Genomic DNA, 53507 nt, shown 5'->3' with positions numbered 1-53507 from the left:
GTCCTGGGCCTGGTGTTCCTCGGTCCTGGGCCTGGTGTTCCTCGGTCCTGGGCCTGGTGTTCCTCGGTCCTGGGCCTGGTGTTCCTCGGTCCTGGGCCTGGTGTTCCTCGGTCCTGGTGGGCACTGCCCAGGTCGCGGACCGCGCGCCTCGCCCGCGCGCCGCCTCTTGCTCCCACTGGTTCAGCCCCTCGAGCCTCAGGCGTCCCGGGCACCGTTTGTCGGGATCAGCCGATCTTCGCACCCATCGGCGCTGCGCACACCGGTTCGCGGCGGGGCGACCGGGCCCGGGCGTAACCGAACCGGGGGAGCAGCCCCGACCTCTGCTCCGCCGGCCCCTCGCACGCTCTACCTCGTCGGCGGAGCAGGACTGGTCGGCGAAGTCGTCTTCGCCGGGGCCGAGGACGTCGGCTTCGCGGGCGTGCTGGAAGGAGCACTCGACGAAGTCGCCGGCTTCGGGATCGCCGCGGCGAACGGCACGCCGGTCTCCTCGTGGCAATACCCGAGGTAACCGTTGTAGCCGTCGCGGTTGCCGTTGGCGTCCTGGACGCCCTGCACGAGCTGCGGGCGGGGGAAGCTGTTGTCCTCGCCGACCTTCGATCGGGTGCCGGTGTCCTGCTCGCAGCCGTAGCGGGTGACGGTCAGCGGCCGGCCCTGGTCGTCGTAGAGGTAGACGTTCGTGAGCGGCTTGCCGGAGGCGTCGAAGGCGTAGACGTTGTCGACGTCCTCGTTGCCGTATCGCAGCTGCTGGTTGCCGTAGGTGTCTGTGGACGGCGACGAGTACGACGTCGTGTCCGGGTAGTACGTGCGGTGCGTGATCAGATCGATCGCCGCACCGAAACCACCGAACGCGCCGCCGATCACGAACGCCGACACCGGCACCGCGATCCACAGCAGCCGCCGGTCGCCGCCGGCCTTCGGGCCGGCCCAGACCACGGCCGCGGCGGCCGCGATGAGGAACGGCAGCAGCAGCACCGCGTACGAGTGCCGCACCATGAGTAGCAGGCCGAACCCGATCAGCGCCACCGCGCACACGACCCACCACGCCGGCTTCAGCGAACGCAGGTACGCCACCGCCTTGTCGCCCTCACGGTTCGAGCGCCACGACCGCACCGACTCCCGCGCCCGCACGACCTCGGGCAGCTCCAGCACAGCCGAAACCCCGCGGTTGAACAGGAAAATCAGGCTCAGCGCGAACACCGGCGCCAGCAGCAGCAGGCCCAGCAACCTGTCCGGGTCGAGGCTCACCGCCGCCGCGAAGGCGAACAACGCGAGCCCGGCGGCACAGAACACCAAGCCCCACAAGGCAAAGCGCGCCGCGAACAAGCTCGGGGCCTTCGCCGGAGCCAGCACGGCCGTGGCCCCTTCGGCGCCCGCGGGCGGCGGCGGATAACCCCCGGACGCACGCAGCTCGGCCGCGTAGCTCTCCGGCGAGCCGAGCCGTTCGATGAGCTGCTCGACGCGCGCGTCGGCCCCCAGCTCGGTTTCCATCTCGGCCAGGTGCGGCCGGACGTCCTCCAGGATTTCCTCGATCTCCCCCGCGGGCAGATCGGCGAGCGCGGTGCGGACCCGCGCCAGGTACACGCGCACCGCGGTGGGCTTCTCCGTACTCATGCTGCCACTCCCAGTAAACCGTTCATCGTCGACGCGAAACTCGCCCACGTCTTCCCCGACTCCTGCAGCCGCGCTCTCCCCGGCTCGTTCAGGCTGTAGTACTTGCGGTGCGGGCCTTCTTCGCTCGGCACGACGTACGACGTCAGCAACCCGGCTTTGTACAGCCGGCGCAACGTGCCGTAGACGGAAGCGTCCCCCACTTCCTCCAGGCCGGCCACGCGAAGTCTTCGAAGCACGTCGTAGCCGTACCCGTCGTCTTCGCGAAGTACGGCCAGCACCGCCAGGTCCAGCACTCCCTTGAGCAGCTGACTGATCGCCACGACACCCTCCAGTCTTACGCTTGGAACAGTACCACGCATTGCGCAGTAGTGTGCACGGCGGACGGCCATTCGGCGCAAACCATCCGTGCGCAAAGGTGAAGATCAGGCCGAAACGCCCAGCTCACGCCGGGTTTCGCGCCGTACGTCGGCGACCAGAGCCGAGCGTCGCCACGCGCGTGTCACCTCGCCGAGCCACGCAACCTCGGCACTCACGTCGGCGGCCATCGCCCGGCTCACGGGGGCGTCGGCGTCGTCGGACTGGAACCGGTGGTCGGCTTCGCGCGCGACGAGGGCCGCGGCGAGCGTGGCAGCGTCGACGGTCGCGGCAACCCGGCGCGTTGGTACACCGGCGCGGCGGGCGCGGTCCACTACGCGCGCGGGCAGGCCCGGGTCGAAGTACGGCCGCAGCGTGAGGTGCCCGTCGCGGATCTCGATCACGCGCCGGTACAGCGCGAATTCTGCACCACGCCCCAGGCCACGAGCCGGATCCAGGGCGATGCCGGGCACTGCGTCGCACAGCACCGTCCACAGTGGCTCGATCCGGCGGTAGCCGCGATAGGCGCGCACCCAGCGGAACGGTGTCGCGAGCGACGGCCCCCACACCGACAACGTCGACCCCGCCACCGCGAGCACCACACACGCAGCCCCCAGCACCGTGGCCGGCAGATCCTCCGTGGCCGCCACTCGGCCAGCCGAGATGAGGGCGGCCACGTCGTCGAGATCCCACAACGTCCACGCCACCGCGGCCACCACACCCGCGAAGATCAGCCACAGCCCCATGCGCAACCAACCCGCGCGGGCGCGCGTGGCGAAGCGCGCGAAGAACACCGCGACGAGCGTCAGGCTCAGCACTCCGTACACGATGAACACGAGCTCGTACGCGATCAGGAATGGTCGCCGCTGGATGGCGACGACCGTGTCGTCGCCCGAGCGGTCCGGGCCGGCGAGGCTGAACAGCACGATCTCTACGGCGCTCACGAACCACGACAGCACCGCGTGCCGGCCCAGACGCGCGTCGGCTCCGAAGCGCATCGAGCGGGTGAACGCGACCGTGAACCCGATCGCACCGAACTTCGCGAGGTCGCCGGCGAGCGGCGCATATTGGGCGTACCAGCGTTGGTGGCCGGCCAGCGCGTCCATCGCCGGCATCCCGTCGGTGATGCCGAGCGCGATGCAGATGCCGAAGCCGGCGAGGAACCACAGCGTGCGCGCCGGCTGGTCGCGCCCGGCCTCGACCAGCTTCACGCCGAAGCCGGCGAACCCGAGCACACAGGCGAGGTACGCCAGCGTCTCGGTCACGGGTTGCGGCGGCGCGGGCGGCCGCCGAACATGTCGTCCATGCGGGCCATGCCGCTGTCGGGATCCGGCCGCGGCGCCGGCGCCTTCGCCACACGCTGGGCGAGCAATGACGCGACGAGCTCGGCTTCCTGCTCCTCCACCGCGGAGTACGTGGTCCGCCCCAGCACGCGGCGGACCAGCTCCGGCGAAAGGTTCGGCATCAACGCGCGGCTCACTGCGGTGTCGATCGCCGCGCCTTCAGCGCCCGCGTCGGACCCGACGTGCCCGCACAGCAGGTGCCCCACCTCGTGCAGCAGGATGTGGCGCCGGTGCAGGGCCGTCGTGTTGGTGGGATAGAGGATGTAGTCGGCGCGCGCGGTGCTCATCAGCAGACCGCACGGCCCGCCGGACGGCGCGTTCACCGGCATCAGCTCGATGGGCCGGCCGCGGCCGGCGGCGATGCAGGCCACGAACTCGGCGGCGTCGAAGGGCTCGGGCAGCGCCGGCGCCTCGGCCAGGCGACGGCACCGTCGCCAGAGCCCGCGCTGGGAGTCCGCCACCGCTCAGTCCCCCTTCTTCACGCCGCTTCGCGCGGCCTCCCTCCGGGCGATGGCGTCGATCATGTCGCTGATCGTGTCGAGCCCATCCGGCGAGAGCGTGATGGCCCGCAGCGCCACGTCGCGGACACCGGCGTCGCGCAGGGCGCCGAGCAACGCCAGCTCTTCCGCGATCTTCACGCTCTGCCCGTCGTCGAAGAAGTATGCCGGAGGAACGCCGAAAAACTGCGCGAGCGCCTCGAGATGCCGCTTCGTGGGATTGTCGCGACGCCCGGTGCGCAGCTGCCAGAGGTAGGTGGTGGAGAAACTCTCCCCCGTCGCCTCACGGCACGCGCGGGCGACTTCCTCGTGGCTGTACTGCTCGCGGTCGGGCCGTCGCACGACGTGGAACAGCTGGTCGATCTTGTCGGCCAGCGACGATCTGTCCGGCTCCGTCATGCTGCTCCTCTTCCGCCGCGTTCATCCTAGTTGATCGCCTCGACAGAAGCATCAACGCGAGCTGCGCGGCCGCGGCTGGCACTTCGGGCAGGAGTAGGACGATCGGTTCATGAACGGTTCCCGCCGGATCGCCGTTCCGCACCGGCGGCACGGTAGCCCTTCTTGGCCGTACGCGTCGAGAGACCGCGAAAAGTACCCGGATTGCCCGTTTACGTTGACGTACAAAGCATCGAAGGACGTGCCGCCGACGGCCAGCGCGGCGTTCATCACCTCGCCGGCGGCGGCCAGTAACGCGCTCCCCTGGGCGTTGGTGAGCTTGTCCGTGGGCCGGGTGCCATGCAGCTTGGTGCGCCACAAGGCTTCGTCGGCGTAGATATTGCCGACCCCGGAGACGAGGGTCTGGTCCAGCAGCGCGCGCTTGACCTCGGTGCGCCGCGAGCGCAACGCCTTCACGGCGGCGGCCGGGTCGAACCGCGCGTCCATCGGGTCGCGTGCGATGTGGGCGATGGTGGCGGGCAGCAGGTCACCCTCGACGTCGGCGAGATCGTCGAGTGCCAGGCCGCCGAACGTGCGCTGGTCCACGAACCGCAGCTCCGGACCGTCGTCGTCGAAGCGGACGCGGACGCGGAGGTGCTTCTCGTCGGGTGTGCCCTCGGACTGCACCAGCATCTGGCCGCTCATGCCGAGGTGCGCGAGCACGGCCTCACCGTGCGACAACTCGAGCCACAGGTACTTGCCCCGCCGGCGTACGGCTTCGATCACGACTCCGGCCAGTCGGCCGGTGAAGTCTTCGGCACCGAGGGCGTGCCTGCGGATCGCGCGCGGGTGCAGGACCTCGACCTTGCTGACGGTGCGACCGGCCACGTGGGCCTCGAGACCGGCGCGCACGACCTCGACCTCGGGAAGTTCGGGCATAGCGTCCATTCTGCCCGTCCGGTACGACAGTTCCGGACCGGCGGGGCGTCAGCCTTCGGACTTGGCCGAACCGTCGGAGCCGTCGCCCAGCTCTGCGGAGAGAGCGCGCCACGCCGTTTCGGCGGCCTTCTGCTCGGCTTCCTTCTTCGTGGTACCGGCGCCGGTGCCCAGGGCACGGCCCGCGACGAGCACCGTGGCGGTGAACTCCTTGCGGTGGTCCGGACCGGTGTCCTCCACGCGGTACTCGGGCACGCCGAGGCCGGAGGAAGCCGTGAGTTCCTGCAGGCTGGTCTTCCAGTCGAGACCGGCCCCGCGCAGGGGCGCCTCGGCCAGCAGGCCGTCGAAGAGGTGGTGCACGAGCTTGCGCGCGACCTCGATGCCGTGGGCCAGGTACGTGGCACCGATCACGGCTTCGAGACCGTCGGCGAGGATGCTCGCTTTGTCCCGGCCGCCGGTGAGCTCTTCGCCCTTGCCCAGCAACAGGTGCGCCCCGAGCCCGCCTTCGCCCAGCCCGCGGGCGACGCCCGCCAGCGCGTGCATGTTGACGACACTGGCGCGCAGCTTCGCGAGCTGGCCTTCCGGCAGGTCCGGGTGCGTGGTGTACAGGTGGTCGGTGACGACCAGACCGAGCACCGCGTCGCCGAGGAACTCCAGCCTCTCGTTGGGCGGGAGCCCACCGTTCTCGTACGCATACGAGCGGTGGGTCAGCGAAAGCCGAAGGAGCTCGGGGTCGAATTCGACCCCGAGCGCCTCGAGCAGTGTCGTGGGATCGGCCGCGGGTCCCCCGGCGGACTTACCCCCCATGGTCGGCTGCCCGATCAGGCGGGCTCGACGACCTGGCGGCCGTTGTGCTGGCCGCACGTCGGGCACGCGATGTGCTGCAGCTTCGGCTGGCGGCAGGCGCGGTTGGAGCAGGGCACCAGCTGAACCGGAGCCGCCTTCCACTGGCTGCGGCGCGCGCGCGTGTTGGATCGCGACATCTTCCGCTTCGGGACGGCCACGAGTAGATCTCCTTCAGACTGTCTGCCCGCGTTCACGAGCCGAACTGACTTCTCCCGGATCGAGCTGGACGCTCGTCAGGCTTGCTCTCCGGAGCCGTGCGCAGGCTTTTCGCCCGCGTTCTCGTCGAATCGCTCGACCAGCGCGGCCCACCGAGGGTCTATCTTCTCATGCCCGTGTCCGGGCTCGAGATCGGCCCACTTGACGCCGCATTCGGTGCACAGTCCGGCGCAGTCCTCCTCGCACAGCGGCACGAGGGGAAGGGCCAGGACCACGGCGTCGCGGACGATCGGTTCGAGGTCGATCCGATCGTCGACCAGGCGCGGGATCTCGTCCTCGTCGGTGGTCTCCTCCGTCGCCGAACCGGGGTAGGCGAACAGCTCGGTGAGGTCGACCTCGATCTCCTCGGTGAGGGGGTCGAGGCAGCGCGAGCACGTGCCGGTGGCGGTGGCGCGCGCCGTGCCGCTGACCAGCACACCCTCGACCACGGATTCGAGGAGCAGGTCGAGCTCGAGGACGGAGCCGGCCTCGAGCGAGATGACGTCGGGCACACCGAGGGCGGCCTCGAGCGGCACGCTCCGGTGCACCTCGCGGCTCAGACCGGCGTGGCGGCCGAGCTCACGGGTGTCGACCACCCACGGGCTCTTGTCGTCGAGCTGTGCGGGGCGGGTGTTCTGGGCAGGGTTCTCTGACATCGCATACCAGGGTACGCAGGGTGCGCCAGTGGTTTCACGCTGGTGCCGAGCGTCACTCCGGCGGAGGATCAGACCTGGTAGTCGTACAGCGTCGGGCGGCCGCCGTTGCCGCCCAGGTTCACCGGCGAACGCAGGTGGTTGCGGCCCGAGTCGACGGTGCGCAGCGTGGTCGCGAGCAGCTCCGAGAACTCGGCGAGCTTGCCGTCCACGTACGCGTCGCAGTCGGCGCGTTGGCGGTCGGCCTCTGCGTGGGCCTCGTCGACGATGCGGGCCGACTCGGCGTGGGCGGCCTGGACCACCTCGGTCTGCGAGACGAGCCGCGTCTGCTCGGCGCGGGCGTCCTCGATGGCGCGCTCGTAGGCGTCGCGGCCCGCCTGGATCATGCGCTCGGACTCGGCGCGGGAACGGTCGGTGAGGTTCTGATACTCGGCCTGCCCGGCGGCGACCATGCGCTCGGCCTCGTTGTGGGCGTCGCCCATCATCTGCTCGGCACGGGCGCGCGCGTCGGCGAGGATCCGCTCGGCCTCCGACGCGGCGTCGGACACCGTGCGCTCGGCCTCCTCGTTGGCGCCGGCCACCGTCTCGCCGGCTTCCTTGCGGGCGGCGTGCAGCAGGTCGTCGCGCTTGTCGAGCACGTCCTGGGCGTCGTCGACCTCGCCGGGCAGCGCGTCGCGGACGTCGTCGAGCAGCTCGAGGACGTCACCGCGCGGCACGACGCAGCTGGACGTCATGGGCACCCCGCGGGCCTCCTCGACGATCGTGACGAGCTCGTCGAGTGCCTCGAAAACCCGGTACACGGCCACTCCCTCAAGCAGTAATCCCCGTTCGCTACCGATCAGTCTGCCCGCTCGCCGGCCTGAACCGGTGAACGCGCGCCGGACTGGGCGTGTCCTGTTGCGAACGATTCATGACGCAGCGTGCCGCCCCACCCGGCGCGGGCGGGGCGGCACGGGGCGCGTCAGGGAGTTCAGGAGTTGAGGTCGATGCGCTTGAAGGTGGAGTAGCGGTCCGTCGTGTAGGCCAGCTCGCCGCCCTTGCCCTTGATCACGCGGTCGTTCGTGCCCACCGGGAACAGCTGGTAGTAGCCCGCGGCGCAGGCCGGCAGCACGCCCTCACGGTTCTCGTAGGTCTGGCCGGTCGCGCCGCTGCGCACCTGGTTCACGACCGACTTCGCGGCCGAGGACAGGGTGGAGTAGCCGATGTTCGCCAGCCCCGAGAGGTCGCCGCAGGAGCCGGTGTCGCCGCCGCCACCGCCGTTGACGTCGATGACCTTGAAGGTCTCGTAGTGGTCTCCGGTGTAGAAGTACTCGCCGCCCTGGCCGGTGATGATCCGGCGCGTGCCGCGGTTGCTCGCGCCGGGCGTGGGCACGGTGTACTCGTGGTAGTAGCCGGACGAGCAGGACGGCAGGATGCCCTCACGGTTGTCGAAGACGACGCCGTCGTTCTTCGGATACGGGAAGGGCCCGCCCTTCTGGATCAGGTTGTAGGTCGTCGTCGCCTCCGCGGGGAGCGAGGACAGCGACGTGTGCGAGAAGCCCGACAGGTTGCCGCAGGAGTTCTGCAGCACGGACGCCGGCGCCGCGGGGGCAGCGGGCGCCGCGACCGCGGCGGTGCCCAGCCCGAGGAACCCGACCAGCAGCGCGAACAGGACGGTCGCTAAGCGCGAACGGTGGTTGGCCATTTTCGGACCGTAACCCGATCGGGTGGTCGCGAGGCTGCCGTCAAGTGAACAGCTTCGCGCGTCCCCGGAAGTCCCGACGATGGTCGCAACCCGTTCGGGCGAATGCGCTGGGTGAACGTGCGAACAACTCGGTCCTTGTTCGTCGGCGGACCGGAAACGGGCCGGGCTCGACGTACCTCATTCGGGCACGCGCAGCCGTTGTTCGAGGACAAGCCGGCGCCTGGCCGCGAGCGTCTCGGACCTTGATCAAGTCCGAACATCCGGTGCTCGGGAACGCCCTCAGCTCTGGTGCGGGTACACCTTGCGGAGCCGTTCGAACACCACGGGCGGCACGAGCCGCTCGACGTCGCCACCCAGCGCCGCGACCTCCTTCACCAGCGAGCTGGAGACGAAGCCGTAGGCCGGGTTGTTGGCCATCAGCAGCGTCTCGAGGCCGGTGAGCTCGCGGTTCATCTGGGCCATCTGCAGCTCGTAGTCGAAGTCGCTCACCGAGCGCAGGCCTTTGGCGACGGCCGCGATGTCGTTCTCGCGGCAGTAGTCCACGAGCAGGCCCTGCCACGAGTCCACGCGCACGTTGGGGAGGTTCGCGGTGATCTCGCGCAGCATCTCCAGCCGTTCCTCGACGCCGAAGAGACCCTTCTTGCTCTTGTTCACCCCCACCGCGACCACTACCTCGTCGAAGAGGAGCGAGGCTCGCTCGATGATGTCGAGGTGTCCGTTGGTGGCCGGATCATAGGAACCGGGACAGACCGCACGCCGCATGCGCGGACGCTACCAAGCCGCGACGCTGCGCGCGCACTTCGTGACTGCTGCGTCACACCTGCGGTCGACGCGTGTACTCGGCCCAGTGCAGGGCGGTGTCGCCGTACTTCTTGTCGCGCGTGGGCGTGTAGGCGCCGGGCCAGTCGGGCGCGCCGTCGCGAGCCGCACGTTCGATCACAACCAGGGCGCCGTCGGCGAGCCAGCCGCCCTCGTCGAGCGCGGCCAGCACGGAGCCGAGCGCGGCGGCGTCGACGGCGTAGGGCGGATCAGCCAGCACCACGTCGAACTGGGCCGGCGCGGGCGCGGCGACCACGGCTTCCACGGGGGCGGCGCGGACCGTGCCGCCCAGGCCCAGCGCGCCGACGTTGCCGCGGAGCACCTCGGCCGCGCGGCGGTCGGCCTCCACGAACCACGCGTCGGCGGCGCCGCGGGAGAGGGCTTCGAGGCCGAGGGCGCCGGAGCCGGCGTAGAGGTCGAGCACGCGGGTACCGTCGAGCTCACCGGCCACTTCCAGCGCGTTGAACAGGGCTTCGCGCACGCGTTCGGACGTCGGGCGGGTCCCCTTGGGTGGCACCTTGAGCCGCCGGCCGCCCGCCTTTCCCGCCACGATCCTCGTCACCCCGCCATCTTCGCCGAACGTCGCGGTGTGGCGTTGGGCAGGACTTGCTGAACCTCGCGCGCGCGGGCGCGTACAGTCGTTCTTCGCCCTCGTGAGGCATCGAGTCGTTTAGGAGCATTGCGTGTCGGAACCCCGGGTGAGACGGGCGGAGATCGCCGTCGAGCAGGCCCACGTGGATCGGGTCTACACCCGGCTCGCCGAGCTGCGGGTACAGGCCGAGGCGATGCGCACGAAGGGCTACGAGCTGGGGCAAGGCGCCCAGCGCGAGGCGATTTTCGAACAGGCCTCGATGCTTTTCGAGCGCGACATGATGGTCTTCCACGCCAACCAGACCCTCCAGACGCTCGACGCCGAGTACGAGGGCCTCGTGTTCGGCCGCCTCGACCACCTCGACCGCGACCACATCTACGTCGGTCGCCTCGGCATCCGCGACAACGAGTTCGACAACCTCGTCACCGACTGGCGCGCACCCGCCGCCGCGGCGTTCTACCAGGCCACGGCCGAGGAGCCGATGGACGTGGTGCGCCGCCGCGTCATCCGCTGTTCCGGCCAGCACGTGCTCGACGTCGACGACGACGTGCTCATCCCCGACGCCGTCCCCGAGGACATGCAGGTGGTCGGCGAGGGCGCGCTGATGGCCGCGCTCGGCCGTTCCCGCGGCGAGAAGATGCGCGACATCGTCGCCACGATCCAGAAGGAACAGGACGAGGTGATCCGCGCGCCGTGGCGCGGGGTCACCGAGATCACGGGCGGTCCGGGCACGGGCAAGACAGCCGTCGCCCTGCACCGCGCCGCATATCTGCTCTATCGCCACCGCCGCCAGCTCGGGGGCGCCGGCGTGCTCGTGATCGGGCCGTCCGGGGTGTTCACCACGTACATCTCGCGGGTGTTGCCGTCGATGGGCGAGACGAACGTGGAGCTGCGCGCCCTCGGCGAGGTGCTCGACGGCCTCGCCGCCACGCGCCAGGACACCTCCGAGCTCGCCGCGATCAAGGGCTCGCTGCGCATGCGGAAGGTGCTGTTGCGCGCGCTGCGCGACACACCGCCGGAATCGCCGCAGGAGATGCGCATCGTCTACCGCGGCGAGGTGCTCAAGCTCTCGGCACGCGAGCTGGAGAAGGTGCGCCGCAAGGCCCACACCCAGGGCGCCCCGCCCAACCGCGCGCGCGTGCGCACGGCCGAGCTGCTGCTGGGCGCGCTCGCCGACAAGGCCGAGGAGTACGCGAAGGCCGACGGCAAGCAGCTCGACCGCGCGGAGCTGATCAACGACCTCGGCGAGCGCATCGAGTTCCACCGCTTCCTCGTCGTCTGGTGGCCGGTCCTGTACCCCGCGCAGATCCTCAAGTGGCTCGGCGACGAGAAGCGTCTCGCCGCGGCCGCGAAGGGCGTGCTCAACCGCCACGAGATCTCCCTCCTCGCCGCCGACTTCGCCGACCGTTCGCGCGGCTGGTCCGTCGCCGACGTCGCCCTGCTCGACGAGCTGCGCGTCCTCGTCGGCCCCGAGCCCAAGCGGCGCCGGCGCCAGACCGTCCTCGAGGCCGAGCCCGAGCGCGGCACGACCGGCGGCGGCACCCACCGGCCCGAGCACTACGACGAGTACTCCCACGTCGTCGTCGACGAGTCCCAGGACCTGTCCCCCATGCAGTGGCGCATGGTCGGCCGCCGCGGCAAGTACGCCAGCTGGACCGTCGTCGGCGACCCCGTCCAGAGCTCCTGGCCCGACCCCGACGAGGCCGCGGCCGCCCGCGACCAGGCCTTCGGTGTGAAGACCACCCGCCGCCGTTTCACGCTGCGCACCAACTACCGCAACTCCGCGGAGATCTTCGACCTCGCCGCGAAGGTCGTCACCGGCCACGCCCGGGCCGACGAGCTCCCCCGCGCCGTCCGCACCACCGGCGTCGAACCCGAGGTCCGCCCCGTCGAGACCGGTGCCCTGGAAGGCGCGACGCAGGCCGCGGTGAAGGAACTCCTCGGCTCCGTCGAAGGCACCGTGGGCGTCATCACGGCCATGGACCGCGTCCCCGAGGTCACCGCCTGGTTCACCGACGAGCCCGACGAACGCCTCAAGGTCGTCGGCAGCCTCGACTCCAAGGGCCTCGAATACGACGCCGTCGTCCTCGTCGAGCCCATGGACCTCGTCACCGAGTCCTCCACCGGCCGCCGGGTCCTCTACGTCGCCCTCACCCGGGCGACCCAGCACCTCATCGTCCTGGCCTCCAACCCGGACTGGCTGCCCACCACCTGACCCTCCGCCGGTCGCCGCTCAGCGGCGACACCCCGACTGGCTCGACATCTCCCGCCTTAGCCACCTGACCCGGCCCGTCGCTCTCAACAGCGACGCACCATCTGGCTCGACATCTCCGGCCTTGGCCATGTGACCGAGTCGACCGCACTCCCGGGGCCCCGCCCGCTCGCGCTCCCAGGCCCCGCGAGCACTGGCCGGGCCACGCCTGGGCCTCGGCCGGGGCGAGCCGGCGCCGGTTCGCCGCTGATCGGCGACACCCGCGCGGCCCGGACGCCGAATGGCCTCGCGCCCGCCCAAGGCTCGCACCCCATGGCCCGACCGTGAGGCTGGCCACAAGCAGGCCACGTCCCACGTGCCCCGAATCGTCCGCGCCCGCACCGTGTCTCCGGGGTCGCATACCCCGGCGGCTTGCGCGGCTCGGATTCGCCACTGATCGGCTATAGCCTCGCTTGCCGCGGCAACCAAGACATGCACCACCGAACCCGGCACTCCGACCGAGGCCACGCAGCCGAGTTGACCGCGGCCGCAAGCCCGGCCCGACCCGACCGCGGATTCGCCGCCGAGTGGCGAAACCGTGGCCACCCGGCAGCCGACCGTCGATGTGTCCGATCTCGACCGAACGCCGACCACCCGAGCTTGACTCGCCGGGAAGGGAACAGCCGTCCTGTGCGTTACCGCTCAACGTGAGCTCTCTGCCTGACGTCCCGCTGTCCGTGCTCGACCTCTCCCCCGTCTCGGACGGGCACGGGGTCGGCGAAGCACTGCGCAACACCATCGATCTCGCCCGTCACGCCGAGCGGCTGGGGTACCGCCGCTACTGGCTCGCCGAGCACCACAACATGCCGGGCATCGCCAGCTCGGCGACGGCGGTGCTGATCGGGACCGTCGCCGACGCCACGGAGTCGATCCGCGTAGGGTCCGGCGGCATCATGCTGCCCAACCACGCGCCGCTCGTGGTGGCCGAGCAGTTCGGCACGCTGGAGGCGCTGCACCCGAACCGCATCGACCTCGGCATCGGGCGCGCGCCCGGCACCGACCAGCGCACGGCGCTCGCGCTGCGCGGCCCCGGCGGGCTGTCCGCCGAGAACTTCCCCGAGCAGCTGATGGAGCTGCTCGAATACTTCGAGCACGACCCGGCACGCGGCGTCAACGCCGTGACCGCCGAGGGCAACAAGCCGCCGTTGTGGCTGTTGGGCTCGTCCGGCTTCAGCGCGCAGCTGGCCGGCCGCCTCGGTGTGCCCTTCTCCTTCGCGCACCACTTCGCGGCCGAGAACACGCTGCCGGCCGTGCAGCTCTACCGGGAGAACTTCCGCCCGTCCGAGACGCTGGCCGAGCCGTACGTGATGCTCGGCGTGTCCGTGGTCGCCGCGGAGACCGACGAGCGCGCGCAGTTCCTGGCCGGCCCCAGCGGGCTGACGTTCCTCAGCCTGCGCCGCGGCCGCCCCATCGCGTTGCCGACGCCCGAGGAAGCCGCCGAGTACCCGTACACGGAGATGGACCGCGCGTTCCTCGCCGACCGGTTCGGCTCGAGCATCATCGGCTCGCCCGAGACCGTCCGAAAGGGACTCGACCAGCTCCTCGCCGACACAGGCGCCGACGAGCTCATGGTCACCACCATGGTCCACGGGCACGAAGACCGCGTGCGCTCCTACGAGATCGTGGCGGACCTCAAGAACTGACGGCACACAGAAGAGAGATCCCGGCCCGGATGGCCGGGATTTTTCTTTTCCGTTCCCCTGAACGAGTTCCGCGTCGCCACCCAGTGGCAACGGGGACCGGCGTTGTGCACGGCATTCTTGCATCTTGTACCATGAACTTAATACAAGGCAGGGAGACCACGCCATGCACCTCGACTCCGCGGTCGGCGTCGCGATCGTTTGCGGCCCGCTCGGCCTGGCCATCCTGTTCGTGCTCTGGCCGGGCCAACGCCAGGGCGCACCACTGCTCGCCAAATGGGATTTACCCGACGCGACACCGGACCAGGTTTCCGTGGCCGTGCTCCACCTGCGGCGGCGCAGATTCTGGTATCTGTGGCTTTTCGTGGGCCTCCCGTTCATCCCTGGCGCGGCCGATTTCGCGAACGCCATGACCGTGCTCCTCCTCGGAGGGTTGGTCGCCGAAGTGCTCGCGCAACGCCCATCACCGAGCGCGCGGCGTGAAGCCGTGCTGGCGCCGCGCGGAATCTTCGACTTCGCGCCGCTGTGGGCGATCATCGTCACTGCGCTGGCCGCGCTCGCCGCCGCGATCCACCTCGCCGTGATCGGCGAATGGACGTTGTTCGGCATCACCGTCGCGGCCACCGCCGTCGCGTGGGGCGTGGTTCTCCTCGCCGTCCGGCGGCCGGCCGCGGGGGATCCCGACGTCGACCTCGCGCTGCGTTGCCGCAGCGCACGCGTAGCGCTCGGTCTCGCCACCGGCATGTGCGCCACGACCGCCTGGCCCGGCGGCAACCTCCCGTCGTTCCTGGCGTTCGTCGTTACGCTCGCCGCGTTCATCGCGATCGCCACGCCGCCGCGGAAACTGCCCGCGACCGCGGCGGCGAAGTAGATGCCGTTGCGAGTGACCGTCGACGCCGACACCGGCGTCGCGCCCTGGCGTCAGGTCCACGACCAGATCGTCCGCGCGATCGGCACCGGCGCACTGCCGGCCCACGCCCGGCTACCGCCGATCCGTCAGCTCGCCCGAGACCTCGGGCTCGCCTCCGGCACGATCGCCCGCGTCTACCGCGAACTCGAGGCCGCCGGCTGGGTGACCACGGCTCGGGCAAGGGGAACAGTCGTCACCCGCTCGGCCAAGCGGCCGGACCGCTCGTCACTGCTCCGCGACTCTGCAACCGAGTACGCCCAGCGCGTCCGGGAGCTGGGTGTCGATCCGAAGGAAGCCATCGACGCCGTGCGTGCAGCCCTCAGCGACACTTCGCGGGACCAGCAGTGATCCCCGATCCCCGGCCGGCGAACAGTTCGCCATTTCGCAGACCAGCTCCGGTACGGCTCGGGCACACCTCCTTCTGGCCGTACACACTCGTGGTCGCGCACCGAGGCGAATACCACCGCGGAAGCGGAGTTCGCCTAGGCAAACGGGTTCAGTCCTGCAGCAGCACCCTCCCCACCGCGGCGATCACGGGCTCGAGAACCTCGAGCTCCGTGCCCACGCACTCCGTGATCCCCGCGCCGATGACGTCCATTTCGGACAGTGCATCGATCGCTCGGACAAGCTCACTGACCGTCAGCCCACCGGGCTCCGGGTAGTTGACGCCGCCGAACGACGCCGGGTCCAGCACGTCGAGGTCTAGGTGCAAGTACACCTGCTCGGCGCCGGACTCGCGCAGCGTCGCGACGGCATTGTCGGTGCGCACAGCCAAACCCCGGCCGATGGCCTCTTCCTCCGGGGCGTCGAAAGCCCGCGTTCCGAACAAGGCCACCCGGCCGGCTTCGACAGCCGGGCTCGCCGCGAACTGCTCGTCGCCTTCACCGAGCAGCGACCGCAGCACCATGCCGTGGAACGCGCCCGAAGGTGACGACGACGCCGTGTTCAGGTCCGGATGCGCGTCGAACCAGGCGACGCCAAGCGCAGGACCGTAGCGATACCGCGCGACGCCGATCGGCACGAGCTCGACTCCGCAGTCGCCGCCGATCGTCAGGACCGGGCCGCCGGGTGCTTCGAGCGCGGCGAGTTGCGCCCCTCGGTTGGTGCCGGTGAGCACGGCCCGGTTGGCGACACCCGACACCGCGTCGGAGGTTTCGGGGTCCTGGTGGATGTGGTGCACCGGCAGGCCGAGGACGTGCCCGGCCAGTTCCGAAAGCGCGAGGCAGCCCTCGACCAGTCCCCGTGCCCGGGGGCCGATTGCGCCCTGCCACTGCGGCACCGCGTTGATCAGCATGCGCCCGACGTTAGCGCGGCGACGCCGGTCGAGACGAGCCCGAAACGGCGCGAACGGTCCATTCGCGCCTTGATGGCATGAATGGACCGTTCGCGACGGTCGAAACTGGCGCCGCGGCGCGCTATTCGAGCACGATGAGGAGGTCCCCGCCCTCGACCTGCTGAACGGAGGTGATCGCCAACCGACCGACCTTGCCCGCCGCCGACGCGGTGATCGAAGCTTCCATCTTCATGGCCTCGATCGTCGCCACGGTCGCGCCGGCCGCGACCTGATCGCCTTCCGCCACCTGCAGCGTCACCACACCCGCGAACGGAGCCGCGATCTGCTTCGGGTTGCCCTTCTCGGCCTTTTCGGTCGCCGGGATGTCCGAGGCGATGGAGCGGTCGCGGATCTGGATCGGCCGCAGCTGGCCGTTGAGCGTCGACATCACGGTGCGCACACCGCGCTCGTCGGCCTCACCGATGGCTTCCAGTTCGATGAGCAGCCGGACGCCGGGCTCGAGGTCGACCGAGTACTCCTCACCCGGGCGCAGACCGTAGAAGAAGTCCTTGCTGGACAGCACACTCGTGTCGCCGTAGGCCTCGCGGTGCGCTTCGAACTCCTTCGTCGGGCCGGGGAAGAGCAGCCGGTTCAGGGCGCGTCGCCGGTTGTCGGTGAGGTCCTTGCGGTCCTCTTCGGACAGTTCCGCCACGGGCTTGGCCGCCGAACGGCCCTCCAGAGCCTTGGTGCGGAACGGCTCCGGCCAGCCGCCCGGCGGGTCACCGAGCTCGCCGCGCAGGAAGCCGATCACGGAGTCCGGGATGTCGAACTTGTTGGGCTCGGCCTCGAAGTCTGCGGGTGAGACGCCGGCGCCCACCAGGTGCAGTGCCAGGTCGCCGACCACCTTGGACGAAGGCGTGACCTTCACGAGGTGGCCGAGGATCTTGTCGGCCGCGGCGTACATGGCCTCGATGTCCTCGAAGCGGTCGCCAAGGCCCAGCGCGATGGCCTGCGTGCGCAGGTTGGAGAGCTGGCCGCCCGGGATTTCGTGGTGGTACACGCGCCCGGTGGGCGACGCGAGGCCGGCCTCGAACGGCGCGTAGATCTTGCGCACGCTCTCCCAGTAGGGCTCGAGGTCGCCGATCGCCTGCAGGTCGAGGCCCGTGGTGCGGTCGGAGTGGTCGGTCGCCGCGACGATCGAGCCGAGCGACGGCTGCGAGGTGGTGCCGGCCATGGACGACACGGCGCCGTCGACCGCGTCCGCGCCCGCCTGGATGGCGGCGAGGTAGGTGGCCAGCTGGCCGCCCGCGGTGTCGTGCGTGTGGATGTGCACGGGGAGGTCGAACTCCCTGCGCAGCGCCGTCACGAGCTTCGCGGCGGCCGGCGCGCGGAGCAGGCCCGCCATGTCCTTGATGGCCAGGATGTGCGCCCCGGCGCCCACGATCTGCTCGGCCAGCTTGAGGTAATAGTCGAGCGTGTAGAGATTTTCGTTCGGATCGGACAGATCGGAGGTGTAGCAGAGCGCCACTTCGGCGACTGCGGTGCCGGTTTCGCGCACGGCTTCAATGGCCGGCCGCATCTGCTCGACGTCGTTGAGGGCGTCGAAAATGCGGAAGATGTCGATGCCCGTAGCGGTCGCCTCTTGGATGAACGCGTGCGTCACCTCGGTGGGATACGGCGTGTAGCCCACGGTGTTGCGGCCGCGCAGCAACATCTGCAGGCAGATGTTGGGCACGGCCTCGCGCAGCTGCTCAAGGCGCTCCCACGGGTCCTCGGCCAGGAAGCGCAGGGCGACGTCGTAGGTGGCGCCGCCCCAGCACTCGAGGGACAGCAGCTGTGGCACAGTCGCGGCGACGACCGGGGCCACGGCCAGCAGGTCCTTCGTGCGCACGCGCGTGGCGAGCAAGGACTGGTGGGCGTCGCGGAAGGTCGTGTCGGTGACGCCGAGCATCGGCGACTGTCGCAGCCAGCGGGCGAAGCCGGCCGGGCCGAGCTCGGTGAGCTTCTGCTTCGAGCCGTCCGGCGGGGTCACGTCGGCGGGCAGCTTCGGCAGCTTCGCCGTCGCGTCGAGGGTGCGCGGGCGCTCGCCGTGGGGGCGGTTCACCGTCTGGTCGGCCAGGTAGGTGAGCAGGCGCGTGCCGCGGTCCGCCGAGTGGCGGGCGGTGAGCAAATGCGGGCGTTCCTCGATGAACGACGTGGTGACGCGGCCTTCGCGGAAGTCCGGGTCGTCGAGCACCGCCTGGAGGAACGGGATGTTCGTGGAGACACCGCGGATGCGGAACTCCGCGACGGCGCGGCGGGCGCGGCCCACTGCGGTCTTGAAGTCGCGGCCGCGACAGGTGAGCTTCACGAGCAGCGAGTCGAAGTGGGCGCTGATTTCCGTGCCGGAGAACGCGGTGCCGCCGTCGAGCCGGATGCCGGAACCGCCCGGCGAGCGGTAGGCGCTGATCATGCCGGTGTCGGGGCGGAAGCCGTTGGCCGGGTCTTCCGTGGTGATGCGGCACTGCAGCGCGGCGCCGCGCAGGTAGATCTTGTCCTGCGAGAGGCCGAGATCGGCCAGCGTCTCGCCGGAGGCGATGCGCAGCTGGGACTGCACGAGGTCGACATCGGTGACCTCCTCGGTCACCGTGTGCTCCACCTGGATCCGCGGGTTCATCTCGATGAACACGTGGTTGCCCTCGCGGTCGAGCAGGAACTCGACGGTGCCGGCGTTGTGGTAGCCGATCTGGCGCGCGAAGCGCACGGCGTCGGCGCAGATGCGGTCGCGCAGCTCGGGGTCGAGGTTCGGCGCGGGCGCGAGCTCGATCACCTTCTGGTGGCGGCGCTGCACGGAGCAGTCGCGCTCGTAGAGGTGGATGACGTTGCCCTCGCCGTCGGCGAGGATCTGCACCTCGATGTGCCGCGGCTCGACCACGGCCTTCTCGAGGAACACCGTCGGGTCGCCGAACGCCGATTCCGCCTCGCGGGCCGCGGCTTCGATCGACTCGCGCAGCATCGCCGGGTCCTCGACGCGCCGCATGCCGCGGCCGCCACCGCCGGCGACGGCCTTGACGAACACCGGGAAACCGAGGTCTTCGGCCGCGGCCACCAGGACGTCGACGTCGCTGGAGGGCTCGGACGAACCCAGCACCGGCACACCGGCCTCGCGCGCGGCCTTCACGGCGCGTGCCTTGTTGCCCGTGAGCTCGAGGATTTCGGCACTCGGGCCGACAAAAGTGATTCCCGCCTGCTCACAGGCGAGCGCCAGGTCCGGATTTTCCGACAGGAAGCCATAACCCGGGTAGACCGCGTCGGCACCCGCCTTCTTGGCGGCCTTGACGATCTCCTCGACGGAGAGATAGGCGCGCACCGGGTGACCGGGCTCCCCGATCTCGTAGGCCTCGTCGGCCTTCAGCCGATGGAGCGAGTTGCGGTCTTCGTGCGGGAACACGGCAACCGTGCCCGCCCCCAGTTCGTAGCCTGCGCGGAACGCTCGGATCGCGATCTCACCGCGGTTGGCCACCAGCACCTTGCGGAACATGCCCGGTCCTTCCCGTTTCGGATCGGTAGTGAAGGCACGTTACCCGGTTCTTCTCGCCCTCCGGGAGCTGAAGTCCAAGTGATGGACATCATGCGCGCCGACCTGCGTGCATGATGCGGGGATCTCAGGCTCGCCGCAACAGTCAGGACGTCGGCGGGGCCAAGGTGCAAAGGAGTCGGTTGGCTGTGCCGGACGGCACGTTTTTCAGCACGTCCGGGGTCGCTGCCTGCACCAACGCCCTGGTGACGTCGGCCGGCGGGGCATCCGGGTGCAGGGATCGGTACACGGCGGCGGCGCCCGCGACGATGGCCGCGGCCATCGACGTGCCCGATAACGTGCCGACGTTCGACGAACCCGCGATCGGCGCCGGAATGTCGACGCCCGGCGCGTAGAGGTCGACGGGCGTCCCAAAATCCGAGAAAGTCGCCACCTGGTCCTGCACATCACTCGCCGCGACGGTGAGCGCGGCCGGGACCCTCGCCGGCGAAACCTCGCTGTCGTCTTCGCCACCTTCGCCCGCTGGAACGACGGTGGGCATCACCGCGGCGAGGCCGGCGACCGCGTTGTCGAGCTGCTCGTTGGCCACGCCACCGATGCCGAGCACGGCGACGGCTGGCTGGTGGGCGTTCTGAGCGACCCAGTTGATGCCCGCGATGATGTTGTCGGTGGACCCGCCGCCGGCCTTGTCGAGTACACGGACCGGGAAGATCTGCGCGGCCTTGGCGACGCCGTAGCTGCGGCCGGCGACGATGCCGGCGACGCGGGTGCCGTGGCCGTTGGTGTCGGAGGTGTCGGTGCCGGTCGTCAGGAAGTCCTTGCCCGGCTGGACGCGGCCCTGGAAGTCGGGATGCTTGGCGTCGACACCGCTGTCGATGACGTAGACCGTGACGTCGGCGGCGTCGGATTCGTAGCGGTACTTCTGGTCGAGGCCCGTCCGTTGATCGATCCGGTCGAGCGCCCAGCTCGGGGGGTTGGCCTGCGTGCCGCCGGCCGCGAATGCGACCGAGTTCCCGGCCGCCACCAGCAGGAACGCCATTGTCGCCGAAAAAAGACCACGAGCCGTCCGGTTCCACATTCGTGCGTCGTATCCCGGGCGCGCGCCGACGGCAACTCGACGTCACACGATGGGCTGGTCCGTGTTTGGGTGTGAAAAACCGGTTGCCCGTTCGCCGGTGCCCGGCCAAAGTGATCATGAGACCAGCCCGGGGGAACGATGAGCGACAACGCGTATGTGGCCGTTGTCCTCTACGAGGCAAAGAGCGATTCGCCCACTTACGAACCGCTGTACCGCGAAGACTTCGTGCTCGTGTACGCCGAGAGCGAAGAAGCCGCCCGCGAAGCCGTGGCCCGGCGCGGCGAAGGCGAGACGGGCAGCCACCGCAATGAGCAAGGCGAGCTGATCACGTTGCGCTGCAAGCAGGTGGTCGGCGTCGCGCGCGCCCTCGAGGACGACCTCACGCGCGACGCCGACCTGTACGCCCGGCACTTCGGCGATTTCGCCGCCTATCGGCGATTCGAACCGCTGATGGCGAACTAGACCTTGTTCACGTGGTCACTGACCGACATCGTCGGCAGGTAGACCAGGGCGTCGAAGGCCTGGACGACGTCGACCTGGGTGAACATGTGGGCGTGGCGCATGCTCGTCGGGCCCGCCACGCCCTTCGCGCGGTTGGCACGCAGGTCGACGAGGCAGGCGTCGGAGCCGGCGAAGGTGGCTTCGACGCTGTTGTCGGCCGGCGGCGGTAGCTCTTCGGCGTGGACGCGGAAACCGAGGCGTTCGCCCTCGTCCGGGGTGAGGCCGCTGGTGGTCCCGGTGCCGGCAGTGACGCCGAGGGCGAAGTAGTCGTCGCCGAACTCGGCGGCCAGGTGCGTGCCGGCCGACGGGAAGATCATGCCTGGCGCCGCGGCGAAGGGGACGCGCTGGAGGTGTCCGTTGTGGACCATCACGACGATCTTCGCGCCTTCGCCGTGTAGCCGGCGAAGCAGCTTCACGGTCGACGCCATGTAGGCGTCGCGGGAAGAACTCTGCATCGGCGGCGCGACGCCCGCCATCATCGCCGCCAGTTCGCGCAGGTACATGTCGATGCGCAGGGCGCCGAGGGCGTGGTGCTCGGCGATGGCGTGAGTGTCCCGGTCGCGCCGCTGCGAGTAAACGGGTGCCAGCGATTTGAGGTGGGACAGCAGGGCAGTGAAGGCCGCCGTTGCGGCGTCGCGCGCGGGGGCGGCCATCGCCGCGTAGCGGCCAGGGGCGACGGCGCTGCTGACGGACGCGTAGGGCTCCGAAGCGGTGAGGCCGGCCTCGACCAGCGAGACGACGTCGGGGGCGACGTCCTCGAGGTAGCGCTGCACGGCCTTCAGCGCGGGCACGGGTGAGCCGCCGGAGCTCGGGACGTCGAGACCTGCGTAGCGGACGCCGCCGTGGCCGCGGAGCCAGGTGAGCATGTCGTGCGCCTCGGGTGAGTCGCCGAGGGAGAAGGTGAAGCCGTCTCGCCCGATTTCGGCGACGTCACCGGGAGCCCCGCGCAGCCAACCGTCGACAAGCTCGCCCTCGGCGAACCCCGACTCGAACCCGAGCACGGTGAAGCCGCGTTCCTCGACGAGGTGGCGCAGCAGCCGGTTGCGGAGCTCGCCGAACTCGCGGATGTGGTGGTTGTTCTCCCCGATCGCGACGATGCGCGCGTCTCCGACCAGGTCGGCGATCAGCGAGACGTCTTCGGGCGAGAAGGACGTGCGGAAGTCGAGATCTGGCATACTGGGCACACTAACGCAACTGGAGTCGCACTTGGCAAGCGAATTGGCCGGAACCCGCCGACCGGGTGGTCGCACCGAGCGCACGCGCCTCGCCGTGCTGCAGGCGACGCTCGACCTGCTCGCGGAACGGGGCTTCACGAACCTGACGGTGGATGCGGTCGCGGACCGCTCGGGCGTGCACAAGACCACGATCTACCGCCGCTGGGAGTCGACGGACGGGCTCGTGGCCGCCGCGCTGCGCATGGGCACCGAACAGCCGTGGACGGCGCCCGACACCGGCTCGCTGGCGGGCGACCTGGCGGAGACGCTGCTGGAACTCGTGCAGTACTTCACCGAGCCCGGCCTGCGCGAGCTGCCGACGGCGTCGGTGCTGGCGGCCTTCCACTCCCCGCGGGCGGCGGAGGCGCTGCACGGGTTCTACGAGGACCGGCACGGGCGCTCGGCCGTGATGGTCACGCGGGCGATCGCCCGGGGCGAGGTGCCGGCCGGGACAGATGCGGCGGAGGTGGTGAGAATGGCGAGCGGGCCGATCTTCTACCGGCTGTTCATCTCGCGGGAGCCGGTGACAGCGGCCGACGCGCGGGTGGCGGCGGAGGCTGCGGCGGCGGCGGCGCGGGCTGGGGTGTTTGTGCGGGATCCGACGGGCGAACGCGCAGCGCTGGAGTCTTGACCTCTCGCGGCGGAGGCCGGCGCGGCGGCGCAGGCCGGATCTCGCGCGGGAAACGGCGGGTGGGGCGCACGGAATAGGAGCTTGGCCTCTGGCCGCAAAGACTGCTGCTTCGGAGGCGCGGCTGAGGCGTTGGTGCGCGAATCGGCGAGCGAAGGCGCGGGAACAAGGGCGTGGCTACTGGCGGCGCAGGCCGCGGCGGAGGCACAGGCTGGGGATTTTGGCGCGCGACTCGGCGGGCGGGCGCGCGCCGCGCGGGGCTGAGGCGCTCGGGCCGGAATCGACAGCCGGAAACACACCGCACGGAGCAGAGACCCTCGGGCCGGAATCGACAGCCGGAAACACACCGCACGGAGCAGAGGCGCTCGGGCCGGAATCGACAGCCGGAAACACGCCGCACGGAGCAGAGACCCTCGGGCCGGAATCGACAGCCGGAAGCAAGGAATTAGGGGCTTGACCTCTGTACGCGGAGGCCGCGGCGGACGAGGCACCGGCTGGGTTTCGTGAGGGAGTCGGCGGGGCGCGAAAGTACGGCTCGACCTCGGTGTCGCCGGTGAGTGGCGACGAGTTGTGGGCCGACCAGAACCCGCGCCGGACGTGGACCCCGAGCTGGTCGAGGTGGTGAGGCCGGTGTGGCTGTTCGTGCGGGCGTTGAAGGCCTGGCCAGGGTGAAGGTGATCGCCGTCGAGAGGCGAAGGGGTCAGCCGCGGGGAGAGGTGCGGTAGCGGACTTCCTCGATGGTGACCGTGCCGTTCGCGAGGGATTCGACCTTGGTGCGGCCGTCGATGGTCCAGCCAGTGCGTTCGTAGAAGGCGCGGGCGCGGGTGTTGCGAGCGAGGACCCAGAGGGTGGCGGTGGAGAAGTCAGTCGCCAGGGCGGTGAGGGCCTCGGCGTGGAGGGCGCGGCCGTAGCCCTGGCTCCAGAACTCGGGCAGCAGGTAGATCGCAGCGAGTTCGCCGGTGCCGGGGGTGGCATCGTCGTCGTCGCTGGGGCTGGAGGCGGCGAAGCCCGCGATGGTGCCGTCGGGGGTTTCGGCGACGAGCACGGTGTGGCGGGGCGCCGAGGCGGCCAGGCGTTCCGCCCAGACGGGTTCGCGGCGGGACGCCGAGAGGCCGGCAAGGAAGTCGGCAGGGAGAAGGCCGGCGTAGGCGGCCTGCCAGGAGCCGACGTGGACGCGGGCGATGCCGGGAGCGTCCCCGACGACGGCCAGGCGGACGGTGGCAGCCGAGCCAGCAGTGGTCGCCAGGCGTGAAGCAGCCGCAGCAACAGAGCCCGAAGCAGGCACAGAGCCGGCGTCAGCCGAACGGCCCGAAGCAGGCACAGCGTTGGAGGCGGAATCAGCCGAACGGCCTGAAGGCTCCGAAGCAGGCACTAAGCCAGCGCCCGAACGTGAACGTGAGCCAGAACCACCGGCAGCGGTACGACCCGACGGTTCCGAAGCAGTCAACTCTTCTCCAAGTACTCCGCGCGTTCCATGTCCACCACATCGGACACCATCTGGGCGAGACCAGGGTACGAAGAGAGCGTCGGGTCGCGCACCACGATTTCCTGGGCCTGGGCGCGCGCCTCGGTGATCACGTCTTCGTCGCGCAGAAGCGAAAGCAGCTTCAAGCCCGAGCGTTTCCCGGACTGGGCGGCGCCGAGGATGTCACCCTCGCGGCGGAGTTCGAGGTCCAGGCGGGAGAGTTCGAAGCCGTCGGTGGTGGACTCGACGGCGGCGAGACGTTCGCGAGTCGACGTGCCGTCCAACGTCTCCGTCACCAGCAGGCACAGGCCCGGCACGCTGCCCCGGCCGACGCGGCCGCGCAGCTGGTGCAGCTGGCTCACGCCGAAGCGGTCGGCGTCGAGGATGACCATCGCGGTGGCGTTGGGGACGTTCACGCCGACCTCGACGACGGTGGTCGCCACGAGGACGTCGATCTGGCCGGCGCCGAAGGCCTGCATCACGGCGTCCTTCTCGTCCGCGGGCATGCGGCCGTGCAATGCCGCGACGCGAAGGCCCTTCAACGGCCCGCCCGCCAGCTCCGGCGCCACGTCCAGTACGGCGAGCGGCGGGCGCTTGTCGCTCTTGTCCGACGGGGGCTCGTCGCCGATGCGCGGGCACACGACGTACGCCTGGTGGCCCTTCGAGACCTCCTCGCGCACGCGCTCCCACGCCCGGTCGAGCCACGCGGGTTTCTCGGCCACCGGCACCACGGTCGTCTTGATCGGCGAGCGCCCGACGGGCATCTCGCGCAGCGCGGACGTCTCCAGGTCGCCGTAGACAGTCATCGCGACCGTGCGTGGAATGGGCGTCGCGGTCATCACCAGCACGTGCGGCGACGTGGAGTCCGAACCGCGCGAACGCAGGGCGTCGCGCTGCTCCACGCCGAACCGGTGCTGCTCGTCGACCACCACGAATCCGAGGTCGGCGAACTGCACCGTGTCCTGGATCAGCGCGTGCGTGCCGACGACGATCCCCGCCTCGCCGCTCACGGTCTCCAGCAGCGACTTCTTGCGTTCCTTCGCGCCCATCGAGCCGGTGATCAACGTGACGCGCGTGGCCTTCTCCGCGGCCCCCAGCTCCCCCGCCATGCCGAGCTCGCCGAGCATCTCCCGCAGCGAACGCGCGTGCTGTGCCGCCAGGACCTCCGTGGGCGCGAGCATCGCCGACTGTCGCCCCGAATCGACGATCTGCAGCATCGCCCGCAGCGCGACCACGGTCTTGCCCGAACCCACTTCGCCCTGCAGCAGGCGGTTCATCGGGTGCTCGGTCGCCAGGTCCGCCGCGATCTCGTCGCCGATCGCGCGCTGGCCGGCGGTGAGGTCGAACGGCAGGCGCTTGTCGAACGCGTCGAGCAGCCCGCCGTCGGTGTGCGGGCTGGCCTTCGCCGGGCGCGACACCGCGGAATGGCGCCGCTGGGCGAAAATCAGCTGCACCGCCAGCGCCTCGTCCCACTTGAGGCGGTGGCGCGAGGTCTCCAGATGCGCCCAGTCCTCGGGCCGGTGGATGCCGCGCAACGCCCGTTCGAGACCGGGCAGACCGTGCTGCTTCAGCACGTCGGCCGGCATCGGGTCGGCGTCGACCTCCAGCACGTCGAGGACTTGCCGCACGCACTTCGCGATCGACCACGTCGGCATGCCCTGCGCCGCCGGGTAGACGGGGATGATCTCGGCCAGGAAGTTGTCGACGGCCTCGGCTTCGCGTTCGGCGTCGAGCAGCTCGTACTCCGGGTTGGCCAGCTGCAGGGTGTCACGGAACGCTGTGACCTTGCCCGCGAACAGGCCGGTCTTGCCCGGCGCCAGTTCCTTCTCGCGCCACGCCTGGTTGAAGAACGCGCAGGCCAGCCGGCGTTTCCCGTCGGTGATGACCATGTCGAGGATCGTGCCGCTGCGCGACTTCATGCGGCGCTTGCTGATCTTCTCGATCCGCGCCAGCACGGTCGCGTGTTCGCCCAGCTCCAGGCCGGCGATGTCGGTGAGCTCGCCGCGCTCGGCGTAGCGGCGCGGGTAGTGGCGCAGCAGGTCGGAGACGGTCTCGATGTCGAGCGCACCCGACAGCGCTTTCGCCGTCTTCGCGCCCAGCAGCAGCGGCAGCTTTTCGCGCAGCCCGGCCATTTCTATTCGACCCCCATCAGCAGCACGGCTCCGGCCTGGCCACTGGCATAACTCGTCAACTCCACTTCGGGGTGCTCCAGCCGCAGCTGCTCGGCGAGCTCCGCGGTCACGCCCGGCGGGGCGACAGCCCCGCTCAGCACGGTGACCAGCTCGCCGCCGAGCGTCAGCATCCGGTTGAGCACGCTCATCGCGGCCGCGACGAGGTTCGTCTCCGAGGCCGGCGCCGGTTCGATCAGCACCACCTCGTCGTCGACCAGGCCGATCACGTCGCCGGACTGGGCCCGGCCCACCCAGGTTAGCGACTCCTCGCCCGCGATCCGCACCTCGCCACGCCTGGTCGCCGCGGCGGCCTCGGCCATGGCGACGACGTCGTCGTTCACGCGCCGGCTCTCGTCGTGCACGGCGAGCGCGGCCAGCACCTGCACCGGCGACGTGCAGGGGATCACCACGATGTCGCGGTCGCCCACCATCGCGTGGCCCGCCGCCGCGTCGGCCGCGGCCGTGAGATCGAGGCCGCCCGGCAGCACTGTCACGTGCCGGCCCGCGGCCTCATTGAACAGCCCGATCATGTCCTCGACGCCGGGTTTCGCGCCGTCCGGCACGGCCAGCACGGCCACGCCCTCGGCCCGCAGCAGCTCGGCCAGCCCCCCGCCGTGGACCACGGCCACCACCGACCGGTCCTGCCCGCCGCCCGGCTCGATCGGCGTCGGTGTGAGCAGCGGTTCGACGCGGATGCGGCGCGGGCGGCCCAGCTGCAGCCCCGCCTCGATGGCCGCGCCGATGTCGGCGCAGTGGACGTGCACGGCGTGGCTGCCCGCACCGTCGCCGGCCACCGTCACGCTGTCGCCGAAGCCGCTCAGCTCCTTGCGCAACGCCGGCAGCCGCGCCTCCTCGACGCCGTCCAGCAGGTACATGACCTCCCACGCGTACGGCGCGGACTCGGCAACCGCAGGCGCCTCGACGGGGGCCGCGAGCTCATGCTCGGGGTCGGTGGCGGTGCCGCTGATCACGCCGGCCAGCGCGTCGAGCACGGCGACGAGCCCGCGCCCTCCAGCGTCGACGACCCCCGCTTTCGCGAGGGCCGGCAGCTGCTTGGGCGTCTCCTCCAACGCGGCCGCGGCGGCCGCGGCGACGGTGGCTGCGACGTCGGCCAGCGGACGTGTGTCCCCGTGCACAGCCGCAGCCGCGGAGTGCAGGACGGTCAGCATCGTCCCGGCGACGGGCCGGCTCACCGCGCCCGTCGCGATCCGGTCGGCGTGCGCCAGCGCGGCCGCGAGACCGGCGCCGTCGAGGTCGCCGCCGTCGGCCGCCCAGTCGGCGATACCCCGCACGACCTGGGAGATGATCACGCCGGAGTTGCCGCGCGCGGCGGCCACGGCGCCCTTCGCCAGCACGGTCAGCGCCTCGGCCACGTCGGACGGCTCCAGCGCGCCCAACGCGTCGCGCGCGCCCGTCATGGTGTGCAGCAGGTTCGAACCAGTGTCGGAGTCCGCGACGGGGTACACGTTGATGCCGTTGATCGCCGGGCGCAGCACCGCCAGGCTGCGCACGCACGCCGCCGACCAGGCCGACACCGCCACCACGTCCAGCACCCGCACCCCGTAACCTCCTCGCTGGTTCCCGCGAGCGTATCGACCCCGCGGCGACCCGCCCGAGACGAGTAGTTACTATGGACGAGTTGCCCAGCTGGTCTGGGCGCCATTCTTTGTCCCATATCCAGAGGAGTTCGACGTGGCTGCCGTGTGCGACGTCTGTGGCAAGGGACCCGGCTTCGGCAAGTCGGTCTCGCACTCCCACCGGCGTACCAACCGCCGGTGGAACCCGAACATCCAGACGGTGCACGCCAAGATCGGCGTGTCCCAGCGCAAGCGCCTCAACGTGTGCACCTCGTGCATCAAGGCCGGCAAGGTCGTCCGAGGTTGAGGTTGCCGGTGCTCGTGTAGAGCGCCTGGCACGACGAAATGGAGAGTGCTCGATGAGCACTCTCCATTTTTGTCACCTCAAGAAGTCGGTCAGCACCGCGCGCAGCGATTCGGGCGCGTTGAGCACGCCGTGGTCCTGCCCGGGGATCGACTCGTAACGCGCGTGCGGCACGGTCTCGGCGACGGCCCGAGCCGCTTCTCCCATCCACACTTCGCCGGCGCCGCCCGACATCACGAGCACGGGGACGGCGACGGCCGCCAGGCGGTCCACGGGCAACTGCGCGCCGGGACCGGTCACGGTGATGTCGTACGGCAGCGTGTGCGCGTAGCCGACGAACCAGTCCCACACGGGCTGGCCCTTCATCGCGGCCACGCCCTCGGCCGGCACCGCGACACCTTCGGTCAGGAAGAGCTCCACAGCGCCGTCGCGGTCGTCGGCGGCGATCAACGCGCTGAGCCGGTCCGCGAGGTCCTCACCAGGTCGTGGCCGCCGACCGTCCACGATGAACGGCGGCTCGTACACGGCCAGCTTCGTGATCGGCAGCCCCCGCGCCGCCGCTTCGAGGGCGAGGATCGCGCCCGAAGAGTGGCCGAACGCGGCCGCCGCGCCCCCGACCGCGTCGATCACAGCCGACAGGTCGTCGAGCTCGCGTTCCACCGAGTACACGTGCGCGTCCCCGCTCTGACCACGGCCTCGCCGATCAACGGCGACGCCCTGGAACCCGGCCTCGGCCAGCACGGCGGCGAGCGCGGCCACGGTCGTCCGGTCGTTCACGGCGCCACCGACGAGCAGCACCGGCGACCCCGTGCCGTAGGTGTCGAACGCGATCGGCGTGCCGTCGGCGGAAGTGACGGTGGTGGTCATGGCTGTCCTCCTGGGTGTCGTTCTCACCTTGGAGGTCGGAGCCGCCGGCCGCGACCGGACGGGCTCAGGGAAGTTTCCACTCCACCGGCGCCGCGCCCTGATCGGCCAGCACCTGGTTCGCGCGGCTGAACGGTCGTGAGCCGAAGAAGCCGTTGTGCGCCGAAAGCGGGCTCGGGTGCGCCGACTCGATGCACGGGATGTCACCCAGCATCGGCCGCAGGTTGCGGGCGTTGCGGCCCCAGAGGATCGCCACCATCGGCTCGTCGCGGCCCGCGAGCGCCTTGATCGCCTGCTCGGTCACCTGCTCCCAGCCCTTGCCCTGGTGGGAGTTCGGTTTGCCGGGCTGCACCGTGAGCGCGCGGTTGAGCAGCAGGATGCCCTGGTCCGCCCACGGGGTCAGGTCGCCGTTGGTCGGCAACGGGTACCCGAGGTCCTCGGCGTACTCCTTGTAGATGTTGACGAGACTCTTCGGCAGCGGCCGCACTTCGGGCGCCACCGAGAAGCTCAGACCGACCGCGTGGCCCGGCGTCGGGTACGGGTCCTGGCCGACGATCAGCACCCGCACGTCGTGGAACGGCTGCTTGAACGCCCGCAGCACGTGCTCACCCGCCGGCAGATACGTGCGACCCGCCGCGATCTCCGCGCGGAGGAACTCCCCCATCGCGCTGACCTGCGGGGCCACGGGCTCGAGGGCCTGCGCCCAGCCGGCTTCGACGATCTCGTGCAGCGGTCGTGCGGTCACGGCCCGCGAGCCTAGCGCGGTGCGAGCGGCGTCACCGTGGCGGGTCGAGCCGCCGCAGCTCTTCGCGGAACCGCGCCCCGCGGCGCACGTACGAATCGACCACCGTGGCGATCTGCTCGGCGGAGAACGACTTGTTCGGCCGCACCTTCGCCGGCACGCCGAGCGCGATCTCGCCCGGGCCCACGAGCGAGTTGTACGACAGCACCGCGCCCGCGCCGACCATCCCGCCGTCCTCGATCACGGTTCCGTTCAGCACCACCGAACCCGACGCGATGAGGCAGCCGGTGCCGATCAGCGCGCCCTCGACGTGCACGGCGTGGCCGATGGCCGACGACGGCCCGAGGATCGTCGGGTGCCGCTTGGTGCAGTGCAAGACGCAGCCGTCCTGGACGTTGGACCGTTCGCCGATCTCGATGTAGCCGTGGTCGCCGCGCAGCACCGTCTGCGGCCACACGGAAGCTCGCGGGCCGATGCGCACGTCGCCGATCACGGTGGCGTCGGGGTGGACGTAGGCGTCCGGGTGGATCGAAGGTTCGAGGTCGCCGAGCGCGTAGATCGCCAAAGCCGTCTCCCGTTGGTCACACGAGGTTCTTGCCGAAACACCGGTTGTCGGCCTCGTCCTTGTACATGCCGAAACCCGGGATCTCCCAGTAGCCCGACGAACGGTAGAGGGCGATCGCCTCCGGCTGTCCGGTGCCCGTCTCCAGCACGGCCCGCAGCCGCCCCGCGGCGACCGCCGTCCGCTCCAGCTCCGCCAGCATCGCGCGCGCGAAACCCTTGCCCCGCGCGGATTCCACGACGTACATCCGCTTCAGCTCCATGTCGCCAGGGCCGAACGCGGGCGCCGGCCCGTCGTGCGCGCGCCACGCGCCGGAGGCCACGGGCACGCCGTCGAGGTAGCCGACGAGGAACAGTCCGCGCGGGGGCGCGAACTGCGAAGGGTCCATCGGCGTCGAGTCTTCGCTGCCGTAGCGGCGCACGTACTCGAGCTGCACTTCCGCCATCAGCTTGGTCGCGTCGGGGTGGTCGTAGGCGACCGCTTGGATCTCCACGGGCGACAGCCTAGTGCTGCTGCCAGTGCTCCCAGCCGCCTTCGTGGCCGTACTCCTTGCCGTCCACGGTCACGCCGGACCCCGGCATGGTCACGGCGCCGATCTTGCGCCAGCCCGCGGGCAGCTCGCCGAACGGAGGGAACGTGGCCGCGAGCGCGTGGTCCTCGCCGCCGGTGAGCACCCAGCGCAGCGGATCGGCGCCGAGCGCGGAGCCGACTTCCTGCAGCCGCGTGGAGATCTCGAGGTCCGCGGTGTGCACGTCGAGCCCGACGTCCGACGCCGTGGCGACGTGCCCGAGGTCGGCGAGCAGCCCGTCGGAGATGTCGATCATCGACGTCGCGCCGGCCAGTGCGGCCTGTGGCCCGGCCGGATACGGCGGTTCCGGGCAGCGCTGGGCGTTCACGACCCCGACCGGCGAACGGAACCCTCGCCGCAGCACGGCCAATCCCGCCGCCGCCCAGCCGAGCCGCCCGCAGACGGCGAGGACGTCGCCGGGCCGCGCACCGGAGCGCGTCACGGGTTCGCGGTCTTCGAGGTCGCCCAGTGCGGTGACACTGATCACGATCTGGTCGGCGCTCACCATGTCGCCGCCGGACACCCCGACGCCGCCGCGGGTCGCCTCGGCCCACATGCCGTTCATGATCTCCGTCACGACCCGGGCAGGAGTGTCCGGTGGACACGCGAAGCCCACGAGCACCGTGGTCGGTTTCGCGCCCATGGCCGCGACGTCCGACAGGTTCACCGCCACGGCCTTGCGCCCCACATGCTCGGGGCTCGACCAGTCGAGGCGGAAGTGCACGCCTTGGACCAGCACGTCCGTGGTCGCCACCACGCGGCCGTCGGGTGCGGCCACCACGGCCGCGTCGTCGCCGGGGCCGAGCAACGTGGTCGCCGGCTGGCGACGCCCGTTGGTGACCGCCTGGATCAGCGCGAACTCGCCCGTCCCGGCCACCGAGCCATCGTCCGGTGACACCGGTCACCTCCTGTTTCTCTCCGTATGCGAAGCCTCGAACACCGACAGTCGGATCCCCTAGGTTTTTCCCGGGGCTGGCGATACCTTGCCTACACCGTTCCTACCTCGACTCGATCGCTACCGACGAAAGGGCACGCCGTGGTCCACGCATACATCCTCATCCAGACTGAGGTCGGCAAGGCGGCCGCGGTGGCGGCGGAGATCTCCGGGGTGCCCGGCGTCACCAGCTCGGAGGATGTCACCGGTCCCTACGACGTCATCGTGCGCGCGACCGCGGACACCGTGGACCAGCTGGGCCAGCTCGTGGTCGCGAAGGTGCAGAACGTGGAAGGCATCACGCGGACCCTGACCTGCCCGGTGGTCCACCTCTGAGACGTGGTGCACTTCGGGGGTGGCAGATTCCGACACCGGCGCACCCCCGCGGATGGTTCTCGTGGTCGCGGCCGTGCTCGTGGTCGCGCTGGCCGTAGTGGTCGCCGTCTTCGCGGTGACGAAGAAAACGGCGCTCAGCGGCGAGGACGCGGCGAACGGACCGCTCCCCCTCGTCGCCGTTCCCGCCCCTCAGGCGACCACGCAGGCGTGCACGACGATCGTCGACGCGCTGCCCGCGACCTTGAAGTCCAACGGCCAGGACCTCGCTCGGCGCACACTCGCCCAGCCCGCGCCGAAGGCCACCGTCGCCTGGGGTGACGGGGACGCGATCGTGCTGCGGTGCGGGCTCGACCGGCCGCCGGAGCTCACCCCCACCGCGCAGCTGCGCGTGGTGAACGGCGTGCAGTGGCTGCAGGTCACCGAAGACGCCGCGGCCACCTGGTACGTGGTGGACCGCGCCGTCTACGTCGCCTTGACCGTCCCCGACTCGGCCGGCACCGGTCCGCTGCAGACGGTGTCGGACACCGTCAACGCGAAGCTGCCGGTCAAACCTCTGACGTTCTGACCGTCCGGGCGGCGATCTCCTCCAGCGAGTCGCCCGTGGTGCGGGGCCCCAGAACGGCGACGTCGACGATCAGCACCACCATCGCGACCGCCACCACGGTGAACATCCTGGTGGCACCCTGCGCCTGCAGGATCGGCAGCAGGATGAACGGCATCGCGGCGGTGGCCAGGCGGGAGAGCGCGTAGGCCGAACCGGCGGCCGTGCCGCGCAGCGACGTCGGGAACAGCTCGCCCTGGTAGGTGTGGAACGCGTTGGAGAACACGTTGCTGGCGGCGGTGTAGCAGAAGCCGAACACCGCGATCGACACGCCGGCCGTCGAGTAGCCGAACCCGAGCCCGAACACGGCCATCGCCGCCGCGCTCACGACGATCAGCCACTTGCGCTCGATCTGTTCGATGACGGGGATCGACAGCGCGGAGCCGATCGGGTAGCCGAGGAACGTGAGCGCGCTGAACGTCAGCGAGTTCACGAGGCCGAACCCCTTGGCGGCCAGCACGATCGGCACGAGCGAGCCGAAGCCGTAGTAGCCGAACGCTTGCAGCAGCTGGAAGATGTAGAGCATCGAGGTGCGCCGCGCCCACGGCTTGCGCAGGAGAGCGGAGAACCGCACGGGTTCCGGTGCGGGCGGTTCGAGCGCGGGTTCCGGGAGCGGGTGCGGCGCCGAGGCTTCGAGCTTGCGCACGATCTCGTCGGCTTCAGCTTCTCGCCCGCGAGCGGCGAGCCAGCGGGGCGACTCCGGCAACGTGAACCGCAGGCCCCACACGACGGCCGCGCCGAGCGCGCCGATCACGAACAGCCAGCGCCAGCCATCGACGCCGAGCGGCGAATGGCCGGCCAGCGCCCGCGCGAGGAACCCGGCGGCGGGCACGCCGCAGAAGCCGAGCGTGTACGCCCACGCGGTGGCGCGGCCGCGGGCGCGCGCGGGCAGCAGGTCGGCGAGGTAGGCGTCCGCGACGGGGAGTTCCGCGCCGATGCCGATGCCGGCGATGAAGCGGCAGACCACGAGCATCCAGACGTCGGTGCTGAACGCGCCGAGCAGCGTGAAAACCGAGTACAGGCCGAGCGTCAGCAGGAAGGCGCGGCGCCGGCCGAGCTGATCGGCGAGCTTGCCGAGGCAGACGGCACCCACGAAGGCCCCGACGAACGCCGACGCGAACTCGGCGGTTGTGGTGCGGTCCTTTTCTGCGGCCGTTCACGTTTTCGAAACAATGGAAACACCAAGTTGTTCCGAGCGACATCATCGGGAAATGACGCGCCGGTGAAATTCTTCGTGATATCCGGCCGGGAATGTAAGGAGGTTTATTTTCTTCTCGTTGTACCCCTCGGTCTTTCGACCCGCGGTGCGCCGAGTGGACCTGTCGCGCACCGAATTCCGCCTCGGAAAGAAATCACCGGTGCCGCCGATAACCGTGATTTTCGTCGTCTCGGGACTCGCCGTTTGGTTGAACGGCTTGGCATTTCTCGGGATCGGCGCCAAACCCATCGAGGACGGTCCGCATCCACTGACCACGGTCGGCTGGGTGACGCTGCTCGCCGGCATCGTGGACCTCCTGCAAGCCGCCGTGATCATCGCGACGGCGCCGCCCGCGACGGGCGTCCCGTTGGCCGGAATCGTCACGTTCTACGGCACGTTCTTCACCACGCTGGGGGTGACTCTCGTGCGGGGCCTGGACCTCCGGCCGGTCGGCAACCTGGCCGTGGCGGTGGCCGTGGTGCCGCTGTTGTGGTGGAAGTTCTTCGACGGCAGCTGGATGCTGCACTCGATCCTCGTGGTGTGGCTGGTCGCGTTCCTCGCGGTGGCGGCCACGGCCTACAGCAAACTGCCCGGCAAAGTGCTCGGCGGAATCCTGACCATCACGTCGCTCTACACGTTCCTGACGTCGGCTGCGTTGCTCGCACTGGGTAAATCGATCCCCTGATCACGCGAACGCACAGGGTCACCCAGGTGGGTGACCCTGTGCCGCGTCAGCGAAGGCCGGTGCCGCGGGCGATGGCGGTGTCGATGAGAGTCGACAGGAGTGTGCGGTAGTCGACGCCCGTGACCTCCCACATCTTCGGGTAGGCGGACTTAGTGGTGAAACCGGGCATGGTGTTGACCTCGTTGATCACGAGGTCACCGGCGTCGGTGACGAAGAAGTCGACGCGGGCCAAGCCCTGGCAGTCGAGCGCGCGGAACGCCTCGACGGCCATGGTGCGAAGGCGGTCGGTGAGAGCGTCGTCGAGCTTGGCCGGGATGTCCAGCTCGGCGTCTTCACCCAGGTACTTGGTCTCGAAGTCGTACCAGGCGTCCTCGCCTTCGGCGAGCACGCGGATCTCCGCCGGCAACGAGGCTTCCACGCGGCCGTCGGGGAACTCCAGCACGCCGCACTCGACCTCGCGCCCGGCCACGGCGGCCTCCACGAGCACCTTCGGGTCGGTGCGGCGGGCCAGCTCGATGGCGGCGTCCACATCGGACCAGTCGGTGACGCGCGATATGCCCACGGACGAGCCCGCACGCGAGGGCTTCACGAAAACGGGCAGCCCCAACCGTTCCCGGTCACCCTGGGCCAAAGTGGACTGTCCACGGCGGAGCGCCGCGTACGTGCCCACCGGCAGTCCCTCCGCGGCGAGGAGCTTCTTCGCGTACTCCTTGTCCATGGCGGCGGCGCTGGCCAGCACGCCCGGGCCCACGTACGGGATGTCGGCCATTTCGAGCAGGCCCTGGATGGTGCCGTCCTCGCCGAACGCGCCGTGCAGCACGGGGAAGACCACGTCGACGGTGCCGAGCACCTCGGTCGCCTGCCCGGGATCGACCGTGCGCAACTCGCGGCTGGTCGGGTCGCCCGCCAGCACGAGCGCGCGGCCGGACTCCACGGTCGGCAGCTCGCGGCCCTGGATGCTCAGTTCCTTCGGGTCGCCGGTGCCGAGCACCCAGCCACCCTGCGGGGTGATGCCCACGGGGAGCACCTCGTAGCGCTCCGGATCCAGGTTCGCGATCACGCTGCCCGCCGACAGGCACGAGATGGTGTGCTCGCTGCTGCGCCCGCCGAACACGACCGCCACGCGGATCTTCTCAGCACTCATGGTCGCTCACCGTACCGGGTGACCACGGCGAACGGCGCGCACCCGGCGTTGCGACGGCTCCCCGGGCCCGTCCGCGGGCGGGAGCGATGGGTGCGGGCCGGCCATGATCAGCTGCTTGTTCGACGCGGGATGCGTCCGGGCCACGCGCACTCGGGCCGTGACGGACGCCTCCCGAGGAGTTGCCCGAGTGGACCGGTCGCGCGGCACACGAGTCACCGTGGGGTCGCTCGCGCTGAACGACGCTCACTGCCCGAGTCGGCACGCCCGCGGTCGAGCACATCGGCCGCACGGCGCGGCAGGGTCGGCAGCACCGTGGCAACGCGCCGCGACTCGGAGAGCACAGACCGAGCCGTATGGGCGGCGGTCGACCGGGGCCCGCGCCGAAGCCGAGCGGCTGCGGCGCCGCCGGAGGGCTTGCGCAGCGCGCCGCTCGCCGCCACGGACGAAGCAGCGCCACACTTGCGATCAGCGAGCAAACCCGCCGCCAGCGGCGACGTAGCCTCGCGAGCGCGCCCCACGGCGCCGAGCGCGATGACCGAGGTGCCACCGGACCACTCGCGCAGCACGCCGCTCATCGCCACAGGCGAAGCAGCGACACCGTTGCGATCAACCGAGCGAATCCGCCGGTGGCCGGCGGCGCCAAGAGAACCTCGCAAGCGCGCCCCACGGCACCGAACGCGACGACCGAGGTACTACTGGACCACTCGCGCGGCGCGGCGGGCGCCGCGGCAAGCCCCCGGCACGACCGGTCAGCGAAGCAAACCCACCAAAGCCGGCAGCGCACTCACCAACGCCTCCCGCGAGCAGCCCGCGTACCCGAGCGCCACCCCGTGCACCGTGGGGGTACCCGCGAAGTGGCGCGCCAGCCCGTCGAGGCGGATGCCCTGGCGTTCGGCCTCGGCCAGGCAGCAGGTTTCCTGCGCGGCGGACGCAAACGGGACGACGAGGTGGGCACCGGCGTCGTCGCCGAGGACGGGGATGGAGGCTGACGCGAGGGCCGCCGACAGCAGAGAGCGGCGTTCGGCGAGTTCGCGGCGGAGTTTGCGCAGGTGGCGGCCCAGGTCGCCGTGGCGTGCGAGCTCCACCAGCACGCGCTGGCCGGCCGGCGAGGGGCGCGTGCCGGTGAGGTCGCGGTAGGCGAGCACGGCCTCGGTGACCGAGGCGGGCGCGACGAGCCAGCCGGCGCCCAGTGTGGGCGTGAGGATCTTGCTCGTCGTCCCCAGGTGGACGACGACGTCGGGCGCGAGGGCGGCCAGCATGGGCAGCGGGGCGACGTCGAACCGGAGCTCGCCGTCGTAGTCGTCCTCGATGACGAGCATGCCGTCGGCCCGGGCGCGTTCCACGAGCTCCACGCGGCGCGCCGCGCTCATGCGGCTGCCCATCGGGTACTGGTGCGCCGGCGAACAGTAGACCGCCCGCGCGCCGGGGGGGATCGCGTCGGGACGGAGACCCTCCTCGTCGACCGGCACGCCCACCACCGTCAGCCCGGCGGACCGGAACGCCTGCACGGCCCGCTGGTAACCCGGCTCCTCGAACGCCACCACCGCGCCGCGCCGCAGTACCGCGGCGGCGAGCTCCACGACCGCGGCGGTGGTCCCACCCGTCGCCAGGACCGAGCCGGCGGCCAGACCGCGGTGCCGCAACAGGTGTTCCGAAACGGCCGCGCGGTACTCGGGCAGGCCGGCGCGGTGGGCGCGGACCAATGGCTCGGGGTCGGCCGCCGCTCGCCAGGCTCGGCGCCAGGCTGCGCGGTCCAGACCGGCCGCCCACGGCGTGCCCGGCGTCAGGTCGAGCACGGGCGCTGTCTCGGGTTCCGGCGCGAGCGGTCCCGCGGGAGACACCGACGCGGCCGCGCGCGTCGGCGGTGTCGTCACGTACGTGCCGGAGCCGTGGCGCCCGGCGATCCAGCCTTCGGCGTGCAGCTGCTCGTACGCGGCCGAGGTCACCGTGCGCGAAACCCCGAGCCGCTCGGCCAGCGCGCGCGTGGACGGCAGCCGGTCGCCACCACGCAGGTGCCCGCTCGCGGCGGCCTCGCGCAGGGCGTCGGCCAGCTGCACGGCCAGCGGGGTGCTCGCTTCCCGCTCGAGGCTCACCGGCAGCGCGGTGTCGGCGTACGACACAAAACCTCCCGAACCGAGAAAGTGGACTTCACAAGTGTAGAAGAAGTGGCCGTTCAACACGTCCACTCACCCGCGCGACACTGCGGACATGACCAGCCTCTCGCCGACCCCCCGCACGACCCTCGGCCGCAAGAAGAACCGCGCGGCCATCGACCGCGCGACGCTGCACGCCGTGCTCGACGAGGCCCTGATCTGCCACCTCGGCCTCGTCCGCGACGGCGCGCCGCTCGTGCTGCCCACCGGTTACGGGCGCGACGGCGACACGCTCTACCTGCATGGTTCCACGGGCGCGGCCAGTCTGCGCACCGCGGCGCAGGACCTGGACGTCTGCGTCACCGTCACGCTGCTCGACGGCATCGTCTACGCCCGCTCGGTCAACAACCACTCCATGAACTACCGCAGCGCCGTCATCCTCGGCCGCGCGCGCCTCATCACCGCCCGCGACGAGAAGCTCCACGCCCTGCGCGTGCTCACCGACCACCTGTCCCCCGGTTCCTGGGACCACGCGCGCGGCGTGAACGCGAAGGAGTTCGCCGCGGTCTCCGTCCTCGCGCTCGACCTCGCCGAGGCCTCGGTGAAGCTGCGCGCCGAAGGCCCTGGCGACGAGCCGGAGGACGTGAGCGCCAACGAAGCCTGGGCCGGTGTCCTCCCGGTGAAAACCGTCTTCGGCGACCCCGAGCCGTCGGCCGACCTGCCCACCGGCTGGAGCGTTCCCGACCACGTCGCCGGACGCGTCACCCGGCCAGAGGCAGCCGCACGGTGAACACGGTCCGGCCCGGCCGACTCGCGACCTCCACCGTGCCGCCGTGTTCCACCACCAGCGAGTGCGCTACGGACAGGCCCAGACCGGTGCCACCCGCCGACCGCGTGCGCGAGTTGTCGACGCGGAAGAACCGATCGAAGATCCGCTGCTGATCCTCCGGCGCGATCCCCGGCCCGGCGTCCGCCACCCGGATCACCGCGCCGGAATCCAGAACGCTGACCGACAGCCGCACCGAAGTCCCCGACGGCGTGTGCACCGCCGCGTTTGCCCGCAGGTCGTCGAAAACCTGCCGTAGCCGCACGGGATCCGCGTCGGCGAAGACCGCCGAAGCACCCAGCGAAACCTCCAGCGGATGCGACGGCCGCCCCGCCCGGAACGCGTCCGCGGCGGCCTCGGCAACCGGGACGACGTCCACCCGTGCGGGCCGCACCGGCGGCTCCGCGTCGTGGGCGTCGAGGCGCGCGAGCAGCACCAGATCGTCGACGAGCACGCTCATCCGCGCCGTCTCTTCGCGGATCTTCGCCAGGTGCGCCTCACGGTCCTCGGGTTCGTTCGCCGCCGCGTACCGGAAAAGCTCGGAGTAACCCCGGATCGAGGTGAGCGGCGTACGCAGTTCGTGTGACGCGTCGGCCACGAAACGGCGAAGGCGCTCGTTGGCGGCCGTCCGAGCGGCGAGTGACGACTCGATGTGCGTGAGCATCACGTTGAACGCCGTCCGCAGCTCCGCCACTTCGCCTCCACGCGCCCGGCGCCCGGCGGTTCTGCCTCAACGCCGGCGGCGACGTCGTCACCGCGGGGGAACCGGAGCCCGGACGGCCGTGGCGCGTCGGCATCCGCCACCCCGAACAGCCCGAAGCGGTGTGCGCCGTGGTCGCCTCCCGCGACGGCGCCGTCGCCACCTCGGCCGCGGATGAACGCGGCGCCCACGTGCTCGACGGCCGCACCGGCCTGCCCGCCACCGGGCTGCTGAGCGTCACCGTCGTCGCGGAAGACCTCACGCACGCCGACGCGCTGGCCACCGCCACGTTCGCCCTCGGCGGCGACGGGATCGCCTGGGTGGCCGGACAACCCGGCTGTGACGTGCTGATTGTCGACGCCCAGCGGCGCGTCCACCGCTCCCCCGGGCTGGCTCTCGCCTGACCCGAGTGTCCACAGTGCACTTGGTGAGATTCCGACCGGCGCAGACGTGATTTCGTTGTCACCGGATGTTCACGGCGGCGGTGAAACGCGAGCCGGCGAGCTGCGTCGTCCTGAGCGTGCTGCGGTTGACGACGGTTGCCGGTGTGGTGTGCGTGGTGGTCGCGCCGTTCTTGTCGGGGGGCGCGACGAGAGCGAGCGGCGTGGGGCTGCTGTGGTTTGTCGCCGGGGCGGTCGTCGCCGCGGCGTTGGGGCCGGCGCGGTCGCGCAAGGTTCGGGTCGCGGCGGCGGTTCTCGGGGTCGCCACCGCCATAGCCACCGTGGTGCGGCTGGTGCTCGACGTGCGGGGCGGCGTGCCCGGCCTGGACACCCCGGTGCTCGCCGTGGGTGCGGTGGGGGTGGCGGTCGGGTTGCTCGACTCCACGCCGTGGCGGATCCGTCCCATTGGCGTGCTGGTGGCCGTCGTCGTCGTGCCGGCCGCCGGGGTGGCGGCGTCGTTCGCCGCGGAGCGCGCCGCCACCGCGAGCGCGACCCGCGCCGTGCCGGACCGGGCCCCCGAACCGGTGGCCGAGAAGCCCGGCGGCCGGCAGTGGTGCTGGCAGCCACCGGGCGACGTGTGCGCGATCGCCGCCGCCGGGCACGGGGTCGTCGTCGCGGCCGCCGACGGGTTCGGTGACGGCGCTCGACGGTCTCGACGGCAGCCGCGACTGGTCCTACGCCCGGCCGGGCGCGCACGTCCGCGTGCTCCTCGCGTCCGCCGACCAGCGGACGGTCGTGGCCGCGTTCGCGTCGAAGACCGACCGCAGCAACGACCTGGTGGTCGTCCTCGACGCCGACACCGGCACCGCGCGCTTCGGCCGCGTGGTGGCGTCGGTTCTGGTCGAGACCGGGGGGATCCTGGTGGGCACCAGGATTTTGACCATCCACGACGACGCGTACGTCGGCTACGACATCCGGACCGGCGACGAGCTCTGCCACTGGTCCGCGCCGGCCGGGTGCCTGAACCCCTACACGTTGCCCGCGCAAGCCCGGACGGTGGTGCTGGCCGCGCTGGAGTGCGGCCGTTCCGCAGGACTCCTCGCGCTCGACGAGGTGACCGGTCGCGAACGCTGGCGCCACGTGGTCGAGACCACCGGCCCGACGGCGAACGACTCGACATCTCCCCGGCCACCACCACCGGCGGCGCAGTGGTGTGGCTGCGGCTCGTCGGCCGCGCCGCTTCACCCGGCTCGGTCCTCGACGGCCTGCTCGACACCGAGACCGGCCTGCTGCTGAACCGGCCGGACGCGTCGCGGTGGGTGCGGACGAACGTAGGACCGATTCCCGTGATCGAACAGGAAAACACGTCCGCCGAGGCCCTCGATCCCGGCACCGGCACCACACCCGATCGACCTCGGCGCCTGCCCCGTGCGCTCGGCCGACGCCACCACCCCGCACACGTACCTGCGCGTGTGCCAGGACACCGGCGCGATTTGACCCTGGTTGTGCAGAGCTTCGACGGCAGCGCGCCGACCAGCCGGGTGGTGTGGATAAACGGCTCGAGCTCATCGTCGGATCTGCGGCTCGTGCCGGCACCGGGCGCGATCGTCCTGGCACGCAGCACGTCCGGCGGCACGCCCGCGCCGGTCGTCGGCTTCCCCGCTGACGTCGGCGAAACCGCTCGCGCGAGACCGGTCTTTTCGGGCAGACTGCGGCCAGACCGACCGAGCAAGGGGAGCAGATGCCGTCGATCGTCGAGAACACCACCTTCGACTGCGCCGACCCGTATGCGCTGGCCCAGTTCTGGAGCGTCGTCCTCGGCCGGCCGGTCGCCGAGGAGGACGAGCCGGGCGACCCGGAGGTCGGCATCGAGCTCGACCACGGTGGCACGCTGCTGTTCATCCGCGTGGCCCGAGACCAAGACCGTGAAGAACCGCGTGCACTTGTGCCTCACGCCCGAAGGCCCGCGCGACGCCGAGGTCGAGCGCCTGCTCGCCGCCGGCGCGACGATGTTCGACGACCAGCGCAACGCCGACGGCACCGGCTGGGCCGTGCTGCGCGATCCGGAAGGCAACGAGTTCTGCGTGCTGCGCAGCAAGGCCGAGAAGGCGGCGAAGTGACCGACTCGTTCGAGCTCAACCGCGCCAACTGGGACGAGCGCGCGGCAGTGCACGCGAAGTCCGAGTACTACGGCTTCGAGCGCTTCCGCACCGACGCCGAGTACCTCAGCGACGTCGTGCGGTTCGACCTCCCGCGCCTCGGCGACGTCACCGGGCTGCGCGGCGTGCACCTGCAGTGCCACATCGGCACGGACACGCTTTCCTTGTCCCGCCTGGGCGCCCGGATGTCCGGCCTCGATCTTTCCCCCGGCTCGCTGGCGGAAGCGCGCAAGCTCGCGGACAGCGTCGGCGCGGAGATCGACTACCACGAGGCCAACACCTACGACGCCGTCGACGTGTTCGGCGAAGGCGCGTTCGACCTCGTCTACACCGGTGTCGGCGCGCTGTGCTGGCTGCCGAGGATCGCCGAGTGGGCCACGGTCGTGGCTCGCTTGCTGAGCCCCGGCGGGCGGTTGTTCCTGCGCGAAAGCCACCCGATGCTGTGGGGGCTCGACGACGAAGCCGAGCGCGCGTGGCCCAAATACGACTACTTCGAGCACGCCGAACCGCTCGTGTGGGACAACGACACCACCTACGTCGACACCGACGGTCCGCTCACCCAAACCACCACGCACTCGTGGAACCACTCGCTGGGCGAAATCATCACGGCGCTGCTGCAGAACGGCCTCACGCTCACCGCGTTCACCGAACACGACACTGTGCCGTGGAACGCGCTGCCGCACGAAATGCACCAGGTCGACGGCGGCGAATGGCGGCTGCGCGAGAACCCGCGGCGCCTCGCGGCGAGCTACACCCTGCAAGCGACGAAGGTTTCCTAGAGTGCGGGCATGACTCGTGCTCTTGTCGCTGTCGCCGCGCTGGGCGGCACCATCTCCATGGCCCCCGGCCGCTCGATCGAAGCCGGGGTGGTACCGCGGCTGACCGCCGAGGACCTGCTCGGCGACCTCGGTGCCGACCTGTCGATGGACGTCACGGCGGCCACGCTCGCCGGCATCTCCAGCGCGTCGATGGACTACGAGACGCTGCTGCGGACGCGCGAATGGGGTCTGAAGCAGGTGGCGGCGGGCGCGTCGGGCCTCGTCGTGGTGCAAGGCACGGACACCCTCGAGGAGACGGCGTACTTCTTCGAGCTGACCTGGCCCCACGATGTGCCGGTGGTCGTCACCGGGGCGATGCGCAACCCGAGCCTGCCGAGCGCGGACGGTCCCGCGAACCTCCTGGCGGCGCTGACCGTCGCGGCCGAACCCCGCAGCCGCGAGCGCGGTGCGCTGGTGGCGTTCAACGACGACGTGCATTCGGCGCGCTGGGTGCGCAAGGCACACGCGAGCCACCTCGAAGCGTTTTCCTCGAACCCGGTGGGACCGCTCGGACTCGTCGCGGAACGCTCCGTGCACTACTTCCAGCCGGCCGGCGGACGTCCGGCCGCCGTCCCGGTGGACAGCACGGACTTCTCGGGGCTGGTTCCGTTGCTGGAAGCGGGCATCGCGGATTCCGGCGAACTGCTCACCCTCGTGCTCGACGGCGGTGCGCGAGGGGTGGTCATCGCGGCCAACGGCGTCGGCCACGTTTCACGCGGGACCGCGGACATGATCGCCGAGGCGAAGGTGCCGATCGTCATCGCCTCACGCACCGGCGCGGGCACCACATTCCGCGGCACCTACGGTTTCCACGGCTCCGAGTCGAGCCTCATCCGCCTCGGCGCGACGATGGCCGGCTGGCTCGACCCGCGCAAAGCCCGCGTCCTGCTCCAGATCCTGCTCGCCACCGACGCCTCCCGCGAACGCGTCGAGCGGGAGTTCCGCCTGCGCGGCGACCTGGACCGCTGAGACCTCAGTCCCGGACCGGACCACCCAGCGGATCCAGGTGGTACGGGCGCATGGCGCGCGGCCCGTCGCGGTAGACGTGCACGCTGATCGCCGGGTCCGGGCCGTCGTTGCGCACCTCGTGCACGTACCCGGGCCCGAACACGCGCGACTGCCCGGCGGCCGGCGCGTGCACCACGGTGACCGCGCGGCCGTCGCGAGAACGGCGCGCGACGGTCTCGGTCAGCCGCCCCTGGACGACCGTGAACGCGCCGGTCGAGAACTCGTGGTCGTGCAGGTCGGTGTGCTGGCCGGGAAGCCAGCTCAGCAGCCAGACCTCCTGGCCGTCGCCGCGTTCCACGAGCGCGGAGAAGCGCTCGTCGGGGTCGTAGCGCAGGAGGTTCGCCCAGCGATCGCGGTCGGCGGCCACCTCGAGGGCGACGCGCACGGGGTGGCGCAGGGCGGGGTTCTCAGGACGCAGCAGGGTGTTGTCCGGGACGGCGAACATGGTCGTTCCTCGCAGGAGAAAGGGGGGAAGAGCTGGGCCGGGGCTGGGTTCACCGACAACAGCGACACGACGGCATGACCGGGCGGAGGTCACAGGACCCCGGCCGCACAGTCATCAGGCACATCGTCACGCCGACAGCGAACCAGCGCCGGCCCCGGCGGTCAACCGCTTCCCAGCCCCTGGGAGATCAGCTCCACTCGTGCTTCTGCGAGCGCCCCAGCAGCTCCGCGCCGGCCTGACGCGGGTCCACACCTTCGTGACACACGCGGTGCATCGCGTCGGTGATCGGCATGTCCACGCCCAGGCTGCGCGCCAGCTCGCGGATCGACGAGCACGACGTGACCCCCTCGGCGACCTGCCCGCCGGTGGCGGCCTGCGCCTGATCCAGCGTGTCGCCGCGGCCCAGCCGTTCACCGAAGGTGCGGTTGCGCGACAGCGGCGACGAGCACGTGGCCACCAGGTCGCCGACGCCCGCGAGGCCCGCGAACGTGAGCGGGTCGGCGCCGAGCTTCGTGCCCAGGCGTGCCATCTCCGCGAGGCCGCGGGTGATCAGCGTCGCCATCGTGTTGGCGCCGAGGCCGAGGCCCGCGGCCATGCCGCAGCTGAGCGCGATCACGTTCTTGCACGCGCCGCCGAGCTCGCAGCCCACCACGTCGGTGTTGGTGTACGGGCGGAAGTACTGGTTCGAGCTCGCCCGCTGGATCGCCACCGCGCGTTCGTGGTCCGCACACGCGAGCACCGCCGCGGCCGGTTGCGCAGCGGCGATCTCCCGGGCCAGGTTCGGCCCGGAGACGACCACGATCTCGCCCGCGTCGACCTTCGCCAGCTCGGCGATCACCTCGCTCATCCGCTTCAGCGTGCCCAGCTCCACGCCCTTGGCGAGGCTCACGAGGATGGCCTCGGACGGCAGCAGCGGCTGCCACGCCGTGAGGTTCTTCCGCAGGCTCTGGCTCGGCACGCCAAGGACCACGGCCTGCGCCCCGTCGAGCGCGGCCGCCGGATCGGCCGTCGCCGTGATGCGCTCGGGCAGCCGGGTGCCGGGCAGGTAGGACTCGTTCGAATGCCGCGTCGTGATCTCCTCGGCGACCGACTCGCGGCGCGCCCACATGGTCACGTCGCGGCCGGCGTCGCCGAGGACCTTGGCGAACGCCGTGCCCCACGAGCCGGCGCCGAGCACCGTCACCCGCTGGACGTCGGTGGCGAAGGCGGCCATCAGGCGCCGTCCTCCGGCTTCTTCACGGGCGGCTCCTCCTGGCGGATCTCGGCGAGCAGCCGGGTGACCTCGTCCATCATCAGCTTGGTCACCTCACGCAGCGTCGCGGCGCTGCGCGGGTTCGCGTTCTCGTAAGCTGACAGGTCCAGCGGATCGCCGACCAGGTGCGTCACGGTCTTGCGCGGGAACGGCGTGAACTTCTTCGTGTAGCCGTTGTAGATCTGGTTGGTGCCCCAGCGCGCGATCGGGATCACCGGCGCGTCGTTCTGCAGCGCCAGCCGCGCGACACCGGTGAACGACTCCTTGAGCCAGCCGGCCGGGTCCTTCGTGATCGTGCCCTCGGGGTAGATCACGACGACCTTGCCCTCGGCCAGCGCCTCGTGCGCGGCCCGGAGGCTGTCGCCCGCCGCGCTGGAGTTGCGCGACACCGGGATCTGGCCCGACGCGGTCGCGATCTTCCCGAGGACCGGGACCTTGAGCAAGCTGTCCTTGAGGAAGAACCGCGGCACGCGCTTCTGGCGGTGCACGAACACCGCGTCCACCACCGGGTCGAAGTGGGAGATGTGGTTCAGCACGAGCACCGCCGGGCCCTGCCGCGGAATCTTCTCCGCGCCGATGTACGACCGCTTCCCGATGCGGGTCAGCGGGTAGAACACGAACGCGGCCAACCCCACCCAGAAGCCGCCCTTCTCACGCCGTGCCAAGTCTCCTCCTCTGAACGATCCACTCCGGCAGATCCTGCCGCGCCGGGGTTCACGCAGTCCAGGGAGGGTGCGCTCACCACACACCGCGGAGCTTTCGGGTAAAGATGGACAGGTGGACGTGGACCTGGTCGTGCCGTTGAAACACCCCCGCGTGGGCAAGTCGCGGCTACGTGGCGCGGTGGTCTCAGCGGAACACGCCGAGCTGGTGCTGGCGCTGGCGTACGACACGCTGGCGGCCGTCACCTCGGTGGCCGGCGTGCGGCGCGTGCTCGTCGTGGCCGCGGACCCGGCTGCGGTGTCCGAGCTGGCCGGTCTCGGCGTGGAGCTGGTGACCGAACCGGGCGACGGCGGGCTGAACGAAGCACTGCGTCACGGTGCGGCTCTGCTGCGCGACGGCGAACCGGGCGGCATCGTCGGTGCTCTGCAGGCCGACTTGCCGGCGCTGCGCGCGGGCGATTTCGCCGACGCGCTGGCCGAGGCAGCCGGGCGGCGCGCGTTCGTCGCCGACCACCAGGGCACGGGCACCACGCTGCTGCTGTCGGCTCCCGGCGCTCCGCTCGACCCGCGGTTCGGCGCCGGTTCCGCCCAGCGGCATACCGACTCCGGAGCCGTCCCGCTGGCCGGGGCGATGGTGTCGTTGCGCAGCGACGTGGACACTTCGGACGATCTCGAGCACGTGCGCGCGCTCGGCGTCGGCAAACACACGGCGGCTCTGCTGCCCGAGGAAACCATCCGGTTGGGCTGACGGTGTTCATTTGACCTTCACCGCGGTCTGCGCAAACTGCTGCTTCGTAGTGAACAATGGGCGTCGTGAGCACAGACGACGCCAGCACACCCGCCCGGAACGGACAGCCCGCCCGGCGGCGCAGGGCCAGCGCGGCGAAAGCTGAGGCGCCTGGAAGCCCCGCACGACACACCAGCGCAGCGAAGAAGACGCCGCCGATCAAGAGTGTCGCTTCCGCGGACGCGGTGACGACGGCCGCCCGCGCGACCGCGGCCAAGGCGGGTACCAACGCCGCCGGCAAGGTCAAGACCGCCAAGGGCGAGCCGAAAACCGCGCCGGTGAAAACCTCGCGGGCCCGCAAGACCACCGCGGCCACGGCCGTCGCCGCCACGGAGACCGCCCGGCCCGCGGCCCGGCGCACCACGGCCGCACTCGACGCCTCGGGCGAAGATTTCCGCGGCGTGCCCTCGGCTCCGCCCGCTGTCACCTCGAGCGTGCCGACCGCCGTCGAGACGCTGCCCGACGACCGGTACTTCAACCGCGAGCTGTCCTGGCTCGACTTCAACGCGCGGGTGCTCGCCCTCGCCGAGGACGAATCGCAGCCGCTGCTGGAGCGGGCGAAGTTCCTCGCCATCTTCGCGTCCAATTTGGACGAGTTCTACATGGTTCGGGTGGCCGGCCTGAAGCGCCGCGACGACACCGGCCTGTCCGTGCGCAGTGCCGACGGCCTCACCCCGCGCGAGCAACTGGACTACATCGCCAAGCGCAACCAGGACCTGGTGGAGCGCCATATCGGCGCGTTCGAGAACCACCTGCGCCCGGAGCTCGCGAAGCAGGACATCCAGCTCGTCGGCTGGGCGGACCTCGCCGGCGCCGATCAGCTGCGCCTGTCGAGCTACTTCTCGGAGCAGATCTTCCCGGTGCTCACGCCGCTGGCCGTCGACCCGGCGCACCCGTTCCCGTACATCTCGGGCCTGTCGCTCAACCTCGCGGTGACGGTGCGCGACCCGCAGGGCGGCACGGAGCGCTTCGCCCGCGTGAAGGTGCCGAGCAACGTGCCGCGCCTCATGCGTGTGGAGACCGAACGCGCCAGCCGCACGGCCACGTTCCTGCCTCTGGAGGAACTGATCGCCGCGCACCTGGGCGAGCTGTTCACCGGCATGGAGGTGACAGAGCACCACGTGTTTCGCGTCACCCGAAACGCCGACTTCGAGGTCGAGGAAGACCGCGACGAGGACCTCCTGCAGGCCTTGGAGCGCGAGCTCGCGCAGCGGCGCTTCGGCCCGCCCGTGCGGCTCGAGGTCGCGGAGGACATGAGCGAGCACATGCTCGAGCTGCTCCTGCGTGAGCTCGAGGTGGACCCGGCCGACGTCGTCGAGGTGCCGGGCCTGCTCGATTTGACCTGCCTGCACCAGCTGTCCGGTGTGGACCGCAAGGAGCTCAAGGACCGGCCGTTCGTGCCGGCGACGCACCCCGCGTTCGGCGAGCGCGAGACGCCCAAGAGCGTGTTCGCGACCCTGCGCGAGGGCGACGTGCTGGTGCACCACCCGTACGACTCGTTCTCCACGAGCGTGCAGCGCTTCATCGAGCAGGCCGCGGCCGACTCGAAGGTGCTGGCGATCAAGCAGACGCTCTACCGCACGTCGGGCGACTCCCCGATCGTCGACGCGCTGATCGACGCCGCCGAGGCCGGCAAGCAGGTCGTCGCGCTGGTCGAGATCAAGGCGCGCTTCGACGAGCAGGCCAACATCACGTGGGCGCGCACGCTGGAGCGCGCGGGCGTGCACGTGGTCTACGGCCTCGTCGGGCTCAAAACCCACTGCAAGGTGTCGATGATCGTGCGCCAGGAAGGCTCGACCATCCGGCGCTACTGCCACATCGGCACCGGCAACTACAACCCGAAGACCGCGCGCCTCTACGAGGACATCGGCCTCTTCACCGCCGACCCGAGCATCGGCGCCGACGTGACCGACCTGTTCAACGTGCTCACCGGCTACTCACGGCAGGACACCTACCGCACGATCCTCACGTCGCCCCACGGCATCCGCCGCGGCATCGTGCGCGCGATCGGCGAGGAGATCGAGCTCGCGCGCGCCGGGCAGGACGCCGGGATCCGGATCAAGTGCAACTCGCTCGTCGACGAGCAGGTGATCGACGCGCTGTACCACGCTTCGCAGGCCGGGGTGCCCGTCGATGTGGTGGTGCGTGGGATCTGTGCGCTGAAGCCGGGTGTCGAGGGGCTGTCGGAGAACATCCGCGTCCGCTCGATCCTCGGGCGATTCCTGGAGCACTCGCGCGTGTTCCACTTCCGCGCGGGCGGCACGCACTGGATCGGCAGCGCCGACATGATGCACCGCAACCTCGATCGCCGTATCGAAGCGCTGGTGCGCGTGAAGGACACGAAGCTCACGCAGCAGCTCGACGCCGTGCTCGACTCGGCGCTCGACCCGACCACCCGGTGCTGGGTCCTCACTGCCAGCGGCGAGTGGCAGCCCTCTCCCGGCGCCGGTTCACAGGTGCGCGACCACCAGGTGGAGCTCGCGAAGCTGCACGGGGCCGCCGGATGAGCGTGGACGTCCGCGCAGCCGGTGCGGTGCTGTGGCGCCGCGCCGGCGACGGGTTCGAAGTGGCCGTGGTGCACCGGCCTCGTTACGACGACTGGTCATTGCCGAAGGGCAAGGTCGATCCGGGGGAGACCCTCGCCGCCACCGCAGTTCGGGAGGTGCGGGAGGAAACCGGCTACCGCGTGGTGCTGGGGCGCCATGTCGCCCAGAGCGCGTACGACGTGCCCGCCCGCGGCGGCGGTGGCGTGCTGAAGAAGACCGTCGACTACTTCAGCGGCGAAGCCGGGTCGGGGACTTTCCTGGCCAACGACGAGGTCGACGAGCTGCGCTGGCTCGACGCGGTCTCGGCCGAGCGGCTCCTCACGCGTGACGCGGACGTGCGCGTGCTGCGCGAGTTCTGCGCGCTGCCGGTGTCGCTGATCACCGTGCTGCTCGTCCGCCACGGCAAGGCGGGCAAACGCGACGACTGGACCGGCGACGACGACCTGCGCCCCCTGTCCGACGCCGGCCAGCGTCAGGCCGAAGCCCTGCGGGTATTGCTGCCCTGCTTCGGCCCGACTCGCGTCTTCTCGGCTCCGCGGCTTCGCTGCGTGCAGACCGTAAAAGGCGTCGCGGAGGACCTGGGCGTCGACGTGCGCCACGAGAACCTGCTGTCGGAAGAGGGCTACTGGCCCGACCCGGTTCTCGGGATCGCCCGCTTCCTCGCCATCGCCGGCGGCGGGGGCACCCCCTTGATCGCCAGCCAGGGCGGCGTGATTCCGGACCTGATCAGCGCGCTGGCCGATCGCGACGGCACCGAGCTCGCCGCCGCCCGCGGAGGCGTCGTGCCCAGCAAAAAGGGCTCCCTCTGGGTCCTTTCCTTCCTCCCGCCGGCCGGCGACGTCGGCCCGCGCCTCGCCAGCGCGGACTACTACCCGACGCCGTTGCCCGCACCCGCCCCTTCGCGGCGCTGACGCAGTTCTTCTGTTCGGCCTCCCCGCCGGCTGTCCGCGGCCGCGGGGAGGCCTTCCGCGTTTCGGGGAATGGCGGTGTTCGAATGGCCTCGAAAAGTGGGCAGGTAACTATTCGAGGGGTGTCTTGGCGGGGATTCTATAGAGATGGCTATTCCCGCCCGGGGTTGCCGGCGATGGGTACACAAGTCCGCCCGAACGGCCGATCAAGGGTGGGGTCGGAGTTGATTTTTCACCCCGCCTACCGGCTTGGTGCCGTCGGTAGAGGCGCTCAGGCTCGACATGGCGATCTGTCTTGCCGCCGTCGAATCGCTTCGCCGCCCTGCGGTCGTCGTCGCTCCAGCGCCGCTCCCGGGGCCGGGACTCCTTGCGGCGACAACCGTTCGGGTGAGCCTCTCAGCTTCGCGTTGGGAATTGAATCCGCAGCTCCAGACCACGTCTGCAACCCCGGCCCCGGATGCGTTGCCCCGCAGCCGATCCACCTCGACGACCCCGGCTGCCCACTCCGCGGCGACCGCAGCCGTCGGTCGGTTCCGCCGCACTACGCCCACCGCAGACACGACAACGTGCGGCTGGGTCCGTGGGCCGTACCGTAACACCGGTCCTCCCGGCCACGCTGCGGCCCGGGGAGAACACCGAGCTCCACGCCACTTCTCTCGAGCTGCGGCAGACTTCGCTTGGTTTGGCGATCCCGCCCTTCTACCGCACCACCATGGCCACAGACCAAACCCTCGTCTCCCGCACGCCTCGAGCGGCCTCAGCTATTCCTGCTCCACACCCACGGCCAGCCTCCGGAGAGACGCGGGAAGCCCGCCTGGGCCGCCTCACCACGATTTACCCAACCCCACACGGACCGAGACCACGAACACGCAGGTAACACCACATTTCCAGCGCGCCGCACCGCTCCCGTCCCCGTCATCCCGACTCAGGACCACGCTCACTCCCCGCAGGCAAGGGAGGCCCGCGGCAGCACCCCACCGCTCCACCGCGCAGTACCTGACCTGACGCAAGCCGGGCGCGCGGGCGACCAGGGAGCGCTCCATTCCCTGCGCACTGCACCACAGCGGCCCCGGTCATTCCAGCACAGGACCGCACCACTCCAGAGAGGCAAGAGAGCTCCGCGGCAGCACCCCTCCCCAACCCCGCGCGGGCCGCTCACTGATCCCGGCACACACCCAACCTCGCCGTTCCGGCACAACCGCTCCCCGACAAACGCGAGACGACGGCGGCGGCACCCTACCCCCGGCCACGCGCGCAACCTCGCGCCCCGAGCCAAACACGCAGGTAGCGCACCATTCCCAGCGCGCCGCACCCAAACCATCCAGCCGTTCCGCCCAGCCCGCCCGTCAGACGCGAAAGAACAGCGGCGGAACCCGCGCCGCCAGGCCATGCGGTTCGCAACCTCGCGTAGGCCGGCGAGCATGAACATGCAGATGGCGCACCATCCCCCCAGCCCACCGCAGCCACCCGGCGTTTCGGCACAACCCCTCCGGCGCCAGACGCGCGAAGACAACTTCGAAACCCACCGCCCGACCAAACCGTTCCCCACCTCACGTAGGACGGCAAGCGTGAACACGCAGACGGCGCACCATCCCCCCAGCCCACCGCAGCCACCCGGCGTTTCGGCACAACCCCTCCGGCGCCAGACGCGCGAAGACAACTTCGAAACCCATCGCCCGACCAAGCCGTTCCCCACCTCGCGTAGGCCGGCAAGCATGAACATGGAGGTCACACACCACTTCCGGTGCGTCGCGCCCCAGGCTTTCGGTGGATCAAAGTCCGAGGCAAGCGCGATGCCGCCCTCAGTTCCTGGGCAAGTTTCGCGTCCCGACAGCCTCCGTACGGCAGAGCTGCCGCCCCGCGATCGGGGTCTCACCGTTGGGGGGTCCACGGCGATTCCGCTGATCGAAAGCTGGAAGTTAATTGCGAGTCCCGCATTCTGCGGCGCCGCCTCCGGCAGTGAGTGGAGCTTGTGCGCCGCAGTGATCTACCGCAGGCGCGTGGGTGCCCAGCGGTTGCCTGCCCCGCATTACGCTGCTTCGCAGCCACCCTCCGAGAGTACTCAGGCCCAACCCGATGCCTGGCCACACTGTTGCACCACCGTGGGCGGCCGCGCTGTTCGTGGCGAGCTCGCGCCTCACCGGGCAGCGCGTTCTTGTCCGCTGTTCCGTGCTGCGAGATCCAAGGGCCCCATTTTTCCTGTGCGGCGTGTCGATCCCGCAGGCCAACGCATGCGCACCGGCACCGCCGGCCAAACCGGGCGACCGAACCAGGCAGCCGCATCGATCCCCTGCCCAGCCGAGCATTTCCCGCAATCCCCAAGCCAGTGAGACCCGATGTCCAACATCGCACCCAACTCGACCGGAACTACCCCACACATGCGGCAGGGCCCCCTCCCGAGGTGGGAGGGGGCCCTGCCGTGAAGTGCACGTCCTGGCGCGAGCGCCGGGGTGGTGTTACTTCTTCTTCGCAGCGCTGGTGCGCTTGGCGGCCGGCTTGGCAGCGGCCTTCTTCGCAGCCGGCTTGGCCGCAGCGGGCTTCGCGGCAGCGGCCTTGGTCGCCGTCGCCTTGGCAGCCGGCTTCGCGGCGGCAGCCTTGGTGGTGGCAGCCTTCGCACGCGTCGCGGCCGGCTTGGCGGCGGCAGCCTTCGTGGCGGCAGCCGGCTTCGCAGCGGTGGCGCGGGTGCGCGTCGTGGTGGAGCGCGTGGTGGCCGGGCGGGTCGCCGTGGTCCGCGAGGCAGCCGCACGCGTGCCGGTCGCCGCGGTCGCACGCGTCGTCGTGGTGGCGCGCGAGGCGGTCGCCGTGGTGGTGCGCTTGACGGCGGTGGCCTTCGGCAGCTTCTTCGTGCCGGAGAT

49 protein-coding genes and 4 pseudogenes are annotated in these 53507 nt (G+C 70.8%); 20 read left to right on the top strand and 33 right to left on the bottom strand.

Annotated elements, in window-relative coordinates:
• Positions 1 to 345: 345 nt before the first annotated feature.
• The 13 genes from AB0F91_RS40675 to rsmD all read right to left on the bottom strand — a co-directional run bounded on the left by AB0F91_RS40675 (position 346) and on the right by rsmD (position 9875).
• The gene (locus tag AB0F91_RS40675) at positions 346 to 1611 is read right to left on the bottom strand and encodes a hypothetical protein (RefSeq protein WP_360606753.1); all 1266 of its coding nucleotides are present in this window, start codon (positions 1609 to 1611) and stop codon (positions 346 to 348) included.
• Positions 1608 to 1931 (bottom strand): PadR family transcriptional regulator, encoded by a 324-nt coding sequence (locus tag AB0F91_RS40670; protein ID WP_360606751.1) that lies wholly within the window; start codon positions 1929 to 1931, stop codon positions 1608 to 1610. The genes AB0F91_RS40675 and AB0F91_RS40670 overlap by 4 nt, the downstream gene beginning before the upstream one ends.
• A gap of 102 nt (positions 1932 to 2033) precedes the next feature.
• A complete protein-coding gene (locus AB0F91_RS40665) occupies positions 2034 to 3230 on the bottom strand; it encodes an MAB_1171c family putative transporter (RefSeq protein ID WP_360606749.1) in 1197 nt (398 codons plus the stop codon).
• The gene (locus AB0F91_RS40660; RefSeq protein WP_360606747.1) at positions 3227 to 3769 is read right to left on the bottom strand and encodes a hypothetical protein; all 543 of its coding nucleotides are present in this window, start codon (positions 3767 to 3769) and stop codon (positions 3227 to 3229) included. The genes AB0F91_RS40665 and AB0F91_RS40660 overlap by 4 nt, the downstream gene beginning before the upstream one ends.
• Positions 3770 to 3772: 3 nt before the next feature.
• A complete protein-coding gene (locus AB0F91_RS40655; protein WP_360606745.1) occupies positions 3773 to 4204 on the bottom strand; it encodes a helix-turn-helix domain-containing protein in 432 nt (143 codons plus the stop codon).
• 51 nt (positions 4205 to 4255) lie between these two features.
• Positions 4256 to 5119 carry a bifunctional DNA-formamidopyrimidine glycosylase/DNA-(apurinic or apyrimidinic site) lyase gene (mutM, locus tag AB0F91_RS40650; RefSeq protein ID WP_360606743.1) on the bottom strand — a complete coding sequence of 288 codons (864 nt, stop codon included), beginning with the start codon at positions 5117 to 5119 and terminating at the stop codon, positions 4256 to 4258.
• A 48-nt stretch (positions 5120 to 5167) separates the two neighbouring features.
• Complete coding sequence (gene rnc, locus AB0F91_RS40645) at positions 5168 to 5923, bottom strand: ribonuclease III (protein WP_360606741.1); 756 nt, start codon at positions 5921 to 5923, stop codon at positions 5168 to 5170.
• A 14-nt stretch (positions 5924 to 5937) separates the two neighbouring features.
• Positions 5938 to 6120: a 50S ribosomal protein L32 gene (rpmF, locus tag AB0F91_RS40640; RefSeq protein WP_220237671.1), complete on the bottom strand. Its 183-nt coding sequence runs from the start codon at positions 6118 to 6120 to the stop codon at positions 5938 to 5940.
• A 75-nt stretch (positions 6121 to 6195) separates the two neighbouring features.
• Positions 6196 to 6813 (bottom strand): DUF177 domain-containing protein, encoded by a 618-nt coding sequence (locus tag AB0F91_RS40635; RefSeq protein ID WP_360606739.1) that lies wholly within the window; start codon positions 6811 to 6813, stop codon positions 6196 to 6198.
• A 68-nt stretch (positions 6814 to 6881) separates the two neighbouring features.
• Positions 6882 to 7610 carry a DivIVA domain-containing protein gene (locus AB0F91_RS40630; RefSeq protein ID WP_360606737.1) on the bottom strand — a complete coding sequence of 243 codons (729 nt, stop codon included), beginning with the start codon at positions 7608 to 7610 and terminating at the stop codon, positions 6882 to 6884.
• Positions 7611 to 7780: 170 nt separating this feature from the next.
• On the bottom strand, positions 7781 to 8494 hold the full coding sequence (locus AB0F91_RS40625; RefSeq protein WP_360606735.1) for a ribonuclease domain-containing protein: 714 nt from the start codon (positions 8492 to 8494) through the stop codon (positions 7781 to 7783).
• Positions 8495 to 8773: 279 nt separating this feature from the next.
• Positions 8774 to 9256, bottom strand: coding sequence for a pantetheine-phosphate adenylyltransferase (gene coaD / locus AB0F91_RS40620; protein WP_360606733.1), 483 nt, complete (start codon positions 9254 to 9256; stop codon positions 8774 to 8776).
• 52 nt (positions 9257 to 9308) lie between these two features.
• Positions 9309 to 9875, bottom strand: coding sequence for a 16S rRNA (guanine(966)-N(2))-methyltransferase RsmD (gene rsmD, locus AB0F91_RS40615; RefSeq protein ID WP_360606731.1), 567 nt, complete (start codon positions 9873 to 9875; stop codon positions 9309 to 9311).
• Positions 9876 to 9996: 121 nt separating this feature from the next.
• On the opposite strand from rsmD, the gene AB0F91_RS40610 reads away from it, so the two are divergent.
• The 4 genes from AB0F91_RS40610 to AB0F91_RS40595 all read left to right on the top strand — a co-directional run bounded on the left by AB0F91_RS40610 (position 9997) and on the right by AB0F91_RS40595 (position 15054).
• Positions 9997 to 12120 carry an ATP-binding domain-containing protein gene (locus AB0F91_RS40610; protein WP_360606729.1) on the top strand — a complete coding sequence of 708 codons (2124 nt, stop codon included), beginning with the start codon at positions 9997 to 9999 and terminating at the stop codon, positions 12118 to 12120.
• A 683-nt stretch (positions 12121 to 12803) separates the two neighbouring features.
• Positions 12804 to 13799: an LLM class flavin-dependent oxidoreductase gene (locus tag AB0F91_RS40605; protein WP_360606727.1), complete on the top strand. Its 996-nt coding sequence runs from the start codon at positions 12804 to 12806 to the stop codon at positions 13797 to 13799.
• A 163-nt stretch (positions 13800 to 13962) separates the two neighbouring features.
• Positions 13963 to 14667 carry a hypothetical protein gene (locus AB0F91_RS40600; protein WP_360606725.1) on the top strand — a complete coding sequence of 235 codons (705 nt, stop codon included), beginning with the start codon at positions 13963 to 13965 and terminating at the stop codon, positions 14665 to 14667.
• On the top strand, positions 14668 to 15054 hold the full coding sequence (locus tag AB0F91_RS40595; RefSeq protein WP_360606723.1) for a GntR family transcriptional regulator: 387 nt from the start codon (positions 14668 to 14670) through the stop codon (positions 15052 to 15054).
• Positions 15055 to 15202: 148 nt separating this feature from the next.
• On the opposite strand, the gene AB0F91_RS40590 is transcribed toward AB0F91_RS40595, so the two are convergent.
• The 3 genes from AB0F91_RS40590 to AB0F91_RS40580 all read right to left on the bottom strand — a co-directional run bounded on the left by AB0F91_RS40590 (position 15203) and on the right by AB0F91_RS40580 (position 20535).
• The gene (locus tag AB0F91_RS40590; RefSeq protein ID WP_360606721.1) at positions 15203 to 16000 is read right to left on the bottom strand and encodes an arginase family protein; all 798 of its coding nucleotides are present in this window, start codon (positions 15998 to 16000) and stop codon (positions 15203 to 15205) included.
• Positions 16001 to 16121: 121 nt separating this feature from the next.
• Entirely contained in the window at positions 16122 to 19499 is a 3378-nt protein-coding gene (locus AB0F91_RS40585; RefSeq protein WP_360606719.1) for a pyruvate carboxylase, read from the bottom strand.
• Between the two features lie 142 nt (positions 19500 to 19641).
• On the bottom strand, positions 19642 to 20535 hold the full coding sequence (locus AB0F91_RS40580; protein ID WP_360606717.1) for a S8 family peptidase: 894 nt from the start codon (positions 20533 to 20535) through the stop codon (positions 19642 to 19644).
• A gap of 177 nt (positions 20536 to 20712) precedes the next feature.
• Here AB0F91_RS40580 and AB0F91_RS40575 point away from each other — a divergent pair, with 177 nt between their 5' ends.
• Positions 20713 to 21036: a DUF4288 domain-containing protein gene (locus tag AB0F91_RS40575; RefSeq protein ID WP_360606715.1), complete on the top strand. Its 324-nt coding sequence runs from the start codon at positions 20713 to 20715 to the stop codon at positions 21034 to 21036.
• On the opposite strand, the gene AB0F91_RS40570 is transcribed toward AB0F91_RS40575, so the two are convergent.
• Complete coding sequence (locus AB0F91_RS40570) at positions 21033 to 22250, bottom strand: erythromycin esterase family protein (RefSeq protein WP_360606713.1); 1218 nt, start codon at positions 22248 to 22250, stop codon at positions 21033 to 21035. The two genes, AB0F91_RS40575 and AB0F91_RS40570, sit on opposite strands and share 4 nt — an antisense overlap.
• Positions 22251 to 22281: 31 nt before the next feature.
• Here AB0F91_RS40570 and AB0F91_RS40565 point away from each other — a divergent pair, with 31 nt between their 5' ends.
• A complete protein-coding gene (locus tag AB0F91_RS40565) occupies positions 22282 to 22920 on the top strand; it encodes a TetR/AcrR family transcriptional regulator (RefSeq protein ID WP_360606711.1) in 639 nt (212 codons plus the stop codon).
• 697 nt (positions 22921 to 23617) lie between these two features.
• On the opposite strand, the gene AB0F91_RS40560 is transcribed toward AB0F91_RS40565, so the two are convergent.
• The 3 genes from AB0F91_RS40560 to AB0F91_RS40550 all read right to left on the bottom strand — a co-directional run bounded on the left by AB0F91_RS40560 (position 23618) and on the right by AB0F91_RS40550 (position 28112).
• Positions 23618 to 24202: a GNAT family N-acetyltransferase gene (locus tag AB0F91_RS40560; RefSeq protein WP_360606709.1), complete on the bottom strand. Its 585-nt coding sequence runs from the start codon at positions 24200 to 24202 to the stop codon at positions 23618 to 23620.
• Positions 24203 to 24360: 158 nt separating this feature from the next.
• Positions 24361 to 26514 carry an ATP-dependent DNA helicase RecG gene (gene recG, locus AB0F91_RS40555; protein ID WP_360606708.1) on the bottom strand — a complete coding sequence of 718 codons (2154 nt, stop codon included), beginning with the start codon at positions 26512 to 26514 and terminating at the stop codon, positions 24361 to 24363.
• Between the two features lie 2 nt (positions 26515 to 26516).
• Positions 26517 to 28112: a DAK2 domain-containing protein gene (locus tag AB0F91_RS40550; RefSeq protein ID WP_360606706.1), complete on the bottom strand. Its 1596-nt coding sequence runs from the start codon at positions 28110 to 28112 to the stop codon at positions 26517 to 26519.
• Positions 28113 to 28245: 133 nt separating this feature from the next.
• On the opposite strand from AB0F91_RS40550, the gene rpmB reads away from it, so the two are divergent.
• Positions 28246 to 28437 carry a 50S ribosomal protein L28 gene (gene rpmB / locus AB0F91_RS40545; protein WP_091623274.1) on the top strand — a complete coding sequence of 64 codons (192 nt, stop codon included), beginning with the start codon at positions 28246 to 28248 and terminating at the stop codon, positions 28435 to 28437.
• A gap of 72 nt (positions 28438 to 28509) precedes the next feature.
• On the opposite strand, the gene AB0F91_RS40540 is transcribed toward rpmB, so the two are convergent.
• The 5 genes from AB0F91_RS40540 to AB0F91_RS40520 all read right to left on the bottom strand — a co-directional run bounded on the left by AB0F91_RS40540 (position 28510) and on the right by AB0F91_RS40520 (position 32068).
• Positions 28510 to 29301 (bottom strand): alpha/beta hydrolase, encoded by a 792-nt coding sequence (locus AB0F91_RS40540; protein WP_360606704.1) that lies wholly within the window; start codon positions 29299 to 29301, stop codon positions 28510 to 28512.
• A 64-nt stretch (positions 29302 to 29365) separates the two neighbouring features.
• Complete coding sequence (locus AB0F91_RS40535; protein ID WP_360606702.1) at positions 29366 to 30043, bottom strand: uracil-DNA glycosylase; 678 nt, start codon at positions 30041 to 30043, stop codon at positions 29366 to 29368.
• A 31-nt stretch (positions 30044 to 30074) separates the two neighbouring features.
• Positions 30075 to 30605 (bottom strand): gamma carbonic anhydrase family protein, encoded by a 531-nt coding sequence (locus tag AB0F91_RS40530; protein ID WP_360606700.1) that lies wholly within the window; start codon positions 30603 to 30605, stop codon positions 30075 to 30077.
• Between the two features lie 16 nt (positions 30606 to 30621).
• Positions 30622 to 31095, bottom strand: coding sequence for a GNAT family N-acetyltransferase (locus AB0F91_RS40525; RefSeq protein WP_360606698.1), 474 nt, complete (start codon positions 31093 to 31095; stop codon positions 30622 to 30624).
• A 10-nt stretch (positions 31096 to 31105) separates the two neighbouring features.
• On the bottom strand, positions 31106 to 32068 hold the full coding sequence (locus tag AB0F91_RS40520) for a thiamine-phosphate kinase (protein ID WP_360606696.1): 963 nt from the start codon (positions 32066 to 32068) through the stop codon (positions 31106 to 31108).
• 138 nt (positions 32069 to 32206) lie between these two features.
• Here AB0F91_RS40520 and AB0F91_RS40515 point away from each other — a divergent pair, with 138 nt between their 5' ends.
• Both AB0F91_RS40515 and AB0F91_RS40510 read left to right on the top strand, forming a co-directional pair.
• A complete protein-coding gene (locus AB0F91_RS40515; protein WP_285969653.1) occupies positions 32207 to 32440 on the top strand; it encodes an Lrp/AsnC ligand binding domain-containing protein in 234 nt (77 codons plus the stop codon).
• Positions 32441 to 32459: 19 nt separating this feature from the next.
• Positions 32460 to 33005 (top strand): DUF3515 domain-containing protein, encoded by a 546-nt coding sequence (locus tag AB0F91_RS40510; protein WP_360606693.1) that lies wholly within the window; start codon positions 32460 to 32462, stop codon positions 33003 to 33005.
• Here AB0F91_RS40510 and AB0F91_RS40505 read toward each other — a convergent pair.
• Positions 32986 to 34167, bottom strand: a pseudogene (locus AB0F91_RS40505) (MFS transporter); the annotation flags it as partial. The gene AB0F91_RS40510 and the pseudogene AB0F91_RS40505 overlap by 20 nt on opposite strands.
• A gap of 289 nt (positions 34168 to 34456) precedes the next feature.
• Here AB0F91_RS40505 and AB0F91_RS40500 point away from each other — a divergent pair.
• Positions 34457 to 34924, top strand: a complete 468-nt coding sequence (locus tag AB0F91_RS40500) for a hypothetical protein (RefSeq protein ID WP_360606691.1) — start codon at positions 34457 to 34459, stop codon at positions 34922 to 34924.
• Between the two features lie 46 nt (positions 34925 to 34970).
• On the opposite strand, the gene AB0F91_RS40495 is transcribed toward AB0F91_RS40500, so the two are convergent.
• The gene (locus AB0F91_RS40495) at positions 34971 to 36068 is read right to left on the bottom strand and encodes a D-alanine--D-alanine ligase family protein (protein ID WP_360606689.1); all 1098 of its coding nucleotides are present in this window, start codon (positions 36066 to 36068) and stop codon (positions 34971 to 34973) included.
• A 749-nt stretch (positions 36069 to 36817) separates the two neighbouring features.
• The gene (locus AB0F91_RS40490) at positions 36818 to 38188 is read right to left on the bottom strand and encodes a PLP-dependent aminotransferase family protein (RefSeq protein WP_360606687.1); all 1371 of its coding nucleotides are present in this window, start codon (positions 38186 to 38188) and stop codon (positions 36818 to 36820) included.
• Between the two features lie 88 nt (positions 38189 to 38276).
• On the opposite strand from AB0F91_RS40490, the gene AB0F91_RS40485 reads away from it, so the two are divergent.
• Entirely contained in the window at positions 38277 to 38951 is a 675-nt protein-coding gene (locus AB0F91_RS40485) for a pyridoxamine 5'-phosphate oxidase family protein (protein WP_360606686.1), read from the top strand.
• Here the strand turns inward: AB0F91_RS40485 and AB0F91_RS40480 are convergent.
• Positions 38923 to 39684, bottom strand: a pseudogene (locus AB0F91_RS40480) (HAMP domain-containing sensor histidine kinase); the annotation flags it as partial. The gene AB0F91_RS40485 and the pseudogene AB0F91_RS40480 sit on opposite strands and share 29 nt — an antisense overlap.
• A 62-nt stretch (positions 39685 to 39746) precedes the next feature.
• On the opposite strand from AB0F91_RS40480, the pseudogene AB0F91_RS40475 reads away from it, so the two are divergent.
• Positions 39747 to 40091, top strand: a pseudogene (locus AB0F91_RS40475) (FAD:protein FMN transferase); the annotation flags it as partial.
• A 58-nt stretch (positions 40092 to 40149) separates the two neighbouring features.
• Here the strand turns inward: AB0F91_RS40475 and AB0F91_RS40470 are convergent.
• Positions 40150 to 40608: a hypothetical protein gene (locus AB0F91_RS40470; protein ID WP_360606685.1), complete on the bottom strand. Its 459-nt coding sequence runs from the start codon at positions 40606 to 40608 to the stop codon at positions 40150 to 40152.
• A 152-nt stretch (positions 40609 to 40760) separates the two neighbouring features.
• Here AB0F91_RS40470 and AB0F91_RS40465 point away from each other — a divergent pair, with 152 nt between their 5' ends.
• The 4 genes and pseudogenes from AB0F91_RS40465 to AB0F91_RS40450 all read left to right on the top strand — a co-directional run bounded on the left by AB0F91_RS40465 (position 40761) and on the right by AB0F91_RS40450 (position 44013).
• The gene (locus tag AB0F91_RS40465; RefSeq protein ID WP_360606683.1) at positions 40761 to 41363 is read left to right on the top strand and encodes a PQQ-binding-like beta-propeller repeat protein; all 603 of its coding nucleotides are present in this window, start codon (positions 40761 to 40763) and stop codon (positions 41361 to 41363) included.
• Between the two features lie 445 nt (positions 41364 to 41808).
• Positions 41809 to 42097 (top strand): annotated as a pseudogene (locus tag AB0F91_RS40460) (VOC family protein); the annotation flags it as partial.
• Positions 42098 to 42183: 86 nt separating this feature from the next.
• Positions 42184 to 43005, top strand: coding sequence for a class I SAM-dependent methyltransferase (locus AB0F91_RS40455; RefSeq protein ID WP_360606681.1), 822 nt, complete (start codon positions 42184 to 42186; stop codon positions 43003 to 43005).
• A gap of 9 nt (positions 43006 to 43014) precedes the next feature.
• Entirely contained in the window at positions 43015 to 44013 is a 999-nt protein-coding gene (locus AB0F91_RS40450; RefSeq protein ID WP_360606679.1) for an asparaginase, read from the top strand.
• A gap of 4 nt (positions 44014 to 44017) precedes the next feature.
• Here AB0F91_RS40450 and AB0F91_RS40445 read toward each other — a convergent pair whose 3' ends face one another.
• The 3 genes from AB0F91_RS40445 to AB0F91_RS40435 all read right to left on the bottom strand — a co-directional run bounded on the left by AB0F91_RS40445 (position 44018) and on the right by AB0F91_RS40435 (position 46414).
• Positions 44018 to 44497 (bottom strand): cysteine dioxygenase family protein, encoded by a 480-nt coding sequence (locus tag AB0F91_RS40445; RefSeq protein ID WP_360606677.1) that lies wholly within the window; start codon positions 44495 to 44497, stop codon positions 44018 to 44020.
• 187 nt (positions 44498 to 44684) lie between these two features.
• The gene (locus AB0F91_RS40440) at positions 44685 to 45710 is read right to left on the bottom strand and encodes an NAD(P)H-dependent glycerol-3-phosphate dehydrogenase (RefSeq protein ID WP_360606675.1); all 1026 of its coding nucleotides are present in this window, start codon (positions 45708 to 45710) and stop codon (positions 44685 to 44687) included.
• Positions 45710 to 46414, bottom strand: coding sequence for a lysophospholipid acyltransferase family protein (locus tag AB0F91_RS40435; protein WP_360606673.1), 705 nt, complete (start codon positions 46412 to 46414; stop codon positions 45710 to 45712). The genes AB0F91_RS40440 and AB0F91_RS40435 overlap by 1 nt, the downstream gene beginning before the upstream one ends.
• 112 nt (positions 46415 to 46526) lie before the next feature.
• On the opposite strand from AB0F91_RS40435, the gene cofC reads away from it, so the two are divergent.
• The 4 genes from cofC to AB0F91_RS40415 form a co-directional block, all read left to right on the top strand.
• Positions 46527 to 47159: a 2-phospho-L-lactate guanylyltransferase gene (cofC, locus tag AB0F91_RS40430; RefSeq protein WP_360606671.1), complete on the top strand. Its 633-nt coding sequence runs from the start codon at positions 46527 to 46529 to the stop codon at positions 47157 to 47159.
• A 56-nt stretch (positions 47160 to 47215) separates the two neighbouring features.
• A complete protein-coding gene (locus AB0F91_RS40425; protein WP_360606669.1) occupies positions 47216 to 49705 on the top strand; it encodes an RNA degradosome polyphosphate kinase in 2490 nt (829 codons plus the stop codon).
• Complete coding sequence (locus tag AB0F91_RS40420; RefSeq protein WP_360606667.1) at positions 49702 to 50655, top strand: NUDIX hydrolase; 954 nt, start codon at positions 49702 to 49704, stop codon at positions 50653 to 50655. The genes AB0F91_RS40425 and AB0F91_RS40420 overlap by 4 nt, the downstream gene beginning before the upstream one ends.
• A gap of 2481 nt (positions 50656 to 53136) precedes the next feature.
• The coding region (locus tag AB0F91_RS40415; RefSeq protein WP_360606665.1) for a hypothetical protein at positions 53137 to 53507 on the top strand (371 nt) is incomplete at its 3' end.

The sequence above is a fragment of the Amycolatopsis sp. NPDC023774 genome (assembly GCF_040639695.1).
In the GTDB taxonomy this organism is placed as follows: Bacteria; Actinomycetota; Actinomycetes; order Mycobacteriales; family Pseudonocardiaceae; genus Amycolatopsis.
The sequence above is the reverse complement of the archived record's forward strand: the minus strand, read 5'-3'. Positions and strand labels throughout refer to the sequence as shown.

Coding starts and splice junctions, on each gene's coding strand:
- AB0F91_RS40420 (WP_360606667.1), top strand. CDS start 49,702: ATGAGCGTGGACGTCCGCGCAGCCGGTGCGGTGCTGTGGCGCCGCGCC.
- rnc (WP_360606741.1), bottom strand. CDS start 5,923: ATGGGGGGTAAGTCCGCCGGGGGACCCGCGGCCGATCCCACGACACTG.
- AB0F91_RS40575 (WP_360606715.1), top strand. CDS start 20,713: ATGAGCGACAACGCGTATGTGGCCGTTGTCCTCTACGAGGCAAAGAGC.
- AB0F91_RS40585 (WP_360606719.1), bottom strand. CDS start 19,499: ATGTTCCGCAAGGTGCTGGTGGCCAACCGCGGTGAGATCGCGATCCGA.
- coaD (WP_360606733.1), bottom strand. CDS start 9,256: ATGCGGCGTGCGGTCTGTCCCGGTTCCTATGATCCGGCCACCAACGGA.
- AB0F91_RS40655 (WP_360606745.1), bottom strand. CDS start 4,204: ATGACGGAGCCGGACAGATCGTCGCTGGCCGACAAGATCGACCAGCTG.
- AB0F91_RS40495 (WP_360606689.1), bottom strand. CDS start 36,068: ATGAGTGCTGAGAAGATCCGCGTGGCGGTCGTGTTCGGCGGGCGCAGC.
- mutM (WP_360606743.1), bottom strand. CDS start 5,119: ATGCCCGAACTTCCCGAGGTCGAGGTCGTGCGCGCCGGTCTCGAGGCC.
- AB0F91_RS40600 (WP_360606725.1), top strand. CDS start 13,963: ATGCACCTCGACTCCGCGGTCGGCGTCGCGATCGTTTGCGGCCCGCTC.
- AB0F91_RS40580 (WP_360606717.1), bottom strand. CDS start 20,535: ATGGCGTTCCTGCTGGTGGCGGCCGGGAACTCGGTCGCATTCGCGGCC.
- AB0F91_RS40635 (WP_360606739.1), bottom strand. CDS start 6,813: ATGTCAGAGAACCCTGCCCAGAACACCCGCCCCGCACAGCTCGACGAC.
- AB0F91_RS40595 (WP_360606723.1), top strand. CDS start 14,668: ATGCCGTTGCGAGTGACCGTCGACGCCGACACCGGCGTCGCGCCCTGG.
- AB0F91_RS40485 (WP_360606686.1), top strand. CDS start 38,277: ATGACCAGCCTCTCGCCGACCCCCCGCACGACCCTCGGCCGCAAGAAG.
- AB0F91_RS40440 (WP_360606675.1), bottom strand. CDS start 45,710: ATGGCCGCCTTCGCCACCGACGTCCAGCGGGTGACGGTGCTCGGCGCC.
- AB0F91_RS40570 (WP_360606713.1), bottom strand. CDS start 22,250: ATGCCAGATCTCGACTTCCGCACGTCCTTCTCGCCCGAAGACGTCTCG.
- AB0F91_RS40540 (WP_360606704.1), bottom strand. CDS start 29,301: ATGACCACCACCGTCACTTCCGCCGACGGCACGCCGATCGCGTTCGAC.
- AB0F91_RS40625 (WP_360606735.1), bottom strand. CDS start 8,494: ATGGCCAACCACCGTTCGCGCTTAGCGACCGTCCTGTTCGCGCTGCTG.
- AB0F91_RS40425 (WP_360606669.1), top strand. CDS start 47,216: ATGGGCGTCGTGAGCACAGACGACGCCAGCACACCCGCCCGGAACGGA.
- AB0F91_RS40450 (WP_360606679.1), top strand. CDS start 43,015: ATGACTCGTGCTCTTGTCGCTGTCGCCGCGCTGGGCGGCACCATCTCC.
- recG (WP_360606708.1), bottom strand. CDS start 26,514: ATGGCCGGGCTGCGCGAAAAGCTGCCGCTGCTGCTGGGCGCGAAGACG.
- AB0F91_RS40590 (WP_360606721.1), bottom strand. CDS start 16,000: ATGCTGATCAACGCGGTGCCGCAGTGGCAGGGCGCAATCGGCCCCCGG.
- AB0F91_RS40675 (WP_360606753.1), bottom strand. CDS start 1,611: ATGAGTACGGAGAAGCCCACCGCGGTGCGCGTGTACCTGGCGCGGGTC.
- AB0F91_RS40445 (WP_360606677.1), bottom strand. CDS start 44,497: ATGTTCGCCGTCCCGGACAACACCCTGCTGCGTCCTGAGAACCCCGCC.